The sequence below is a fragment of the sulfur-oxidizing endosymbiont of Gigantopelta aegis genome, from assembly GCF_016097415.1.
Taxonomy (GTDB): Bacteria; Pseudomonadota; Gammaproteobacteria; order GRL18; family GRL18; genus GRL18.
The window spans coordinates 3,523,842-3,580,356 of sequence record NZ_JAEHGE010000001.1; the positions used below are offsets into that span (position 1 = coordinate 3,523,842).

At 40.7% G+C, this 56,515-nt stretch carries 49 protein-coding genes and 6 pseudogenes (2 of these 55 only partly in view); 38 read left to right on the forward strand and 17 right to left on the reverse strand.

The features are described from left to right. Positions 1-66: the 5' portion of an SLC13 family permease gene (locus JEU79_RS18080; protein ID WP_198265231.1), read on the reverse strand. 1,752 nt of this gene lie to the left of the window's left edge; the window shows 66 of its 1,818 coding nt (coding positions 1-66); the start codon lies at positions 64-66; the stop codon falls past the left edge of the window. A 211-nt stretch (positions 67-277) separates the two neighbouring features. Between JEU79_RS18080 and gdhA the strand changes: the two genes are divergently transcribed. After that, complete coding sequence (gene gdhA / locus JEU79_RS18085) at positions 278-1,660, forward strand: NADP-specific glutamate dehydrogenase (protein ID WP_198265232.1); 1,383 nt, start codon at positions 278-280, stop codon at positions 1,658-1,660. Between the two features lie 114 nt (positions 1,661-1,774). Here the strand turns inward: gdhA and JEU79_RS18090 are convergent, their stop codons facing one another. Next, a complete protein-coding gene (locus JEU79_RS18090) occupies positions 1,775-2,131 on the reverse strand; it encodes a hypothetical protein (RefSeq protein ID WP_198265233.1) in 357 nt (118 codons plus the stop codon). A 265-nt stretch (positions 2,132-2,396) separates the two neighbouring features. On the opposite strand from JEU79_RS18090, the gene JEU79_RS18095 reads away from it, so the two are divergent. The 13 genes and pseudogenes from JEU79_RS18095 (at position 2,397) to JEU79_RS18155 (ending at position 13,538) form a co-directional block, all read left to right on the forward strand. After that, complete coding sequence (locus JEU79_RS18095) at positions 2,397-2,912, forward strand: Na+/H+ antiporter subunit E (protein WP_198265234.1); 516 nt, start codon at positions 2,397-2,399, stop codon at positions 2,910-2,912. A 91-nt stretch (positions 2,913-3,003) separates the two neighbouring features. Further along, positions 3,004-3,279: an MrpF/PhaF family protein gene (locus JEU79_RS18100; RefSeq protein ID WP_198265235.1), complete on the forward strand. Its 276-nt coding sequence runs from the start codon at positions 3,004-3,006 to the stop codon at positions 3,277-3,279. 84 nt (positions 3,280-3,363) lie between these two features. After that, positions 3,364-3,579 (forward strand): monovalent cation/H(+) antiporter subunit G, encoded by a 216-nt coding sequence (locus tag JEU79_RS18105; protein WP_343074986.1) that lies wholly within the window; start codon positions 3,364-3,366, stop codon positions 3,577-3,579. Further along, a complete protein-coding gene (locus JEU79_RS18110; protein WP_246540387.1) occupies positions 3,567-3,890 on the forward strand; it encodes a Na(+)/H(+) antiporter subunit B in 324 nt (107 codons plus the stop codon). Before JEU79_RS18105 ends, JEU79_RS18110 begins: the two co-directional genes overlap by 13 nt. Beyond that, positions 3,883-4,602, forward strand: a complete 720-nt coding sequence (mbhE, locus tag JEU79_RS18115) for a hydrogen gas-evolving membrane-bound hydrogenase subunit E (protein WP_198265236.1) — start codon at positions 3,883-3,885, stop codon at positions 4,600-4,602. Before JEU79_RS18110 ends, mbhE begins: the two co-directional genes overlap by 8 nt. After that, complete coding sequence (locus JEU79_RS18120; protein WP_198265237.1) at positions 4,599-4,934, forward strand: sodium:proton antiporter; 336 nt, start codon at positions 4,599-4,601, stop codon at positions 4,932-4,934. The genes mbhE and JEU79_RS18120 overlap by 4 nt, the downstream gene beginning before the upstream one ends. A gap of 58 nt (positions 4,935-4,992) precedes the next feature. Continuing rightward, positions 4,993-6,432 (forward strand): complex I subunit 5 family protein, encoded by a 1,440-nt coding sequence (locus JEU79_RS18125; protein ID WP_343074987.1) that lies wholly within the window; start codon positions 4,993-4,995, stop codon positions 6,430-6,432. Next, on the forward strand, positions 6,429-7,937 hold the full coding sequence (locus tag JEU79_RS18130; protein ID WP_198265239.1) for a complex I subunit 5 family protein: 1,509 nt from the start codon (positions 6,429-6,431) through the stop codon (positions 7,935-7,937). The genes JEU79_RS18125 and JEU79_RS18130 overlap by 4 nt, the downstream gene beginning before the upstream one ends. A gap of 20 nt (positions 7,938-7,957) precedes the next feature. Next, positions 7,958-9,703 (forward strand): complex I subunit 5 family protein, encoded by a 1,746-nt coding sequence (locus tag JEU79_RS18135; RefSeq protein WP_198265240.1) that lies wholly within the window; start codon positions 7,958-7,960, stop codon positions 9,701-9,703. Positions 9,704-9,970: 267 nt separating this feature from the next. Beyond that, positions 9,971-10,630, forward strand: coding sequence for a transporter substrate-binding domain-containing protein (locus tag JEU79_RS18140; protein ID WP_198265241.1), 660 nt, complete (start codon positions 9,971-9,973; stop codon positions 10,628-10,630). Between the two features lie 31 nt (positions 10,631-10,661). Next, positions 10,662-10,856: pseudogene (locus tag JEU79_RS18145) on the forward strand (transposase); the annotation flags it as partial. A 361-nt stretch (positions 10,857-11,217) separates the two neighbouring features. Next, positions 11,218-12,600, forward strand: a complete 1,383-nt coding sequence (gene dbpA / locus JEU79_RS18150; protein ID WP_198265243.1) for an ATP-dependent RNA helicase DbpA — start codon at positions 11,218-11,220, stop codon at positions 12,598-12,600. A gap of 68 nt (positions 12,601-12,668) precedes the next feature. Further along, positions 12,669-13,538 (forward strand): MYG1 family protein, encoded by an 870-nt coding sequence (locus JEU79_RS18155; RefSeq protein ID WP_198265244.1) that lies wholly within the window; start codon positions 12,669-12,671, stop codon positions 13,536-13,538. Between the two features lie 350 nt (positions 13,539-13,888). Here JEU79_RS18155 and JEU79_RS18160 read toward each other — a convergent pair whose 3' ends face one another. The 3 genes from JEU79_RS18160 to JEU79_RS18170 all read right to left on the reverse strand — a co-directional run bounded on the left by JEU79_RS18160 (position 13,889) and on the right by JEU79_RS18170 (position 17,346). Further along, positions 13,889-14,437, reverse strand: a complete 549-nt coding sequence (locus JEU79_RS18160; protein ID WP_198265245.1) for a carboxymuconolactone decarboxylase family protein — start codon at positions 14,435-14,437, stop codon at positions 13,889-13,891. Positions 14,438-14,561: 124 nt separating this feature from the next. After that, positions 14,562-15,167 carry a TetR/AcrR family transcriptional regulator gene (locus JEU79_RS18165; protein WP_198265246.1) on the reverse strand — a complete coding sequence of 202 codons (606 nt, stop codon included), beginning with the start codon at positions 15,165-15,167 and terminating at the stop codon, positions 14,562-14,564. Between the two features lie 151 nt (positions 15,168-15,318). Next, positions 15,319-17,346, reverse strand: a complete 2,028-nt coding sequence (locus tag JEU79_RS18170; RefSeq protein ID WP_198265247.1) for a HAMP domain-containing methyl-accepting chemotaxis protein — start codon at positions 17,344-17,346, stop codon at positions 15,319-15,321. A 505-nt stretch (positions 17,347-17,851) separates the two neighbouring features. On the opposite strand from JEU79_RS18170, the gene JEU79_RS18175 reads away from it, so the two are divergent. The 7 genes and pseudogenes from JEU79_RS18175 to JEU79_RS18205 all read left to right on the forward strand — a co-directional run bounded on the left by JEU79_RS18175 (position 17,852) and on the right by JEU79_RS18205 (position 24,497). After that, complete coding sequence (locus JEU79_RS18175) at positions 17,852-18,718, forward strand: TonB-dependent receptor (RefSeq protein WP_198265248.1); 867 nt, start codon at positions 17,852-17,854, stop codon at positions 18,716-18,718. A 42-nt stretch (positions 18,719-18,760) separates the two neighbouring features. Then, positions 18,761-19,707, forward strand: a pseudogene (locus JEU79_RS18180) (IS1595 family transposase). Beyond that, entirely contained in the window at positions 19,641-20,339 is a 699-nt protein-coding gene (locus tag JEU79_RS18185) for a TonB-dependent receptor domain-containing protein (RefSeq protein WP_198265249.1), read from the forward strand. Before JEU79_RS18180 ends, JEU79_RS18185 begins: the two are co-directional and overlap by 67 nt. A gap of 63 nt (positions 20,340-20,402) precedes the next feature. Further along, positions 20,403-21,563, forward strand: a pseudogene (locus tag JEU79_RS18190) (IS3 family transposase). 303 nt (positions 21,564-21,866) lie between these two features. Then, a pseudogene (locus JEU79_RS18195) lies at positions 21,867-22,565 on the forward strand (TonB-dependent receptor domain-containing protein); the annotation flags it as partial. A gap of 191 nt (positions 22,566-22,756) precedes the next feature. After that, a complete protein-coding gene (locus JEU79_RS18200; protein WP_214660624.1) occupies positions 22,757-23,968 on the forward strand; it encodes a sialidase family protein in 1,212 nt (403 codons plus the stop codon). Further along, the gene (locus JEU79_RS18205) at positions 23,958-24,497 is read left to right on the forward strand and encodes a TlpA family protein disulfide reductase (protein ID WP_198265251.1); all 540 of its coding nucleotides are present in this window, start codon (positions 23,958-23,960) and stop codon (positions 24,495-24,497) included. The genes JEU79_RS18200 and JEU79_RS18205 overlap by 11 nt, the downstream gene beginning before the upstream one ends. On the opposite strand, the gene JEU79_RS18210 is transcribed toward JEU79_RS18205, so the two are convergent. Then, positions 24,491-24,934: a hypothetical protein gene (locus tag JEU79_RS18210; RefSeq protein WP_198265252.1), complete on the reverse strand. Its 444-nt coding sequence runs from the start codon at positions 24,932-24,934 to the stop codon at positions 24,491-24,493. The two genes, JEU79_RS18205 and JEU79_RS18210, sit on opposite strands and share 7 nt — an antisense overlap. Before the next feature lie 99 nt (positions 24,935-25,033). Here JEU79_RS18210 and JEU79_RS18215 point away from each other — a divergent pair, with 99 nt between their 5' ends. The 4 genes from JEU79_RS18215 to JEU79_RS18225 are packed head-to-tail and all read left to right on the forward strand — an operon-like array spanning position 25,034 to position 30,767. Next, the gene (locus JEU79_RS18215) at positions 25,034-27,613 is read left to right on the forward strand and encodes an AsmA family protein (protein WP_198265253.1); all 2,580 of its coding nucleotides are present in this window, start codon (positions 25,034-25,036) and stop codon (positions 27,611-27,613) included. Between the two features lie 35 nt (positions 27,614-27,648). Beyond that, positions 27,649-29,706, forward strand: coding sequence for a cation:dicarboxylate symporter family transporter (locus JEU79_RS18220; protein WP_198265254.1), 2,058 nt, complete (start codon positions 27,649-27,651; stop codon positions 29,704-29,706). Positions 29,707-29,711: 5 nt separating this feature from the next. Then, complete coding sequence (locus JEU79_RS27655; RefSeq protein ID WP_281400959.1) at positions 29,712-29,843, forward strand: hypothetical protein; 132 nt, start codon at positions 29,712-29,714, stop codon at positions 29,841-29,843. A gap of 27 nt (positions 29,844-29,870) precedes the next feature. After that, positions 29,871-30,767 (forward strand): serine hydrolase, encoded by an 897-nt coding sequence (locus JEU79_RS18225; protein WP_198265255.1) that lies wholly within the window; start codon positions 29,871-29,873, stop codon positions 30,765-30,767. Between the two features lie 29 nt (positions 30,768-30,796). On the opposite strand, the gene JEU79_RS18230 is transcribed toward JEU79_RS18225, so the two are convergent. Beyond that, positions 30,797-32,008, reverse strand: coding sequence for a D-alanyl-D-alanine carboxypeptidase/D-alanyl-D-alanine-endopeptidase (locus tag JEU79_RS18230; RefSeq protein ID WP_198265256.1), 1,212 nt, complete (start codon positions 32,006-32,008; stop codon positions 30,797-30,799). Between the two features lie 205 nt (positions 32,009-32,213). On the opposite strand from JEU79_RS18230, the gene JEU79_RS18235 reads away from it, so the two are divergent. Beyond that, the gene (locus tag JEU79_RS18235) at positions 32,214-34,385 is read left to right on the forward strand and encodes a cation:dicarboxylate symporter family transporter (protein ID WP_198265257.1); all 2,172 of its coding nucleotides are present in this window, start codon (positions 32,214-32,216) and stop codon (positions 34,383-34,385) included. 30 nt (positions 34,386-34,415) lie between these two features. Here the strand turns inward: JEU79_RS18235 and JEU79_RS18240 are convergent, their stop codons facing one another. After that, positions 34,416-35,315: an N-formylglutamate amidohydrolase gene (locus JEU79_RS18240; RefSeq protein ID WP_198265258.1), complete on the reverse strand. Its 900-nt coding sequence runs from the start codon at positions 35,313-35,315 to the stop codon at positions 34,416-34,418. Positions 35,316-35,462: 147 nt separating this feature from the next. On the opposite strand from JEU79_RS18240, the pseudogene JEU79_RS28810 reads away from it, so the two are divergent. Beyond that, positions 35,463-36,466 (forward strand): annotated as a pseudogene (locus JEU79_RS28810) (IS3 family transposase); the annotation flags it as partial. 332 nt (positions 36,467-36,798) lie between these two features. Here JEU79_RS28810 and JEU79_RS18250 read toward each other — a convergent pair. Then, entirely contained in the window at positions 36,799-37,800 is a 1,002-nt protein-coding gene (locus JEU79_RS18250; protein WP_198265260.1) for a hypothetical protein, read from the reverse strand. Continuing rightward, positions 37,772-38,125 (reverse strand): transposase family protein, encoded by a 354-nt coding sequence (locus tag JEU79_RS18255; protein ID WP_198265261.1) that lies wholly within the window; start codon positions 38,123-38,125, stop codon positions 37,772-37,774. Before JEU79_RS18255 ends, JEU79_RS18250 begins: the two co-directional genes overlap by 29 nt. 218 nt (positions 38,126-38,343) lie before the next feature. Between JEU79_RS18255 and JEU79_RS18260 the strand changes: the two are divergent. The 5 genes and pseudogenes from JEU79_RS18260 to JEU79_RS18280 form a co-directional block, all read left to right on the forward strand. Beyond that, positions 38,344-38,579, forward strand: a pseudogene (locus tag JEU79_RS18260) (transposase); the annotation flags it as partial. Between the two features lie 261 nt (positions 38,580-38,840). After that, complete coding sequence (gene carA / locus JEU79_RS18265; RefSeq protein ID WP_198266069.1) at positions 38,841-39,986, forward strand: glutamine-hydrolyzing carbamoyl-phosphate synthase small subunit; 1,146 nt, start codon at positions 38,841-38,843, stop codon at positions 39,984-39,986. Positions 39,987-40,029: 43 nt separating this feature from the next. Continuing rightward, the gene (gene carB / locus JEU79_RS18270) at positions 40,030-43,263 is read left to right on the forward strand and encodes a carbamoyl-phosphate synthase large subunit (protein WP_198265262.1); all 3,234 of its coding nucleotides are present in this window, start codon (positions 40,030-40,032) and stop codon (positions 43,261-43,263) included. 74 nt (positions 43,264-43,337) lie between these two features. Then, a complete protein-coding gene (greA, locus tag JEU79_RS18275) occupies positions 43,338-43,817 on the forward strand; it encodes a transcription elongation factor GreA (RefSeq protein ID WP_198265263.1) in 480 nt (159 codons plus the stop codon). Positions 43,818-43,836: 19 nt separating this feature from the next. Then, complete coding sequence (locus JEU79_RS18280) at positions 43,837-44,301, forward strand: DUF4149 domain-containing protein (RefSeq protein WP_198265264.1); 465 nt, start codon at positions 43,837-43,839, stop codon at positions 44,299-44,301. 143 nt (positions 44,302-44,444) lie between these two features. On the opposite strand, the gene hemL is transcribed toward JEU79_RS18280, so the two are convergent. The 5 genes from hemL to JEU79_RS18305 are packed head-to-tail and all read right to left on the reverse strand — an operon-like array spanning position 44,445 to position 48,193. Further along, a complete protein-coding gene (hemL, locus tag JEU79_RS18285; protein WP_198265265.1) occupies positions 44,445-45,725 on the reverse strand; it encodes a glutamate-1-semialdehyde 2,1-aminomutase in 1,281 nt (426 codons plus the stop codon). A 13-nt stretch (positions 45,726-45,738) separates the two neighbouring features. Continuing rightward, entirely contained in the window at positions 45,739-46,392 is a 654-nt protein-coding gene (gene thiE / locus JEU79_RS18290; RefSeq protein ID WP_198265266.1) for a thiamine phosphate synthase, read from the reverse strand. Then, on the reverse strand, positions 46,385-47,200 hold the full coding sequence (gene thiD / locus JEU79_RS18295; protein ID WP_198265267.1) for a bifunctional hydroxymethylpyrimidine kinase/phosphomethylpyrimidine kinase: 816 nt from the start codon (positions 47,198-47,200) through the stop codon (positions 46,385-46,387). Before thiD ends, thiE begins: the two co-directional genes overlap by 8 nt. Positions 47,201-47,219: 19 nt before the next feature. Then, a complete protein-coding gene (gene hemJ, locus JEU79_RS18300) occupies positions 47,220-47,645 on the reverse strand; it encodes a protoporphyrinogen oxidase HemJ (RefSeq protein ID WP_198265268.1) in 426 nt (141 codons plus the stop codon). Between the two features lie 47 nt (positions 47,646-47,692). Further along, on the reverse strand, positions 47,693-48,193 hold the full coding sequence (locus JEU79_RS18305) for a TlpA disulfide reductase family protein (RefSeq protein WP_198265269.1): 501 nt from the start codon (positions 48,191-48,193) through the stop codon (positions 47,693-47,695). A gap of 126 nt (positions 48,194-48,319) precedes the next feature. On the opposite strand from JEU79_RS18305, the gene argC reads away from it, so the two are divergent. From argC to JEU79_RS18330, 5 genes are all read left to right on the forward strand, one after another. Continuing rightward, complete coding sequence (gene argC, locus JEU79_RS18310; RefSeq protein WP_198265270.1) at positions 48,320-49,378, forward strand: N-acetyl-gamma-glutamyl-phosphate reductase; 1,059 nt, start codon at positions 48,320-48,322, stop codon at positions 49,376-49,378. Positions 49,379-49,397: 19 nt separating this feature from the next. Next, complete coding sequence (locus JEU79_RS18315) at positions 49,398-50,180, forward strand: DUF6776 family protein (RefSeq protein ID WP_198265271.1); 783 nt, start codon at positions 49,398-49,400, stop codon at positions 50,178-50,180. Then, positions 50,167-50,613: a bactofilin family protein gene (locus JEU79_RS18320; RefSeq protein WP_198265272.1), complete on the forward strand. Its 447-nt coding sequence runs from the start codon at positions 50,167-50,169 to the stop codon at positions 50,611-50,613. The genes JEU79_RS18315 and JEU79_RS18320 overlap by 14 nt, the downstream gene beginning before the upstream one ends. A 123-nt stretch (positions 50,614-50,736) precedes the next feature. Then, positions 50,737-51,078 (forward strand): iron-sulfur cluster insertion protein ErpA, encoded by a 342-nt coding sequence (gene erpA, locus JEU79_RS18325; RefSeq protein ID WP_198265273.1) that lies wholly within the window; start codon positions 50,737-50,739, stop codon positions 51,076-51,078. Positions 51,079-51,281: 203 nt separating this feature from the next. Beyond that, positions 51,282-52,439: a citrate synthase gene (locus JEU79_RS18330; RefSeq protein ID WP_198265274.1), complete on the forward strand. Its 1,158-nt coding sequence runs from the start codon at positions 51,282-51,284 to the stop codon at positions 52,437-52,439. Positions 52,440-52,520: 81 nt separating this feature from the next. Here the strand turns inward: JEU79_RS18330 and JEU79_RS18335 are convergent, their stop codons facing one another. After that, the gene (locus JEU79_RS18335; RefSeq protein ID WP_198265275.1) at positions 52,521-53,663 is read right to left on the reverse strand and encodes an anhydro-N-acetylmuramic acid kinase; all 1,143 of its coding nucleotides are present in this window, start codon (positions 53,661-53,663) and stop codon (positions 52,521-52,523) included. A 19-nt stretch (positions 53,664-53,682) separates the two neighbouring features. Further along, positions 53,683-55,416: a peptidoglycan DD-metalloendopeptidase family protein gene (locus JEU79_RS18340; protein ID WP_198265276.1), complete on the reverse strand. Its 1,734-nt coding sequence runs from the start codon at positions 55,414-55,416 to the stop codon at positions 53,683-53,685. 215 nt (positions 55,417-55,631) lie between these two features. Here JEU79_RS18340 and tyrS point away from each other — a divergent pair, with 215 nt between their 5' ends. Then, positions 55,632-56,515, forward strand: the 5' portion of a protein-coding gene (tyrS, locus tag JEU79_RS18345) for a tyrosine--tRNA ligase (protein ID WP_198265277.1). The gene runs 316 nt beyond the window's last position; only the first 884 of its 1,200 coding nucleotides appear in the window; it begins with the start codon at positions 55,632-55,634; the stop codon falls past the right edge of the window.

Consider the following 56,515-nt stretch of genomic DNA (forward strand, 5'->3'; position numbering starts at 1 on the left):
GTCACTCACAAAAAGGATGATGATAATAAGCAGTAGTCCAAATACGAATATCATGTCACCACTCATGAATCACTCCTTTAGGTAAATAATAATTTTATATTCTAGCGCAATAATCAAAAAGATGGCAATCAGCACTTGAAAAATCTAAGACATAATATAAACTTGAGAGCATAAAAATAAACATGTTAGAATCATTTGAGTCATTTCTTTTTGTTGCTGTTCCAGTTTAAATAATGAAAAATCCATTAAGCTATAAACTTGCCCATAAGGGAATATTATGAGAAAAATAAATTCGATTGAAGAAGCAAAAGAAGAAATTAAAAAATTTAAAATTTCAGATTGTGCTGAGGATGATGTATTCTTTCAAGCATTAGAAGAAGTGTTGCTATCTATTTATCCACTCTTTAAATCCGGCGAACTTTATACGCTCAGTGCAAAAAATGCCATAGTCAAACGACTAGTTATGCCCGACCGGGTGATTAAGTTTAAAGTGGCCTGGCTGGATGATGATAATATTGTTCAGGTTAATACTGGATACAGAGTTCAGTTTAATAATGCTTTGGGTCCTTATAAAGGCGGCTTACGTTTTCATCCGAGTGTTAATGAGGGTATATTAAAATTCCTGGCCTTTGAACAAATTTTGAAAAACTCCCTGACAGGTCTACCTATTGGCGGTGCTAAAGGTGGTAGTGATTTTGATCCGAAAGGAAAAAGTGATTTTGAGGTAATGAAATTCTGTTCTGCTTTTATGACTGAATTACATAAATATATCGGACCCAGAGTGGATGTGCCCGCTGGTGATATTGGTGTTGGGGCGAGGGAAATAGGCTACCTATTTGGGGAATACAAGAAGATCACTTCATCCTACGATGGCGTTCTAACCGGTAAGCCCTTTTTCTTTGGAGGCTCTTTAATGCGACCTGAAGCAACAGGTTACGGCGTTATCTACTTTACTCGAAAAATGCTGGAACTCGAAGCAAAGGAGAGCCTTAAAGGTAAAATTTGTACCGTCAGCGGTGCTGGAAATGTGGCACTGCATGCCATTGAAAAACTGCTGCATCTAGGGGCTATTCCCGTTTCATGCACGGACTCTAAAGGAACACTTCATGACCCAAGAGGATTGGATCTTGAACTATTAAAGGATTTAAAACTTAAGCAACGTCAGTCTTTGCAGGAATATCTGAAAACACATCCTGATACTGAATACACCCCGATTTCAGATTATCCAAAAAATGCTCATGCTGTGTGGAATATACCCTGTTACGCTGCTTTTCCCTGTGCAACTCAAAATGAACTGACCGCAAATGATGCTAATAATCTAATTAAGAATGGCTGCATCAGTGTGTCAGAAGGTGCCAATATGCCATCAACGAAAGAAGCGGTCAGTATTATGTTAAACAAGGGAATACTACTCGCACCAGCAAAAGCAGCAAACGCTGGCGGGGTTGTAGTCAGTGGTTTTGAAATGAGCCAGAATGCTGCCATGCAAAAATGGACATTTGAAGAAGTAGATGAGAAATTAAAAGCAACCATGGAAAGCATTTGTGAAAAGGTCGCTGCAACCGCTGAAGAGTATCATGTTAAGGGAAACTATGTTGATGGTGCCAATATTGCAGGATTTAAGAGAGTGGCTGATGCCATGATTGCAGAAGGAATCTAGTGACTTTAAGCACTTATGCTATGTGGCTGTTGATACTTGAGAAGTGCCTTGCTGCATTTTCAAGTATCACGAGTATAAAAATGAGAGTAAATGAGTGCTAATGCACCTATTATTTCATTTTTTAGGTATTGCGGGAAGCGGTGCAAGTCTGAGCAAGCGAAATTTATATTCAGCGACAGTTGATTTGCTCCCCTTTAGTCTTGCTTTTCCTTCAATTTTATCCTCTTTGTATTTTGCAGTTAATTCAACTGAAAATGTTCTTCGTTTTTCTCCAAAGACAGTCTGCTTGTCATTATGTTGAGTAACATCTACATGAGCACTGAATTTTTTTCCCTTGACTGTATAAACGCCATGGCTAAACATAATAGCGCCACCACTTAAATAACGGCCTTTTTCTAAAAAGGTCGTGGATATGCGTTCCCAGCCATAAATACCTGCTATCTCAAAAATCCAAATTCCATTCACTGACATTTTATTATCTCCAAAATCATTAATGACTTGATACCAATATACTCATAAACTTGGGAGTAAGTACCTTTTGGACCTTTTCGGCACTTTTTTAAGGCTATGGGTATAAAACTGTTGATTATTATTTGCCGTAGCCTACAAATTGTAGCTGGATCCATTACAATATATAATAATTTAATTGTGTTTGTAGATCTTAGCAAGCTTTATTCTTATGATAGAGCTATGATGAGTATAGAATAAAAAACCATACTTTAGAAGGAATCGCACATTGTTAGAACCGGTATTGAAATCAGAACTTGAGGTAAAACTTACTTTGTTTGAATATTTAAAGCGTGGTTGGTTACGGGGAGTGTTTTTTTCTTTTTTATGGTTGATTTTGACGGAAGGTGTGATAAGTTCATTGCTAGTTGGCATTCCCGTTGTGTTGTTGGCCACTTGGTCGAGTGTTTTATTGCTACCTCCTATTACGCTGTCATTGCTTGGTATACTTAAATTTATTCCTTTTTTCCTTTGGCATTCTCTTCTTGGTGGGGTTGATACAGCGCGGAGAGTGTTGCGCTTTCGTATGCAGATCTCACCGGGAATGCATGACTACCCATGGTCATTACCACCGGGAATGCCTCGTGTTTTTATGGCTAATACCGTGAGTTTATTTCCGGGGACCATGAGTGCTGAGCTAACAGAAGACTATCTCAGAGTACACGTTTTGGATGACAGCAGTGATTTTATCTCTGAATTGCGAGCCGTTGAGCAATCAGTGGCGATTTTGTTTAAACTGAGTTAAATAGTTGCTAAATTTCCTGAGATTGACTTATGAAAAATTTTAAAAAAATATTTTTTTTAAATCTATTGGTTTTTATTCATAAGGTGTCTCTATGAGTATATTGTATATAGGCTTGAGCATTTTTCTTTTTATGACTCTGATTGCTGGTTTTTGGCGTGTATTGAAAGGTCCTGATGAAGTTGACCGCATGCTGGCAGGGCAGTTATTTGGCACCACTATTGTGGCCTGTTTACTGCTTCTAGCTCAGGCCTTTAAACGTCCTGATTTACAGGATGTCGCTCTGGTGTTGGCATTGATTTCAGCAATCACCATGATTGCTTTTGTCCGCCTTAGAAGTGCTTCTGATAATAAAACGGGAAGTGATTAGTATGTCGATCATTGATATCATAACGGCTATTTTTTTACTGGCAGGAGGTTTTTTTTTCTTGCAGGAACTATTGGCTTACTGCGCTTGCCTGATGTCTATACCCGCTTACATGCCCTAACAAAAGCCGATAATGTGGGTTTAGGATTGATTGTCATAGGTTTGTCCTTACAAGTTGAATCGCTGGCTATGGTCGGCAAGTTACTGCTGATTTGGTTGTTGGTTTTAATGACCAGTGCCAGTATTGCTTATTTAGTCATTAAATTGGCTCGGCACAAGGGGCTTAAATTATGGACTCGCTGAGTATTCTGCTCTCTGTTTTTGATTTCTTTCTTATTGTGGCTATTATTGGTTCTGCCTGGCAAGCATTGAAAGAAAATAGTGATTTATTTCGTGCTATAACATTGTTTATCACCTTTGGATTATTGATGGCCGTGGCATGGGCTCGCCTAGGGGCGGTTGATGTCGCATTGGCAGAAGCAGCGATTGGCTCTGGATTGACTGGCGCTTTATTGTTGTCGGCACTCTCTAAATTAAGGGAAGCTAAATTAAGGGAAGCTAAATTAACCGAGCCTGAACCCAAAAAGTTGCATAGCTCCCTTAACGATGAATAGCCCTGCCTCAAAAGCACTGCCCCTTACGTTGCAGCAACGTTTGTTTCGATGGTTGCTAATACTTATTTTGACTACGTTTATGATCACTTTGTCTTATGTTCTTTTGACCCAGCCTGAACCGGTATCGGAGTTGCCTCGCCAGATCGCTGATAACTTGGAAAATACCGGGGTTAAAAACCCAGTGACTGCGGTACTGCTTAACTATCGTGCTTATGATACTTTTTTAGAAATGGCCGTTTTACTACTGGCATTGATTGCGGTTAAGTCGCTAGCCGATCCACTTGCCAGAAAGGGCGCTGCGTTGTTTTCACCGCCGGGAGAAGTTCTTACTCTCTTATCTCAAGTTTTTACTCCGTTATTTATTCTAATTGCTGGTTATTTGCTATGGGCAGGTGCCGATAAACCAGGAGGTGCCTTTCAGGCGGGTTCTGTATTGGCGGTTGCCTGTGTTCTCCCTTTACTGACTAATTGGCGGGGGGATGAGTTTTTTGCTCGTCTGAGCACACGTCTGATTCAGATTGCGGGTCTTAGTTTATTCTTGCTGATTGGTTTATTCACGCTGTCGAGTGGGAATTACTTTCTTGAATTTTCACCTGCAATGGCAGGTGGACTTATTTTAATTATTGAAGTGGCGGCTACATTGTCTATTGCACTAAGCTTGGGGGCGCTTTTTTTTGCGTTCCAGTCTAGCGAAAAGGGGGCTAATAAATGACCTCGGCTTTGTTGTATGTTTTTACCGGTATCGCACTTTTTTGTATGGGTTTTTATGCCTTGATTCTTCATCCGCACTTGTTGCGAAAAATTCTCGCGATTAACGTCATGAGTAGTGGTGTTTTTATGTTGCTGGTGGCCTTGGCTGATCGTTCACAAGCCTTGCTCAATCAGAGTGCGCCTGATCCCGTGCCTCATGCGATGGTTATTACCGGTATTGTGGTGGCAGTTTCTGCGACGGCTTTGGCTTTGACACTGATGTTACGCGTCCAGTTTGCCAGTGGGCGACCTGAGCTTATTGATGATGATGTTTCTAATACCCATGATCATTGATATTCCCTGGGTAATTATTGTCATTCTCTTACCCTTAATCGGGGCGATGAGCTGTTTCGTGTGGCCTCAAAAGAGTATTTTACTTGGCATGGTAACGGCAGTATCTATTGTTCTGGGTACTGCCGGACTGCTTTGGCAACTGATAACACTTGGTGTGCAACGCTATACCCTAGGTGGTTGGGCTGCACCTCTGGGAATTGATCTCTATGTTGATGGCCTGAGTTTGTTGATGCTTATTATTACAGCCTTGGTTGGTCTGGGCATTAGTAGTTATTCAATCGATTATTTCTCACCTGTATCTGGGGCGCATAAAGCCTCGGATAAAAATAATACAGAAAATAATAAAGCACAGGCCTTTTGGCCACTCTGGTTGTTTTTATGGGCAGCACTAAATGCCTTATTTCTTTCGGCTGATATTTTTAATCTCTACGTCACTCTGGAGTTATTAGGCCTTTCTGCTGTTGCTCTAGTTGCACTTGCAGGCACTCGCGATGCACTCTCTGCGGCGATGCGCTATCTCTTGGTGAGTTTGTTGGGCTCGCTGTTTTTCTTGTTCGGCGTGGCCTTACTGTATCATAGCTATGGTAGTGTCGATATTGCCACTCTGGCACAACAAATAAAGCCCGGTCCCATTATGAGCATTATTATGGCGCTGATGATGTCGGGTTTATTATTAAAAACGGCATTGTTTCCAATGCATTTTTGGCTACCACCGGCACATGGTAGTGCCCCCGCACCGGTGAGTGCGTTATTGTCGGCACTGGTCGTTAAGGCCTCTTTTTATATTTTTCTACGCTTATGGTTAGAATTTTCTCCAGTGTTGGATGTCAGTCATATCGCTTCCTTTTTAGGCTTGCTGGGTGCAGTGGCGGTCGTATGGGGCGGGGTGCAGGCTTTGCGCCAAGTTCGGCTAAAAATGTTGATTGCCTATTCAACGGTTGCTCAATTAGGTTATTTGTTTCTGGCCTTTCCTTTGGCCAGTGTTTACGCTTGGCAAGGTGGATTGTATCTGTTGTTATCCCATGCCTTTGCTAAAGCGGCCATGTTTCTGGCAGCGGGTAATATTATGTATTTTTGCGGGCACGATCGGATCAGTGATTTGGACAGAGTGGCACAGCGTTTGCCTATTACCGTATCCGCTTTTGCTCTGGCTGGAATCAGTATCATGGGCTTGCCTCCTAGTGGTGGTTTTGTGGCAAAATGGCTAATGCTGAATGCTGCACTGGCTACACAACAATGGTGGTATGTGTTGGTGCTAGTGGTAGGCAGTTTATTAGCATCAGCGTATATTTTTAAAGTCATTGGCTATGCTTTTACACAAGCCGCTCAATCGGCTGAAGAAATAAAAACTAAACCTGTCCCTCTGACAATGGAGTGGGCAGCCCTGGCTCTGGCTTTTGTCGCTTTGTTATTGGGGTTGTTCTCAGGTTACCCTCTGGCTTTGATGGATATTGGCTCCCCTTTTTTGTCAGAAATCGCCTCTGGTGGTGTTAAATGAACTGGAATGCCTTATTACCCTTATTGGTGGTACTCAGTTCCTTCCTGGCTGGGCTAATCATTTTCTTTCTGCCTGAAACGCGTCATAAAACACGCATTACCCTGAATCTGCTGGCGGCTGTTTTTAAGTTGGTTTTAGTGGGCATCATGCTTTGGGGTGTTTTTCACGGTCATCAATATGAAACCCGACTGGCTTTTTTGCCGGGCTTAGAACTGGTTTTAAAAGCCGATGCTTTGGCGCTTTTGTTCGTGACCCTATCATCAGGTCTGTGGCTGCTAACGACTATTTATGCCATTGGTTATCTGGAAGGTTCACCACATCGTAGCCGCTTTTTTGGCTTTTTTAGTTTATGTGTCACCTCTGCCGTCGGTGTTGCTCTGGCAGGTAATCTGATCACATTTTTATTATTCTATGAAATGTTAACGCTGGCAACCTATCCATTGATTGTGCATCGCGGTAATGAAGTATCCCGTAAGGCTGGCAAGACCTATCTGATATATACCATGTCGGGTGGTGTGCTATTGTTGATTGGCACGGTATGGCTCTATAGCATCACGGGTACATTGGAATTTACCGCTAGGGGAGTGGTGGCATCATCACTGGATAGCTATGGTCAATCCCTGGTTATTATCTTTGTACTACTAATTTCAGGGCTTGGTGTTAAGGCAGCCTTAATCCCTTTTCATGGCTGGTTGCCTCAGGCAATGGTGGCTCCAGCACCGGTGAGTGCCTTGTTACATGCGGTGGCGGTGGTTAAATCCGGTGCTTTTGGTATTGTTCGGGTGGTTAATGACATCTACGGTGTAGAAGTCGCCAATAATCTAGGTGTCACTATGCCGCTTGCCATCGTTGCGGGAATAACGATTATTTATGGTTCCGTACGGGCTATCTTTCAGGATGATTTAAAGCGTAGACTGGCTTTTTCTACCGTGAGCCAGGTTTCCTATATTGTGTTGGGGATTGCCATTGTCGGGCCCATGGCCACCATTGGTGGCTTGATTCATTTAGTGCATCAGGGGGTGATGAAAATTACCTTGTTTTTCTGTGCAGGTAATCTGGCAGAAACACTGGGAATCCATAAAATCAGTGAAATGGATGGTGTTGGCAAACGCATGCCCTGGACCATGGCTGCTTTTACCATCGGTGCTTTTGGCATGATGGGGATTCCTCCGTTGGCAGGCTTTATTTCCAAATGGTATCTCGGCGTCGGTGCTGTGAATACGGGGCAATACTGGGTTTTATGGGTGCTTGTGGGGAGTAGTTTGCTGAATGCTATCTATTTTCTCCCCATTATCTATGCCGCTTGGTTTAAACCTATTAGCAGAGCCTGGCCGGATGAACGGGATTTTAAACAACTTAAATGGAAAGCAGAAACAGCCTGGGCTCTGTTATTGCCACCGGTGATTACAGCGCTACTCACTCTGCTAATTGGCTTGTTTGCCTCAGCACCTTTTAGCCCCTTAAAATGGGTGCAGTTTATTACGTTTCAGGAGTATCAGCCATGAGTGCGCTGCTGTCGTCGCCAATGCTTTTACTTGTTCTTCCCGGCTTGCCCTTATTGCTGGCCGGTGCTTTAATCATCGCTCGAAGCAGACATCTGGCATTGATATTGGCGCCTTGGATAGCTCTTCCGGCACTACTGATTGCTCTTTTTTCCAGCCCGGGGCTTACACTAGAATTACCCTGGCTATTGTTAGGGACTCATTTTAGCCTTGATGAAACCGGCCGTTTTTTTCTACTCTTCAGTGCCTTTATATGGCTGTGTGCAGGAGTCTATAGTTGTGCTTATTTTGCCGATCAGGCTGTGCGACGCCGCTTTTTAATCTGGTTCTTATTTGCCATGAGTGGCAATTTAGGACTCATTATTAGTCACGATTTAGTCTCTTATTATACCTTTTTTGCCTTAATGAGCTTTGCTTCCTACGGATTGGTGATATTTGAGCCTAATGCACAAACAATAAGAGCAGGGCGCATTTATCTGATCATGGTGATTGTGGGTGAATTGATGCTGTTTAGTGGCTTTGTTATGGCTGCGATGCTGACGGGTAGCCATGAATTTGCTGTACTCAGGCCTGCTCTAGCCAGCGTTGAATTACAACATTGGATTATTGGCTTGATTGTATTTGGCTTTGGGGTCAAATCTGCGCTATTGGGATTGCATATTTGGCTGCCTTTGGCTTATCCAGCTGCCCCATCACCGGCTAGCGCCGTGTTATCCGGTGCGATGATATCTGCCGGGTTTTTGGGCTGGTTACGTATCTTACCCTTGGGTGAAATTAGTCTGCCGGGCTGGGGAAGCTTGTTATTGTTAATGGGCTCAGTATCCGTTATTTATGCCTTGCTGGTAGGCTTATTACAGAATGATCCTAAAAAAGTATTAGCCTATTCCAGTGTTGGAAAAATGGGCTTATTGACTATTTTATTTGGCCTGGGCATGATTGCACCTCAGCACTGGCCACAAATTATGATCAGCATCCTATTTTTTTCCTTGTATCATGGCCTGGCAAAGGGGGCTTTATTTCTTGGTGAAGGTTTATACGCCAAGTTGTCAGCAGAACGAGTGCGACAACGTTATTGGGCTTTGTTAGGCTTATTATTGCCGGCACTATCACTGGCAGGTGCGCCTTTGACCAGTGGTATGATGGCAAAAAAGATGCTGAGTTTGCAAATTGCATCGGTTGATTCATTTTGGGATGAGGGCCTGTCTCTAGTGCTGATCCTAAGTTCATTATCAGCCAGCTTATTGATGCTACATTTTTTGTTTTTGCTCTGGTCTGAACGGTCTAAATCAAGAACTGACTCTCAATCGCCGACTCAATCGGCTTGTCAGTCGGATACTCTTTGGATGTGGCTAGCCTGGTTGCTACTTCTTGCGGCTGTGGCTTTGACTTCCAGATTCCCCCCGATTGAATTGAATGCCTCTTTAAGTAGCAGTGAAATTCCCGGGGCTCTCTGGCCTCCTCTTGTGGCATTCATCTTGATAGCCTTTTACCATTGGAGATTCCCGCAACTCTTCAGGCTTCAATTTGATGGTCTAATTCACATTGAAAAGCGTGTGTCACTTGTTTTAAGAGCTATCAGCTCATTTTCTATGACTATTTTACCTCAATGGAGTGCATTATCGGTTAGTGTATTTAATGGTATCTTAGTTAAAGAAAGATACTCACTTATTCTGAGTAAGATGGAACAACAATTAAGGCAATGGTCTATGGCTCTAAGTCTATTATTGCTGCTAGCCTTTGTTATGGCAGCTGCAATTTGTTCTTTTTGATGAATTCATCGCAATTTTTTGTTATGAAACCAAAAATTAAGCCAATAATATTGATTATATAGCACTTTTCTCCTAGTGTTTATAGAGTAGTATTCTAGCTTTCAACAAAAAAAGAGATGAGAAAAATTAAATGCGTCGTTCTGTATGGCAAATGTATTCATTGACTGTATTTATTCTTTTTAGCCTCTTCTTTAGTGCGTTATCCCATGCAAAAATCAATTTGACCGCTGAAGAAAAAAATTACCTGCAACAAAAAAACACATCAAAATGTGTATCGATCCGGATTGGATGCCACTGGAAAAAATTGACCAGGGCAAGCATATTGGTATGTCATCAGCATATATTGCTATCATGGAAAAAGAAATTGGTATTCCTATCGTATTGCTCCCCAGTAATTCATGGGCTGAGACTATTCAGTTTGCCAAAGAGCGTCGTTGCGATATTATTTCTATGGCTATGATCACAGAAGGCCGTAAAAAATATATGGATTTTACCCTTCCTTATTTATCTATTCCCGTTGTCGTTGCGAGTCGCACCGATCAATTTTTTATTGCCAATCTTGATGCGATTAAAGACAAAAAGCTTGGCGTTGTTAGAGCTTATGCTATTGGTGAAATATTGCGTCAGCAATATCCGCAAATGGAGATTGTCGAAGCAGATTCATTACATCAGGGATTAGAAATGGTTAATCAGGGAGAAATTTATGGCTTTGTTGATTCTCTGGTCTCTGTGGGCTATGAATTTCAGCGTAATTTTGTGGGCGAACTGAAAATTATTGGTAAGTTTGATCAAAAATGGGATTTAAGTGTAGCGACTCGCAATGATGAGCCCTTATTACTCAGTGTGTTTGATAAAGCGATTGCATCAATTTCAGAAAAACAAAAACAGACTATAATGTGGCTATACTTAACCGGACACACAACTTAAAACAACTAAAAGATAAAAAGTGTGACCTAAAATGAATGATCAAACAAAAAAACCGAATAAAAGCTATACATCAGAATTTAAAGAATCAGCTGTCAAATTAGCTAATGAGACGGATCAACCCGTTTCTCAGACTGCCAGGGAGCTAGGTGTTAATGTAAATACTCTACATACCTGGATCAGTAAATATTCCAAACCGGTGAAGACGGTAGCCAATAGAAGTGATGAATGATGTACATCACAATTCTTCGGCATTGTCCTCACAGAGCGTAAGCCGATAGGCGCGACGGTACAAGGGTCTTAGATGAGGGCGAATGTGCGCCTCAAATCGTTGTTTTTTGCTTTTTAGCAAGGAAGAAATATTCATATACAGTCTTTAACGATTAAATTGAGTAAAAGGTTCCACTTTATGGTGAAAATAATGATAATTATTATCTTTTGGTGGGATACATTGGTTGATATACACAGAGATTGTACAAATTATGAGCAGAACTATCTGTGAATTCAATCATAGAAAGACTGATTTTTTAATGTTCAAAAAATCAATTCGGTGTTATCCTTGCCCCGATATAAAATAATAGGATAAAGCCGTGAGCCAGACTGACTTTTCATCACTTAAATTACAGCCGGAATTGCTAAAAAACCTGAGTACTTTGGGCTATCAACAGATGACGCCAATACAGCAGCAGAGTCTGCCGCCTATTTTAAAAGGCCAGGATGTGATTGCTCAGGGGCAGACGGGATCAGGAAAAACAGCAGCCTTTGGTCTGGGTTTGCTGGAAAAGCTCAATGTGAAGCGTTTTCGTATCCAGTCTCTGGTACTTTGTCCTACTCGCGAGCTGGCGGATCAAGTGGCTAAGGAAATTCGTCGCTTAGGACGCGGTATTCATAATATTAAAGTCTTGACCTTATGCGGCGGTTCAGCCTTTGGTCCACAAGTGGGATCTTTGGAGCACGGTGCGCATATTATTGTCGGTACGCCTGGGCGTATTGAAGATCACCTCGGCAAAGGAAACCTAGACCTATCCAATGTTAACTTACTGGTATTGGATGAAGCCGATCGCATGCTGGAAATGGGCTTTCAAGCAGCGCTAGATAATATTATTGAAAGAATTAGCCCTGAGCGTCAAACCCTGATGTTCAGTGCCACCTTTGCCGAACAAATTAAATCGGTTGCCAAGCGCATTATGAAACAACCGGTTATGGTACAGGTTGAATCCAGCCATGACAATTCCACAATCCAACAGCATTTATTCAAAGCCAATGATAATGCTCATCGACTCACGGTACTGCGCTTGTTGTTACAGCAATATCAGCCTGAATCCGCAGTGGTATTTTGCAATACAAAAATTGAAACACAGGAAGTTGCCGATGAACTCAGTCGCTATGGTTTTAGCGTCATGGCCTTGCATGGTGATTTAGAACAGCGTGATCGTGACCAGACGCTAGTACGCTTTGTTAATAAAAGCATTTCAGTTTTGGTGGCAACGGATGTTGCGGCTAGGGGCCTGGATATTGAGTCATTGGATGCGGTGATTAATTACCAAATCGCACGCGATCTGGAAGTCCACGTACATCGTATTGGACGCACTGGACGGGCGGGCAATAAAGGGCTGGCTTTGACCATTATTACCGAAAAAGAAAGCTTTAAATTGGCTAAATTGGAAGATTTTCTGGAGCAACGCATTGATGCCGAAAAACTACCACCGATTAACCTATTGGATAAGCCGACATATCAGCCGCAAATGGCCACGCTACAAATTGATGGCGGCAAAAAGCAGAAGTTAAGACCCGGTGATATATTGGGTGCATTAACAGGACAGGATGGCATTACTGGTAAGCAAGTGGGTAAAATTCAGTTGTTTCCTAATAAAGCCTATGTCGCAGTCAATCGAGAAGTCGCTCAGTATGCATTGAGAAAAATAACGGAAGGTCAGTTAAAAGGACGTAATTTTCGCGCGAGAATTATCTGAGCCATATATATTTTCAAAACACTCATTAGCGACACCTTATTAGCCCTTTATAACATGACACAAAACAGATGAATGATAAAACGATAGTAACTCACAACGGTAATTTTCATGCCGATGATGTTTTCAGTATTGCTGCACTTAAGCGCATATTCCCTTCTTTTGAGCTTATTCGCACCCGTGACTTAGAACTTATTGCCAAGGCCGATATTGTGCTTGATGTTGGCGGTGAATATGACCCGGATGCAGACCGTTTTGATCATCATCAACGGGGTGGGGCAGGTGAGCGAGAAAATGGTATTCCTTATTCCTCGTTTGGTCTGATTTGGCAGAAATATGGCTTAGAAATATGCCAGGGAAAGCAAGACGTAGCCAATGCTGTGGATGCTGGTCTGGTATCCACAATTGATGCCATCGATTGCGGTCATGTTGAAGGGGTTGTTAAAGGTATTAGCCTTAGTCAAACCATTTCAATGTTTAACCCGACTTGGCAAGAAGATAGCCACTTTGATGAATGTTTTGATGAAGCGGTCGATTTTGCAGTGCGTGTTTTAAGCCGCTTCATTGCCTCGGCTAGCGGCGGTATTAGTGCAAAAGAAATTGTGGCTAAAGCGATTGATAATGCCGACGATCCAAGGGTGATCGTATTAGAAAAATATACCCCGTGGAAAAGAACGGTTCACGCTTTGTCTGAAGAGGCTTTATATATGATTTACCCATCTCAGACCGGCCAATGGAGAATTCAAACAGTACCGGTTGAACCTGGTTCATTCGAAGACCGAAAGTCGCTGCCTAAAGCATGGGCAGGCTTATCTGATAAAGACTTTAAAGAAGTGACTGGAATTGATGATGCTATGTTTTGTCATAATGGTTTATTTATTGCGGGTGCAGAATCTTTTGCAAGCACTATGAAAATGGCAGCGATCGCACTGAAAGAATAATCAATGCACTATCAAAAACAAAAATCTAATCGGCACAGATCAAACCTTGTTTACACCTCAGATGTAGGATGTGGTGAGGAACGAACCGCATCAATGGCTTTAAATTTACGTCTTTGATGCGCTTCGTTATACTCACCACATCCTACCAATGTAAAGATAAATTGGCTTATTTGATCTATCCCATCTAATCATTTAAATGAATAATCAATGCTGACGCCCATTATTTGAAATTCAATTCATGCATTGGTTCGCATAATCCTAGAAACCTCAGTGAACCTCCAGCACTTTGATCGCTCGCAGTAGATTCAACTGAGGTTTCTAGGATAATGGATGTCTGAGCTGTTACCCGTTTAGGCAAAAGCTCCCTGTTGCTCCACTTTAAAAGTACGCAACACATATGTAAATGCATTGTTGCTGGAAGCGATTGCCACCACATCAAAAATATCCCGCTCACTAAAGCCCTGATTTTTGGCTTGTTGAATATCATCGGCACTGATACCTTCAGGGCAGCTAATTGCTGATAAAGCCAGTTTTAATAGCACTTTTTCAGCATCATTAATGGGAGCATCATCTGTATTGGCTCTGGCACTTCTCAGTTGTTCCGATGTGATCCCTTGGTTCATCAAAATTGCCGCATTAAAATCAATGCAAAAATGACAATTTGCTTTGGATGACACCAGATAGCGGATCATGGCAAGTAAGGTTTGGCTAAGATGTTCATGAGCCATAAAATAACCAACATTGCCCATAAAGGCCTCTAATAATGGTGGACTGATACTATACAAACGTAGGCCATCAGGAATAAATCCCATATGCTCCTGTACACTATTAAATATTGCATCAACACGAGATTTATCTTCACTGGATACGGTTGGAGTAATTAAAACTGAGTGATTCATAATAATTTCCTTTTATAATATACAGACCGGTCAGTCTGTTGTTTGAGCTAAAAAAATAGCTTGTCTGAGTAAGCTATAGTTGTTTTCACCCGATAATTCAGACGGGTATTAACAAGTGCCAGGCCTAAGTGTGGCCTAGGTAGCGCTTGATAAAATGAATGCTTTTATCAAAATTGTCAGGCTGCTGGTTGGCCTTGTCAAGTAGAATTGCACCTTCTACTTGACCGAGAATAATATGGCTCAATTGCTCTGCATCTTCTTGTGGATCAATGTCACCTTCGTTTATAGCCTCTTGTATTATTGATTTAATTAGGCTGAGATACTGGTTAAAAATAAATTTGACCTTATCGCGGATACTCTGACTCATGGTGCTGAGTTCTAAAGTAAAGTTACCAAAATAACAACCACAAACAAAGCCTTCTGCAAATTGTTTCTTTTGGCGATTAGACATAAATTTAAGTAACTTAAATAATTTATCTATTGCCTTATTGCTATGCATTAGCACCTGTTCTTTAAATTCTTTGCTAACCAGCTCAAATTGCCAGTCCAAAGTGGCAACGGCTAATTCCTCTTTACTTTTAAAATGGTAATAAAAATTACCTTTAGTGATGCCGGCAGTTGTAATCACTTTATCAAGACCCGTAGCATTATAACCCTGAAGATAAAATAGCTCTGTGGCGGCGGTTAAAATGCGTTGCCGTGTGGCTAATGCTTTTTCAGATAACGCCATTTTATGTCCATTACAATTATATTTTCAGAAAATAAAACAGACCGGTCAGTCTGTATTTAGCTTTAGTATAGATAATTCTAAAGATTTGTCAAATTTTTTATGAGAAATTCTAAACAGCTTTTGTTCTTTCTGAAAGGTAATCGCCGCGCGACTAAATTTTGAATGCCCCTACCAGCGTATTCAATTTATCCGCAATCTCATTGAGACTCTTCAAGGCATTAGAAACATCCTGAGTACCTTTAGCGGTGTTTTCTGAAATATCTATGATGTTATCCATATTATCATTAATCTCACTACTGGTTTTACTTTGGTTCATTGAGGCATCGGCGATGTATAAATTCATTTCTTTAATGGTGACGACGGCATCAACAATAGAGCCTAAGGTGTCGTTGGCTTCTTTGGCATGACCAACGGTTTTAACGGCCTGTTGCTGACTGTCTTGCATGGCTTCAACCGCTAGAGTTGAGGCATTTTGCAATTTCTCAATTGTTGCTTGAATTTCCTGAGTTGATTCCTGTGTCTTACTTGCCAACATCCGCACTTCATCAGCAACGACGGCAAAGCCCCGGCCTTGCTCACCGGTTCTGGCGGCTTCAATTGCGGCATTCAGAGCCAATAAGTTCGTTTGTTCAGCAATGCTCTTAATCACTTCTGCGACCGAACTGATACTTTCAACATCCTGACCCAATTTATTGATCACGCCAGTTGCGCGTTCAACACCCTGAGCTAAATGTTCGATAGAATGAATGGTTTGACCAACAATTTCTTGTCCTTGTTTAGCAGAGGTGTCAGCTTGTTGCGCAGAATCAGAAGCCGATTGAGTTTTGCCTTCCATTTCTTTAGAAGTATTGAGCATCGCAGTCATTGCGTGGCCAACTTTGTCGGTCTCAATGCGTTGTTTTTCAACGCCCTTGCTATTGCTGTCCATGATATGAGCCATTTGTGAGGTTTCATTGACTAAACTGGTGACAGCTTCACTCACGTCAGTAATAGCGGAGTGAATTTTATGTACAAAGAGATTAAAGCTTTCGCTCATACAAGAAATTTCATCCTTGCCGGAAACAGCTAACTGCTGAGTGAGATCGCCTTCGCCTTCAGCAATATCTTTCAGTGCATCAGTGACATTACGTAGGGGTCTATTGATGGAAATTAAAATAAACACAGCGACCAGTGAAACAAAAACGACTCCAACTAGGGTAATAATCATGATAAAGGTATTAATTTCTGCTGCATTTTGCAGTAATTTGTCACCAGTGTCCGATGTTTTACGGTTGAGTTTTGTTTGCAGGTCACCCAATTGCTTGTCAATTTTTGCTACCAAAGGGGCAATCTCGGCACGAATTAAGTAACGATCCTGATAGGATTTTTCACTTTCATGAATAACATAGAGTTTTTCTAATTGGGTATGATAATTTTTGATTAAGGGGGTAAGTTCAACGATAGCCTCTTCCTGCTCAAAGGTTAAGACATCTTCAAGTCCATTTAATTTCTCTAAGCCTGAATCAATTTGTTTTAAATAAAGTCGTGAATTTTCTTTATTTGATGCGGCTTTGAAGGCTACAAAAGCACGTAAATCAGAAACCACTCGGATAAAGGAATAACGCATATCATACAAGGTTTTTTTCATATCCTTTCTATTGCCATACTCGTCTTCTTCTTCGTTTTCTGAGTCAATCATTTGCGCTAGGAGCTCTAAGACTTTGCGCGCCATAGGATTAACTGAATCATTGGCTAATTTTAATGCCGGGATATTTTTGTCTGGATTTTCCGTGATTGCAATAATTTCATCTTTATAGGCTTCGAATTTCTCCAGATTAATTTTGACCTCATCAACCGCTTTTTTGTATTCAGGCGTATTGCTTATCAAGTGTAAGTCATGTAAATGTTTAAATTCTTTATCAACTTGGTTAAGGTGTTTCTGGTAGGCTTCACCATGAATTTTTTCTTTACTGAGCAGATAAAAACCCATGCTTTGTGTCGCATTGTGAAGGCTGCTGTTTAAGGCTGTCGATGCAGCTACTGCAGGTTGAATGTCATTGACCATTACTGAAATTTTATCTTCAGTGCGGCTAAAAGCCAGTAAAGTAATAACGGAAACAATGACCAGCATCAGGATTGCGCCACCAAAACCGAACATTAGTTTGTATTTTATTGATAAATTAGAAAAAATTTTTAGCATAATATAACCATCTGTAATTATTTTTTTAATTAAAGCCTATTGAATATAACGGCAGGCTTGTTTTTTTCATTAATTATAGGTTATATTTTTTAAAAATCTGCAAAAGCCATGTTTATATAAGCTTTGATTGAAATTGAGTCGTTGAGTCATATCACACGATTTAGTCGTTAAATAACCCATTAAAATAAAATAAAAGGCTCTTCTCCGCTTTGATGAGTGAACAACTTATCCATTTCAGCCTATAGAGCTCATCTTTATTTGGCTGAGCAACATAAGCAAGGTTATGTGTATAGGTAAAACTATAAAAAGCCTTCTTGATAAGAAAAGTTTTTATGTATCAATGCTTAACAGGGTTTTGAATGTGAATTTACACTCATCAAAGCGGAGAAGAACCAAATAAAATAAAATAAATAGATAAAAAACAATAACATATTGTTTGGCATGGCATTTGCTTCATAGATCCCACAATAAATATAATTTGTATAACACTTTTTTGGGATTTGTAATGCTTACAACAAAACACACATCGATTTACTTTTTAGTTTTATGTGCTTGCAATAGCTTTTCATCAGCTTATGCGGATAAAAACATTGCGGACAATACGTTTTCTAAGAATAGCCTCACTGAAATTACGGTAACGGGTACACGTGAAGAAACTTTGCGCAGCGAAACGGCTGAAACCAGCAATGTGCTGGATGAACAGGAAATTGACGAAGTTAAACCGGCACATCCGTCAGAATTGCTTAATCGTATACCCGGTGTGCATGTGAATGTGACCGGTGGTGAAGGACACATGATGTCGATTCGCCAGCCTATTACGACCAAGGCGGTTTATCTCTATCTAGAAAATGGTATACCTACCCGTTCTACTGGATTTTTTAATCATAACGCACTCTATGAAACCAATATCCCTCAGGCTGAATCGGTTGAAGTGACCAAGGGACCAGGCACCGCATTGTATGGTAGTGATGCTATTGGTGCGGTGATTAATGTGAACACCCGCCGCGCGCCAATGGATCCAGAGGCCGAATTAGGACTAGAAGGGGGTGAGAATGGCTGGGGTCGAATCCTCTTAAGTGGTGGTAATACCTGGGGTGATGATGGCGTGCGGGGTGATTTGAATATCACGCATACCGATGGTTGGCGTGACAATACCGATTATGATCGGGTTGCCGGTACGGCACGCTGGGACACTATCCTGGATAATGGAGCGAGTCTGGAAACAGTGTTTAGTGGTTCGGATATTGATCAGCAAACGGCAGGTTCATCTCGTCTTTCAGAAGATGATTATAAGAGTGACCCGACAAAAAACTACTTGATTACCCACAAAGCTCCGCCATATTTCGATAATTATACTATAATTATACTATAATTATACTATAATTAAAGTATAGATTATGTGTGGAGTAGAATGATGTCAAAAAATAAAATTCAGTTTCAAGAAGGTTATAGTTTATTTGAGCTTTTTAATGATTATGGCACTGACAAACAGTGCCGACAAGCCTTATTTAAATGGAAATTTCCTGATGGATTTGTTTGCCCAGAGTGTGGCAATAAGACTTATTGCACTCTAGAACATCGCCATCTTTATCAGTGCCACCATTGTCATCATCAGACATCAGCAACCTGTGGGACAATATTTGATAGTACCAAACTGCCTTTATCTAAGTGGTTTTAGCGATTCATCTTATGACTCAATTGAAGACAGCGGTTTCAGCATTAGAATTAAAGAGACAGCTTAAGGTAAGCTACAATACAGCCTGGAGTATGAAACAAAAGATCATGCAGGTTATGAAAGAACGTGATGACAGTAAACCTTTATCAGGCATCATTCAAATTGATGATGCCTACTGGGGTGGTGAGCACAGAGGCGGCTCCAGAGGTCGTGGTTCAGAAAATAAAACACCGTTCGTTGCAGCCGTTTCTACTAATGAAGATGGACACCCGATTGCAATGAATTTAAATGTGCTTAAAGGGTTTAAATCCAGTGAAATAAAACGATGGGCACAAACTCATTTAACACCTGGAAGTACTGTTTACTCAGATGGGTTAAATTGTTTTCCTGCGGTTAAAGAAGCTGACTGTAAGCATGTTCCAATCGTCACGGGTGGTGGTGCGGCAAGTGTTGATAAAATTGAGTTTATCTGGGTTAACACTATGATAGGTAATATTAAAAACTCTATGAAGGGAAGCTATCATTCCATTAACTCAAAACATTTACCTCGGTATCTTGCTGAATTTTGTTATCGGTTTAATAGACGCTTTAACTTAAAAGACATGATGCCAAGGTTTTTATGCGTGGCGATGAAAACGCCACCTATGAATGGAAAGCTCCTAAAAATGGCGGAGCTTTATGGGTAATCAAGAAAAACTATTATGGTATTTCCTATCGTGAAGTGACTGCTTTACGCTTATCATCGGCCTATGAGCAGGAAATAGGCAATTCACTCCTATCCATCACACCGTATTTTCGTGACAATGAAATGGAATATATGCCTAACTGGTCTTTTACCTATGATCCCAGTATCAAGCAAACAGAAAATCAGTCCTTTGGTTTTTTATTAAAATATCGAGTGGATTTAGCACCTTATAATACCCGTTTTATTGTCGGTACGGATTATGATTATAGTCCGGGCAGTCGTAAAGAAAATTATATTGACTCAAAAAAGAATGCTGATGGCATCTATGACTCCTATACTGTGAGAGATAGAATTTATAATTATGATGTGACCTATACTGGCATAGCACCTTATATGCATGTAGAAACCTCACCCAGTGAAAAACTTAGGCTAACGGCTGGTTTACGATATGATTCGGTAGAATATGATTATGATAATAAAATGAGCAGTGGTCAGTTTAAGTACCGTCCTGCGAGCATGTTTCGTCCAATGACTATTAACCGCCCTGATGATGATAGGGTCAGCTTTTCACATTGGAGTCCTAAATTAGGTGCGACCTATCAATTCAGTGAGTTGCTCAATGGTTTTGTCTAATGTGGCTATACTTAACCGGACACACAACTTAAAATAACTAAAAGATAAAAAGTGTGACCTAAAATGAATGATCAAAAAAAAAAACCGAATAAAAGCTATACATCAGAATTTAAAGAATCAGCTGTCAAATTAGCTAATGAGACGGATCAACCCGTTTCTCAGACTGCCAGGGAGCTAGGTGTTAATGTAAATACTCTACATACCTGGATCAGTAAATATTCCAAACCGGTGAAGACGGTAGCCAATAGAAGTGATGAACACATTTATGATGAAGTAAAACGTCTGAAAAAAGAATTGGCAAAAGTGATTCAGGAGCGTGATTTATTAAAAAGGCCACAGCGTACTTTGCAAGGGAAACTTTGTGAAGTACGCATGGATAACTGATCAGGCTAAAGATTACCCGGTAACGATTCTGTGCCGTTTTATGGATGTTTCCCGTAGTTGCTATTATGATTGGGTTAGCTCTCCTAAAACGGATAGAGAGAAAGAAAATGAAGCGCTTACTGAGCAGCTAAAAAACTGTTTGAAGACAGTCGCAAGACTTATGGAACCCGTCGTCTTAAAAGAAAACTGGCTGAAAAAGGCGTTCATATAAGCCGCCGGAGAATTGGTCGATTAATGAAAAAAGCCGGTTTGTTTTGTAAAACGAAGAGACGCTTTAAAGCGACGACTAATTCCAAGCATAATAAGCGTATATCTCCAAATTTACTGGAAAGAGAGTTTACTGTCTCTCAACCTGATCGCTACTATGTGGGTGATATTACCTATATTGCCACCAAGGAAGGCTGGTTATATTTAGCGGTTGTCATTGACTTATTCTCTAGGCAAATTGTTGGCTGGTCGATGGATGAGCGAATGAAAGCCAAGCTAGTCAATGATGCTTTACTGATGGCCATATGGAAGCGTAAACCAATGGATGGATTGCTTTGGCATACTGACCGAGGTAGCCAATATGCCTCTGATAGTCATAGAAAAATATTGTCGGATCATAACATAATTCAGTCTATGAGCCGCAAAGGAAATTGCTGGGACAATGCTGTATCAGAGAGCTTCTTTCATAGTTTGAAAACTGAATTGACGCACCATTGTCGATTCAAAACCAGAGTAGAAGCAAAGCAGGCAATATTTGAATATATTGAGGTATTTTATAATCGGGAGCGACTTCATTCGGCTAATGATTATTTGTCACCAGTCGATTATGAAATACAGCAGGAAATAGCTTAAATCGATTGATTGAAGAGGGGTAAAAGGCGACATAAATGCCGCCCATTACCGTTGACGGCCATCGGCTCCTCAGCCTGTGCCGTGAAGATATTGTAACAGGATCATTACCGTTGTGAAAATACCTTGGGTGAATGGAACGGCTCTATCGTTCCAGAGGGCAAAGCCCTTTCTCTTCATCTGTTTAAAGTTAACATGAGAAACTAAAATGATAGGAAATACAAAATGACAAAAATCACTTGAAACAGCCAAAAAAATATTTAGAAAACTGTCCGGAAAAGTGTTGACACATCAGTCAGTTATCGCAATGCCTTCCGTGTACCGTCTGAAGGACAAATTTTTAGACCGGGTAGTAATACCGCATCTTTGGATCTCGACCCCGTTGAAGTGGATAGTTATGAAATTGGTTTTAGAGGTCGCTTAGGCAAGCAATTGACTTATGAAACGTCTATTTATTATATGGATAAAACCAATGACCTAGTCACTTATGAAGATCAAATTACCGGTGAACGCTATACAACGAATGCCGGTGAAACCTTGCATAAGGGCATTGAATTAGGTGGTGCTTATCAGTTTAACTCTGAATGGAATTTGGGCGTGAGTTATTCCTATAGTAAGCAAACTTATGAAAAATGGACCGAGAAGGGCACTGATTTTAGTGGTAATGAAATTAAATCAGCACCCAAAAATCTGGCTAATACCACGCTTAACTATCGTCCTTCTTTACTCAATGGTGGTCGTGTTGAGTTGGAGTGGAGCTATATGGGATCCTATTGGATGGATGATGCCAATACGCATAAATATGATGGTCATGATTTATTTAATTTACGAGTCAATCATTTTGTTAAAATGGATAACCACAAAAATCTTGAACTCTATGCACGTTTGATGAACGTCACTGATGAACGCTATGCCACAGCAGCAAGTTTTAATCGCTATCGTGGGTCAGAATTTGCACCGGGCATGGAGAGAACAGTGTATGCAGGCATGAATTATAAGTTTTAGATTTATTCGCACAATTTGTAGGGTGGGCACGGCTTTATCTGCCCACGCTGAATGTGTGAGTCTAAGGTCTAGAGTCAGCGTGGGCACAAAAAGCGTGTCCACCCTACAGTTTTGTATTCATAGATTAAAAAATGGTTTTAAAAATGAATAATAAAATATTAACTTATACATTAATAAACATGATTTTTTTCTTGGCTCTTGTTACTCAAGCAGAAGCCGCTCATTCGGATATGAAAAGTTCTGCCGGTGAAAAAACTATGTGTTCAGATCCACAAGAGCCTGCCAGTTTACGTTGCGCACCGGCACCGAGTTCACAATTTGATAGCAACGGTATTTTGTGGGTGGCCTGGTCCTATGGTGGTCATGTCTATGTCAGTACCTCAGATGATAAGGGGCAAACCTTTAAGCCAGCAATGCTGGTTAATCAAGTCCCTGAAAAAATATCAGCACGGGGTGAAAATCGCCCTAAAATTGTTGTAGATAAACAAGGCCACATTTATGTTTCCTGGACTACACCATTGAAAAAACGCTATACCGGCAATATTCGTTTCAGTGTGTCAAATGATCAGGGACAGAACTTTTCTAAACCCATTACCATTAATGACAATCTTGATATGACCGGGCATCGTTTTGAAGCATTGGCGGTCAACGATCAGGGGGTTATTTTTATGGCCTGGTTAGACAAGCGAGAACGTCTAAAAGCCAAGCAACAGGGAAAAAAATATAATGGTGCGGCACTTTACTATAGCTATTCAAAGGATGGTGGGAAAAGTTTTAGTAAGAATCAAAGCATCATGTCCCATTCTTGTGAGTGTTGTCGTGTCGTTATGGCGATAGATAAAGATCAACTGCCAGTCGTTATGTGGCGCAATATTTATGGTAAAAATACTCGTGACCATGCCTTGGTGAAATTCTTGAGCCAGGATAAAGCTGGTAAGGTAGTTCAAGTGAGTCATGATAATTGGCAGCTTGATGCCTGTCCACATCATGGCCCAGCAATTTCTATAGAGACGAATGGCATAGTATCAAATTATCATTTAGTTTGGTTCAATAATGCGCCACAGCGTCATGGGCTTTTTTATTCTCGTATGAGCGATCCCAATAAGACGGCTCAATCTTCACCTAAAGAGCCTATCAGTATCGGCAATTATGATAAGGGAGCGTCTCATCCTGATGTGCTAAGTATTGCTAATAAGGTTTGGCTGGTCTGGCGGGAGTATGATGGTGAAAATGAATCTATTTGGTTGCAAGTCTCAAATGATCAGGGCGATAGCTGGCAACAAAGCAAAATTATAGCTCAGACTCAATCCGGTTCAGACTATCCCTTTTTAATTCATGATCAAGGCACAGTTTATTTGCAGTGGCAGACTAAGGAACAGGGGTTTAAGCTCTATGCTTTATAAAAACATGCCTTATAAAAACATGCCTTATAAAAACATATATTATAAAAAGTTTTTGTTTTTCATGCTGGGTATTTTTATGATGAATGCATCATTCGCCATGGGGAATAGTTTAGTTAGCAGTGAATCACTACGGGAATTTACCAAAGACAGTTATCAAGAAATTCTTCAGACTAACAAAGGTCAGCCATTTTTAATGGTGCTATGGTCAATTGATTGCCCGCCTTGTCATGAGGAGCTAGCGCATATCAGTGCCTATAAAAAAAAGTATCCCAAGCATAAGATTATTTTGATTTCCACAGATTCTAACGCACAGGCGGTAAGACAGGTCTTGGAGGGCAATGACGTATTGCATTTGGAATCGTGGTTGTTTTCAAATGCGCTCGCGCATCAATTGCGCTATGCAATTGATCCACATTGGTATGGCGAGCTACCCAGAAGTTATTTCTTTTCTCAACAACATACACGTCAGGCTGTCAGTGGTACTTTAAGTCTGACTGCAATAAACGCGTTTTTTAGTCGCTCTTACTGATAATATTTCTTATTATCACATTCATTTTTTAGTTGTTCAGCATCCTTTTTGTATTGCTTTACCTGCTGATTGAAAGTCTGTGCTTTATTTTGATATTGCTGCTCAAATTCTTCAATATCACTATTGAGTTGATTGTAGTCATTGACTGATTGCTGAGAATGAAAATCAACTGGAATATCTTCCCGCTTAAGCTCCATCTGTTCAATTTTATCAACGAGTGCTTGCAGTTCGGTTGCCTGCTTTTTTAATTGCACAGAGCGCTGTGCTAACTCACTACTTCTTTGTAGACATTGAGCCAATTCATCCTGAGTTAATATGTTTGCGCTGTTCTGAGCTTTATCCTGAGTTTGGGCATGGCTTGAAGCAATGCTCAGGAAGAGGCTAATAGTGATCATCATTAAGCGGAATAAGTTTTTATTGTGTAAAAGGTTTTGCATAATAAATACCGTGTTAAAATTGAAGAATGGGTCTAATATAGTTCACTATACTCGAATCATTATAATTTTTCTATTGTCCAAAATCTATCTCAATAAATCATGACAACTATTTCTCTTGCACGTATTGGTCTTAATAAGGTATTTATGAAACGCACTCTCTTTTTTCTAGCTAAAAGTATTGCGGCTTTTTTTCTATTGCTGGTGTTATCAGCAACCCTGCTTATTGTATTGGAAATTAAAGTCAAATTGACTTATTTAAACAAACCCATAGAAATCGCCATCGAAAAACTACTGGATCGTGAATTTACTATGCAGGGCGATGTCTTTTTGAGTCCAACGTTATGGCCAACCCTGGAAATTCAAGAAGTTGTGATTGCTAATCCTGAGGAAGGCAATTGGCAATCAGGCAAAGAAATGTTACGTTTTGGGCGTTTACGTCTGCAATTAGGCTTACTGCCTTTATTGCGTAGAGAAATACACATTGCGGAAATCGTGGCAGAAAAAATCACCATGAATTTTGAAAGCACTGCTCAAGGTGTGCAAAACTGGGATTTTGAATCTTTAGCGAGTGCTGCTGAAAAAACAGAGATGTCAGAAGAGCAAAGCAAAGAGGATAAAAAACAGGGAGTTTTTCACCTTGAAGCCATAGAGAAAATCGTTTTTCAGGATATTAATGTCTACTTTATTGATCAGGCCTTAAATAAGCATATTCATTTTAATCTGGAACAACTTCATGGTGAGATTTTATCGTCACGGGATCTGAATATCAGTTTTAATGGCCGCTTAATTGATAAGCCTTTTTCAGTTAAATTAACCGGAGGCAGTCTAAATTTATTGCGTGATCGTAAACAGGAATGGCCTTTAAAGGTGCAAATGAATCTTGCTGGTACGGATATTCAACTATCCGGTGCTCTCATTGAGCGCCCAAATAAGGCGACTCATAGGGCTTTGCAAGCGTCACTTGAAATAGCTAAAACAGATTTAGGCGCCACCCTGAGCTGGCTTGGTATTATCGATGGTTTAGAAGCCGGTACTGAGCAATTAAGTATGCAGGTGCAATTGCAGGGAGATAATCTGACTGAGATCATTCAAGACGCGGATATTGCAATGCAATTAAAAAATGCTTGGTGGTATCTGGAGGATAAAAATACCGGCTCTAAACTGCCGATTAAAATTTCCCGTGGGACGGTATCGGCAAAAGGGGATCAAGCAGTACAGATCAATTTATCCAGTGTTATTGAAAAGTCGCCCAGGGAAATTAAAATGGCGATTAAAATTCAGGGAGCACCATTGATTAGTTTTTTCCGCAAAGACGCTAAATTACCTTTGACATTAAGCATCAACACCCTACAAACTGATTTAATGCTGACAACATATCTGACCCAGCCGGTAAATGTGAGCAATATGAATTTTACTATGCACTTCAGTGGTCAGCAATTGAGTGATTTAAACTCACTGATTAAAATGGACTTGCCGCCTATAGGCCCGTATCGTTTACAGGGGAATTTTGGCCGTAATCATGGTGGTTATTTTATAAAGAACCTACGTCTGAATATCAAAGAAAGTCAATTGCAAGGTGACATGCAATTTAATACCAGAGAGAAACCACCTTCATTAAGTGTTAATTTAACGAGTCCACAGATACAGATTAATGACTTTGATGTTGGAGAATGGACACCGACTAATAATAAAGTGTCGTCAACTAAAAAACAGTCGTCAACTAAAAAACAGTCGTCAACTAAAAAACAGTCGTCAACTAAAAAACAGCCATCAACTAAAAAAGATCCGGAACTCAACAAAGACCTACCCCGAAAACTATTGTCTTATGATAGCCTAAGTCGTTTTGATGCCCAAATTAACGTCGGTGTAGAGCAGGTATTATCAGGTGATGACACATTAGGCCGTGGCACAGCTTCATTGCAATTACAGCAAGCTCGATTGCATTTAAAACTAGCAGAGCTGATATTGCCCGGTGGTGATGTCAGCGCTGACTTTATTTTTCATCCCTCAGGGCAGGCAAGTGTTGATATTGCTTTGCAAGCCAGAATCAATGCCTTTGACTATGGTATCTTAGCTCGCCGCATTGATGCTCAAAGTGATGTGGCGGGCTTGATTGATCTTGATGTGGATTTATCGGCAAAGCAAGGCATAGATCTTGATTCCTTATTACAAAATAGCGAAGGGCATATCGATTTTGCCTGGCGGCCTCGTGCTTTAAATGCAGAGTTATTTGAGCTTTGGGCCATTAATGTTATCGCTTCGGTACTCAAGAAAACGGATAGTGATAATGCCTCCAAAGTAAATTGTGTTATCGGACGTTTTGTTTTGCATGAAGGTAAGATGAGAGAAAAAGTTATTTTTGCTGATACCAGTAAAATGAGAATGACTGGCACTGCCGAAGCAGATTTTAATGAGCGCAGTATTACTTTGAGAATTGTGCCGAATGCAAAGAAAGCTGAATTTTTTAGCCTGGCAACCCCTATTGGTTTAAAAGGCAGTTTTGATAAATTTGGGCTGTCCATTAATCCTTTGGGCTTGACAAAAACAGTGCTATCATTTGCCACCAGCCCTGTTCATGTTCCTGTACGGCGTCTGTTTTCTAAAGGTTTACCTGAAGATGGAATCAAAGCCTGTCAGCAGATGTGGAAAATTTCAGAAGAAGTGGAATTAAAACCATAGCATTAAGGTCGGAAATCCAATAAGTGGAAAAAAATTTGATTAATAGCATATTAAGCCTGAGCCTATCCAGTCGAATACTGATTAGTCTGTTCTTGGGTATTGTTTTAGGGCTATTTATTGGCGAACATGTGCTAGCCATTCAATGGGTTGGTGAAGTTTGGATTCGGCTCATGCAAATGACGGTATTGCCCTATGTTGTCGTCTCGTTAATCAGTGGCGTTGGTTCTCTGGATAGTCAATTGGCAAAGAATCTGGCCATTCGGGGTGGTTTATTGTTACTGCTTTTCTGGCTCATTGCCGCCATTGTTATTTTTGCCATGCCTTTGACTTTTCCAATGTGGGATGATGCCTCATTTTATAGCTCTAATGTGATACAAGATAGAATGCCGTTTAATCCTATTGAAATTTACATCCCCAAAAACCCCTTTAATGCCATGGCCAATAGCACTGTCCCCGCAGTGGTATTATTTTGTATTGCCGTAGGCGTGGCATTGATTGGTCATAAAGATAAAGCCCTATTAGTTGATAGTTTTAAAGTCTTCACCGATGTGTTGGCAAAAGTCATGAGCTTTATGGTACAGCTAACACCGATTGGGGTATTTGCGATTGTTGCCGTATCAGCAGGCACCATGACACTCGAGCAATTAACCCATCTTGAGGTGTATTTTGTTGTTTACATTGTGGCCTCTATGTTATTAACCTTTGTTATCCTGCCCTTATTAATCGCAACACTGACACCGTTTTCTTATAAGGATATTTTACGCCATTCACGCTCGGCATTATTGACGGGATTTATTGCCCAGAATGTGTTTATTATTTTACCCATGCTGATAGAAAACTCCAAAGCGATTTTTAAAAAATATCAATTGGATTCAGAAAAAAACGATCATGTTGTTGATGTGATCATTCCGGTTACATTTAATTTTCCCAATGCCGGACGCTTGCTGGCGCTGATTTTTGTGCCCTTTGCGGCATGGATGTCCGGTGCGCCATTAGAACTTTCTCAATACCCTGAATTCTTAAGCACAGGGATTTTTAGTCTCTTTGCCAAGGCACAAGTGGCCTTGCCCTTTTTATTGGATCTGTTTCATATTCCGCAAGATACCTTCAATTACTATATTCCCAGCTCCATTATTAATGGCAAATTTGACACCATGGTGAGTGTCATGAATTTGTTTGCCTTTAGTTTGATAGTGACTATTGGCCTAAGTGGTCAATTAATCTTTAGCCGAAAAAAAATAATCAAAAATTTATTTTTAACGACGCTTGCCTTATTGCTTTCGGTGCTATTAACCAAGGCTTTTTTAGAGCAAACAGTCGATTATAGCTATAATAAAGATCATTTGATTATGTCGATGAATCTTCCGGAAAAAATACCCTTAGTAGAGAATGTGGTTTATGATAAATCAAGAGCAATGATTGATAAGCCCTATGTGGCTGAAACTTTAGATAATCAATTATTGCAACGTATTAAACAACGGGGAGTATTAAGAGTTGGCTATCATCCCAAGCGTATACCTTTTTCATATCATAATAATACTCAACACTTAGTTGGAATGGATGTTGAATTATTTTATCATCTTGCCCAAGAGCTAGGGGTTAAATTAGCCTTTTACCCGGTGTCCTGGCAAAGCTATGTGGCACAATTGAATCAGGGTGAAGTGGATATTATTCCCGGTGTTTATTATGAAACGTTTAATTTAATGAATACGGAGCTCACTAATCCCTATATTGATGGTCAATTGGGTTTAGTTGTTAAAGATTACAAACGTCAGCGTTTGGGGGATAGACAAGTGCTCAGGAAAATGCCGTCACTTAAATTGGCCTTATTGGGTGAGCCGGTATTTATTCAACGTATGAGTCGTACCTTGCAGTCATTTATTCCGGATACACAATTGCATATTATTCCTATCAATAGCTATGATGATTTTTTTGCCATGACTGACGAGCAAGTGGATGGATTGGTAGAAACGGTAGAAATTGGTTCTGCGCTCACTTTGTTACACCCTGAATATACCATTATCATTCCCAAAAAATCAGTACTTAAATTTCCTATGAGTTTCGCCATTGCTAAAGGCGAAAAAGATTTTTGATTTTTATGACCCAATGGATTACAGCAAAAAAATATTCCGGTCTTATTCATGAAGTCAATCAGTATTGGGTAGAAGGTAAGGGCTCGGAGAAGAGTGCCGCGCGATGGTCTATTATGCATGATGTTTTAGGCTGGTGAGTTATTTTATTATTTCAGGAGTTAGCAATGCGTATGATTAGATTTGCCTGGCTTTTTTTACTATTGTTTTTTTTGCTTGTGTTTAGTTTGACTGCTTTTGCTACGGAAGATAAAATTTATCCGAGTCTATGGGATGCTAATGATGCGGTGTTGCAAAAAAATCTGGAAAATATCATTAAGCAGCAAGGTCTCTGGAAAGTTGTGCGTAATAAACATTTGGCCTTGGTACTGGTTGATATCAGTAATTTAAAGCAGCCAAAACTGGCAGAGCTCAATGGTAATCAAATGATTTATGCGGCCAGCTTACCCAAAGTGGCTATTTTGCTGGCTGCTTTTGTTGAAATTGAGCGAGGCAATTTAAAAGAATCTGCTGAGCTTTATGAACATCTAACGAAAATGATCCGCTATTCCAGCAATCAATCGGCTAGTTACATATTATCTCTAGTCGGAGGTGAGCGAGTCTTAGAAATCATTCAAGATCCTGAATTTGCTTTATACGATCGGCAGCATAATGGTGGGCTTTGGGTGGGTAAGGCTTATGCAAAAGGTACGGCCTTCCATCGTGATCCCATGTATAACTTGTCACATGGTGCAACGGCTATTCAGGTGGCACGATTTTATTATTTATTGGAAACACAGCAATTATTGAACAAAAAAAATAGTCTGAGAATGAAACAAATTTTGGGCAAGCCGGGGATAAATCATAAGTTTGTAAAAGGCTTACAAGCTATTCCGGGAGTAAAGATTTATCGAAAGTCAGGCTCTTGGAAAAATTTTCATGCTGACAGCGCTTTAGTTGAATATAAAAAATATCAATATATTTTGATTGGTCTCTCAGATTCATCAACCGGTGGTCATTGGCTGACGACGCTAGCCAAGCCTATCCATGAACTGATCACCGGTGATAGAATTATTGTTAAGTAATTTTCAAACAGTGTCATGGGTATAAAGACTTATTTGGCTTTAGTAGCGTAATACAATAATTTGGCCACTTTCTTTCGGTCGCTTCCCCAGCGGGCATTATTTAACATAATAACAAAGGGGTAATTGTCACCGCTAGGAGCAAGCATATAGCCTGCATAAGTGGAAATGCCTTTTAAAGTCCCTGTTTTGGCTTGAAAATGCTGTTGATCAATCCGAAGTAGCTGCTGGTGGGGTTGGAAGTGCTGTACTATTTTCAGCATTTGATGGGCGCTAAATTGATTTTTTCGAGATAAGCCTGAGCCTTCTTCTAAGGTAAAACCCTGTAGGCCAATGCTCTCATTAAGAAATTCACTAATGACCTGTGTTCCCTTGGCAAGATCAGCAGGAAGGCCTTTTTTGATTCCCCCTAAAATAATGACTAACTGATTGGCGATGAGATTATTGGAGTATTTTAGTAAATTCTGAAGGATGTCAGCCAGAGCTTGCGATCGGTGTTCATAGAGTTTGATGGCATCATCAGGCACCGACTTATGAATGATTTTCACAGGCATATCAATGCCTTCGCGTTGGAGAAAAATCTGCAATAATTCTGCAAAATAACGTAAGATTAGCGCATTATTGTTGCCAATATTAATGCGGTGTTTGCCGTTAGGAAGATGGCTTGCCAATTTAATGGCTGTTGCAGTGAGAGGCGTTTGTGCTTCGGCACTACGAATTTTTCCATGAGCCAACTTTTCAATGTAAATGGTATTGAAATTAGCTAATAAAGCGCTAACAGAGGAGTCGTATGGATTGCTTGATGCTGACTGTCCATGAACTTTTATCTGTGCTTTGAAAGCACCAGTATCCAACCAGAAGCCATTGAGTGCAGTGATATTTTTTTTGCTTAATTGCTGTTTTATCTGTTTGGCTATGGTGGCCATTGATTCTGATGTCAGTGTTGGGTCACCTGCACCTTTGATTGCTAAATAATTATCCGCAGTGAGATAAAAGGGAGTACGGATGCGATAGTCTTCCCCCAAATGGCTTAATAAGGCATCAGCCGTGGCAATTTTTAGCACCGAAGCGGGTACCATGGGCTGATCAGCATTATGGGAAAAAAGAATGTCGCCCGCTGGTGAACTTAAGACTGCTGAGCCACCTTTGAGTGCTTTAATGAGCGATGTTTGCCAGTCACTGCCCATTGCACTGATTGGTAAAATAAAGAATAAAAGCAATAGGAAAATATGTTTTTTGATCATGGTGTCGTTTGCTTGTTTTTACCGTTAGTAGCATCCCCGCTCTGAAACTATGTTGCATTTCCAAGTACCACGGGCATAGAGTGACTATTGTACGTCAACTCGTGGCGGAATATGGATGTTTTTTTTAAGTAGGATTTAAAGACTAATTAATATAAAATGATGGCCTCAAAATCAATTCTGCTCAGAGCAATCAAGGATATAATAAATGGTAATATTGAGTTTTTTTAGCAACCTAAGCCCATTTAAACGGGTGATTCTTGCATTAATCTTAGGTATTTCAGCGGGATTGATTTTTGGTGAGCCCATGGGCAACCTTGAAGTCATGGGTGTGGTATACATTCGTTTGTTGCAAATGACGGTACTGCCTTATATTTTGGTTTCTATTATCGGTGGCCTAGGGCGTTTAGACAGTCACATGGCGGGTCGAATTGGTATGAAAGCCATTCGGGTCATTCTTATTATCTGGTTGGCTGTTATGTTAACCTTGATATTGCTCCCTTTGGCCTATCCTAACTGGGAAACATCAGGATTTTTTAGTAGTAGTTTAGTAACTGAAGTGCCACCCTTTAATTTTGTGGATCTCTATATTCCCTCCAATATTTTTTCCTCTCTTTCAAATACGATTGTTCCTGCGGTGGTGTTGTTCTCCTTACTTATGGGGGTGTCACTGATTAATGTAAAAAATAAAGAACCCTTTATTACCCTGACGAATAGTGTTGCGGATACCCTGATGGGTGTGGCTTCATTTGTGGCAAAATTGGCGCCTTTTGGGATTTTTGCTATTTCATCTGCAGCAGCAGGTACATTAGATCCGGAAGAGTTGGGTCGTTTACAAGTCTTTTTGTGGGTTTATCTTATTGCCGCAGCTTTGTTAGGCCTCGTTTTATTACCTTTAATTTTGCATTGGGCTACGCCTTTTTCTTATCGTCGAATTTTATCTGTTTCGGGTGAAGCGGTGATTACGGCACTGGCAACAGGGACTGTATTGGTTGTATTACCGATGATCATCGAGCGTTGTAAAGCGATGTTGGAAGAGGAAGGCATGGCCTGTGAAGAAACCATGTCAACCGTCGATGTGCTGGTGCCAACAGCCTATAGTTTTCCCAGTACCGGTACTTTATTAGGCTTGGGATTTATCTTGTTTTCATCTTGGTATGTTGGCTCGCCGTTATCAATCGATCAGTATCCATCTTATATCACCATGGGCGCATTATCGGCCTTTGGTAGCATGGCTGTAGCAATTCCTTTCATGTTGGACTTTTTTGGTTTGCCTGCCGATCAGTTTCAACTCTATCTCTTAGGCAGTGTTGTGACAGCCCGTTTTGCTACCGGTTTGGCTGCTTTGCATGGTTTTGTGGTGACGCTTTTGGTGGCTTCAGCCGTTATGCGACGTTTAAAGTGGCATCGTCTATTTCAGGCCATCGGTTTACACCTTGGCGTGACAGCAGGGGTGATGATTTTGGCCGGCTTTGCCTTAACGAATCTTATTCCCTATGAATATTCAGGCAGTCGTGACTTTGAGTCAATGCGCTTAATTGGCACACAACAAGCGAAAATCAAGCAGGTGACTAAGCCAGAGCCTTTGAGTGCCGAGCAACAGACGCGTTCACGTTTGGATGTGATACTCGAACGTGGTTCGATTAGAGTGGGGTATTTCTCGAATTCTTTGCCTTACTCCTTTCGTAATAACAAGGCTGAACTAGTGGGTTATGACATGGAAATCATACATGAATTAGCCGGTGATCTGAATTTAAAGGTAGAGTATTCTCATATTAAAAAACGTGGTTTAGAGGCTAAGATGTTAGCAGATGGTCGTATTGATATCGCTATTGGCGGTACTGCGATTACCCCACTAACGGCATTGCAAGTGACTTATACCCAGCCTTATATGCACCATACGGCTGGTATGGTGGTGCGAGATAAATTACGTGATGATTTCTCGTCTATGGCAAATATTAATGCCATGGAAAATTTAACCATTGCGGTACCCAAGAGTTCTTATTATGCACGTCTGGTTAAGCACTATTTCCCTAATGCGGAGCAAGTTGAAGTGAGCAGTGCTCGAGAGTTTTTTAAAGGAAAGCATAAGGGCGTTGATGCCTTTATCTATTCAACTGAAGCGGGCTCAGCCTGGAGTTTATTGTATCCTGAATATACGGTAGTGGTGCCTAAGGGGCTGAAATTTAAAGTCCCAGCTGCTTTTGAATTACCTAAAGATCAACTGGCCTATGCCCGTTATATCAATACCTGGTTGACCTTGAAAAGTGAAAATGGTTTCCTTGAGAAAGCCTACCAATATTGGATCTTTGGTATCGATCCCAAGCCGAAAGCACCTCGCTGGTCAGTTGTGCGAAATGTTTTTGGTTGGAATATTTAAGCTTGAAATTATAAGCTGTGTCGCCAGCTTTTAGCTTCTCCCTTCTTTAGAAGGGGGATTGAGGGGGTTGGCTTTAGATTTAATGTAAGCGCTAATGTTTTCTCTAACGGCAGCATTATATTCTGTTTGCATGGATGGTAAGACAATCGGGTCGGCTTCACCTGTCAGCTCGTTCATAAAGACTTTTTTCACTTCAGTGGCTAATACCAGCACATTATCATACAAGCCATGGCAGTGAGCTGCCAGATAGCCCTTGCCAAAAAAAATGTCATTTTCAGCGGCAGTAATGTCAGCACCATCGACCTTGATGTTTTTCAATGCCGCCAGCCAGGCATCAATTACCGGACGCCAGCGGTCACTTTTTACTGAGCTTGTACCCAGATTAAATACCGGTAAGTCAGTGCGCTCATGGCGGCGATAATTATAAGAATGATTGTCATATACCAGACACTCGCCAAAATCTTCGGCTAAGGCCTCAACCACTGCTGAAACAATGCGATAGAATTGAGCATGTTTGGCTTTACTCGTCGCAATGGCTGTTGCGCTCAGCGGTGTTTTCCAAACCTCTTTGCCCCATGCAGTTTCATATACACATTCGTCAGTATTGCGGTTGAGATCATATTCATAGCGGGAATCATTGCCGGTCAGTGTAATGGCTTGTTGAGCAACAAAACTCGCGGTATAGGGGTCTTCTTCATAATAGCGTTCTGTTTGAGTTAATAAGCAATTGTCTGCTAACTCAGAGCGAAGATTGCCGCCATTGTGAATGGCTGCACACAGAGCGGGTTCATATTTATCTATTTTTAAAGTGAAACCACCGCCATCAATTGTGGCGGTAAAAAATTCTCGTTGTTTGATTTTGTTGATAATCGCTTCTTCAGAAAGCGTTTGCTCAGGGATAGAGGTTTTAGAAATAGAGAGTTCCGACATGTTATTTTGACATCCGTTTATTAGAGAGTATGACTGTCTCTAGAATAACAAATGTCGATGGATTGGTAAAATACTATGCTTAATAACTTGGAATGCTTGTGCTAAATAAGTTAGAATTTAATTTGAAATTATTATTACCTTAATGCTGTCAAATTAGCTAATGAGACGGATCAACCCCTAAAACGGATCAGTAAATATTCCAAACCGGTGAAGACGGTAGCCAATAGAAGTGATGAACACATTTATGATGAAGTAAAACGTCTGAAAAAAGAATTGGCAAAAGTGATTCAGGAAATGAAGCGCGCTTACGCTGACTGCAGCTAAAGATTACCCGGTAACGATTCTGTGCCGTTTTATGGATGTTTCCCGTAGTTGCTATTTGATTGGGTTAGCTCTCCTAAAACGGATAGAGAGAAAGAAAATGAAGCGCTTACTGAGCAGCTAAAAAACTGTTTGAAGACAGTCGCAAGACTTATGGAACCCGTCGTCTTAAAAAGAAAACTGGCTGAAAAAGGCGTTCATATAAGCCGCCGGAGAATTGGTCGATTAATGAAAAAGCCGGTTTGTTTTGTAAAACGAAGAGACGCTTTAAAGCGACGACTAATTCCAAGCATAATAAGCGTATATCTCCAAATTTACTGGAAAGAGAGTTTACTGTCTCTCAACCTGATCGCTACTATGTGGGTGATATTACCTATATTGCCACCAAGGAAGGCTGGTTATATTTAGCGGTTGTCATTGACTTATTCTCTAGGCAAATTGTTGGCTGGTCGATGGATGAGCGAATGAAAGCCAAGCTAGTCAATGATGCTTTACTGATGGCCATATGGAAGCGTAAACCAATGGATGGATTGCTTTGGCATACTGACCGAGGTAGCCAATATGCCTCTGATAGTCGAAAAATATTGTCGGATCATAACATAATTCAGTCTATGAGCCGCAAAGGAAATTGCTGGGACAATGCTGTATCAGAGAGCTTCTTTCATAGTTTGAAAACTGAATTGACGCACCATTGTCGATTCAAAACCAGAGTAGAAGCAAAGCAGGCAATATTTGAATATATTGAGGTATTTTATAATCGGGAGCGACTTCATTCGGCTAATGATTATTTGTCACCAGTCGATTATGAAATACAGCAGGAAATAGCTTAAATCGATTGATTGAAGAGGGGTAAAAGGCGACATAAATGCCGCCCATTACCGTTGACGGCCATCGGCTCCTCAGCCTGTGCCGTGAAGATATTGTAACAGGATCATTACCGTTGTGAAAATACCTTGGGTGAATGGAACGGCTCTATCGTTCCAGAGGGCAAAGCCCTTTCTCTTCATCTGTTTAAAGTTAACATGAGAAACTAAAATGATAGGAAATACAAAATGACAAAAATCACTTGAAACAGCCAAAAAAATATTTAGAAAACTGTCCGGAAAAGTGTTGACACATCAGAGATGCTGCGTTTAATCGACGCATTTTCCCTAAAATAGGTTTATTTTCTTATTTTTACAGGTCTCATCTCCTCATAATCGTCTCTGTACAATAAAAAATCCATTAAATGTTCCCAGGAGTCCATCACAAAAAAGGTAATAACCCCTCTGAACTTTTCCCACATTAATTTTTTAGAGCCAAACTTTTTACGACAAGCTTGATAAGCCCCATCGGTTAATTCAAAAATTTGATGGAAATAAAAAGCCAGCAAGGTTAACAGATACATATTAAAGCTCAGGTGCTTCTTCCCATGACCATAATTATGCTCAATGTGATAGCCTTGGTTCTTTAATGTGTTGAAACATTCGTTTTCTATTTTCCAACGACATCGACCCGCCTGGGTCATTGTTTGAATATTATGTTCACTGATCTTTATGTCGGTGACCCAGCTATTTCGGTAGATAATTTTCCCTGCGGTATTGGTGAGGGTATATTCAAAAAAGTTAACTTCAATGGCATTTTTTTCGCCATGTAAAGGGACATTATTTTTCCATCGATAATGATGTTGGTGCCCTTTTTCGTCAATCCAGTCCATTGATGGGAGTTCAGAAAATGCTTCAAGCCATTCAAATAAATATGTGTGATCACCAGGTTTGGCAACCAATAAATAATGCATCATTTCTTCAATTATATCTTCTATCATAGGTTGATGTGACATCAAACCATCACCACAAATCATAAATCCTTGTCTTGGATGTGCTTTTTTTAGATTGGCTATAAAACGTTTGGCTGCATTACTTTCACAATCCTGTTTTTTTGTACCATCCGTATTTTGTATTGCTTCAGGCATGACAGGGAGCACTTGCTTTTTATCGGGGTGCATAATGGCACCTTGTAAAACAGCATGACTGTAGGTTATTTCACCCGTTCTATGTTCTTTATGAAGACAACAGTCACAATGGACTTGCTTAGAGGAATAATATTGCGTGCCATCAATAACACAAAGCAATGTGTTGGGTAATACGGCATACTCTTCAAGATGCTTGTCGTCTGAGTCGTTCAAATAAATCTTTAAATGCAGGTGCAAATGTTTTAGAGGGTATGAGATCCAAAATGTCTCTTAGTTGACTATTTTTAGGAATTTTTTCAACATTAAAAAGAGTGCGTAAATTATTTTGATTCTGTTCCTCTTCCATCTGTTTCTGAAATTCACTTAAAGAGGGATCTTGAAAATACATGCAGGCAAAAGCACTCATAAGCACATCATGTTGACTGTAATCACACTTTCCTTGTACTCGGCTATCTTTGATTGCATGAAAGTGCAATGAGATGGCCTGTTTCAGGGCAGAAAAACTTAAATGTTTTTTTTGCTGACTTAAAGAGGCCAAAATTCACAGTACCAAGCATATAAAAGGGAAATATTTTTTAACATGAAGTCATTCAACCAATTGAAAAACAAGAGTTTGATCTCTTGTTTCTCAAAATGCAAGCTTTTTATTCGATTTTTTTAATTTTGCTAAAGTTACTGCGAAAAGTTTTTTTATTTCTGCTTGGTAAGCACCACTACAACTCAATTGTTCATCTCAGCGAGAATTGCTGACAAGAACTGGATATAAAACTCTATTATTTACCACCTTATAGCCCTAATTTAAACCCGATAGAACGATTATGGAAAGTCATGAATGAAAAAGTGAGAAATAATCATTGTTTTCACAGTGCCAAAGAATTTCGACAGAAAATTAATGATTTCTTTGACAATATTTTTTGCCCGAAATTGGAAAATCATTAGATGCTCGAATTAATGATAATTTTCAGACGTTCGATCCTGCATTTTCAAGTTGATTGGGTATAAAAAGTAAATCGAGGGATAATTACCTATAAATATCACGATAATAACTTATGTTTTTAAATTATATCGATCTATTTTCCCTAAAGATGCTTATTAAGATAGACAGAATTTGCTAATTTTTGTAAAATTCCACGGTTAAACTTAAAAACGGGGTGCGCAAGGCTTGTGCGTCCCGTTTGTGTATCTGGACTTTATGGGAGATTTCTTTGACTTACTCTGAAAAAGAGACCCGCTCTGACAATATTTTTGCCAATATGGCAACCGCACCGGCAATTTTGGCACTTGAAGATGGTACCGTTTTTTACGGTAAAGCCATTGGTGCTATTGGTGAAACCGTGGGCGAGGTGGTTTTCAACACCTCCATGACGGGCTATCAGGAAATTTTGACCGATCCTTCATACAAGGAACAAATTGTTACCCTGACCTATCCTCATATCGGCAATGTCGGTACGAACTCAGGTGATGAAGAATCGGATACGATTATGGCTCGTGGCCTGGTCATTCGTGATTTACCTTTACTCATGTCCAGTTGGCGTGGGGAAATGTCACTGTCTGACTATTTACGCAAGCATAATATTGTGGCAATTGCCGATATCGATACCCGTAAGTTGACCCGTATCCTGCGTAATAAAGGTGCTCAAAGCGGGGCAATTGTCGCTATTGAAGGAGATAAGTCGGCTTTAGACCAAGACGCTGCTATTGCGAAGGCTAAGGCATTTCCTGGAATTAAGGGCATGGACTTAGCTAAAGTCGTCACTACCGACACCTCTTATGAGTGGACTGAAGGTTCCTGGTCTTTGCAAACCAATGCCACTGAAAACATCAGCCAACTACCTTATCATGTGGTAGCCTACGATTATGGGGTGAAAAAGAATATTCTTCGGATGCTGGTTGATCGCGGCTGTAAAGTCACTGTTGTGCCTGCTCAAATGCCTGCCTGTGAAGTGCTGGCTATGAATCCGGATGGTATCTTCTTATCCAATGGGCCGGGCGATCCAGAGCCTTGTGATTATGCTATTGAAGCCATTGGCGATATTTTACAAAGTTCTACGCCATTGTTTGGTATTTGCCTAGGGCATCAATTACTGTCCCTAGCCAGTGGTGCAAAAACAGTGAAAATGAAATTTGGTCATCATGGTGGTAACCATCCGGTCAGTGATTTAGCCACCAAAACGGTGATGATCACCAGCCAGAACCATGGTTTTGCTGTTGATGAAGCCAGTTTGCCTGATAACCTCAAAGCAACCCATAAATCCTTATTTGATGGTTCCTTGCAAGGCGTGCATCGTACCGATGTACCGGCCTTTAGTTTTCAGGGACACCCTGAAGCCAGCCCAGGACCACATGATGTTGCCCCTTTATTCGATCATTTTATTGAATTGATTGAGCAACATAAATAATTAAAAGTTTTATTAAGATTAGACACCAAATTGTGAGTAAAGAATGCCAAAACGCGATGATATAAAAAGTATTCTGATTATTGGCGCCGGTCCAATTGTCATTGGTCAGGCCTGTGAATTTGACTATTCCGGAGCCCAGGCGTGTAAAGCGCTGAAAGATGAGGGTTATCGGGTGATTCTGGTGAATTCCAACCCTGCGACCATTATGACCGATCCTGAATTGGCTGATGCGACTTATATTGAACCCATCCATTGGAAAGTCGTTGCTAACATTATTAAAAAAGAACGTCCCGATGCCTTATTACCCACTATGGGTGGACAGACGGCACTGAATTGTGCGCTAGAACTGGATAAACGCGGTGTTTTGGCAGAATACAATGTAGAAATGATTGGTGCTGATAAAGACGCCATCAATAAAGCCGAAGATCGTGATTTATTCCGTAAGGCGATGATCAAAATTGGTCTGGATATGCCCAAGGCCTTTATTGCTCATAGCATGGAAGAAGCCGCCGGTGTACAAAAAAAATTGGGTGCTTTCCCCATTATTATTCGTCCCTCATTCACCATGGGTGGTAGTGGCGGTGGTATTGCCTATAACAAAGAAGAATTTGTCGAGATCTGTGAGCGTGGTCTAGATATGTCACCCACCAATGAATTATTGATTGAAGAATCTATTATTGGTTGGAAAGAATACGAAATGGAAGTGGTACGGGATAAGAATGATAATTGTATTATTATCTGCTCCATTGAAAACTTCGATGCCATGGGCGTGCATACCGGTGACTCAATTACCGTTGCACCGGCACAAACGCTGACCGACAAAGAATACCAAATCATGCGTAATGCTTCCTTGCAAGTGTTGCGTGAAATCGGTGTTGAAACCGGTGGTTCAAATGTGCAATTTGCGGTGAATCCAGAAAATGGTCGCTTGATCATTATCGAAATGAACCCGCGTGTGTCACGTTCTTCCGCTTTAGCTTCCAAGGCAACGGGTTTTCCGATAGCCAAAGTGGCAGCCAAGCTGGCAGTGGGTTATACCTTGGATGAGCTGGACAATGAAATCACTGGCGGCGCAACACCGGCTTCATTTGAGCCAACATTAGACTATGTGGTCACTAAAGTGCCCCGTTTTACTTTTGAAAAATTCCCTCAGGCGGATGATACCTTGACCACACAGATGAAGTCTGTGGGTGAAGCAATGGCGATTGGCCGGACTTTTCAGGAATCCTTACAAAAAGCCTTGCGCTCATTGGAAATCGATACTGATGGTTTCACTGAAATGTTCGATGAGTTGGAAGGTGATAATGATGACGAACAAATGGATTCTTTGCGTCATGCTTTACGTGTACCCGGTGCGCATAGAATCTGGTACGTTGGTGATGCCTTCCGTAAAGGCCTTTCCATGGAAGATATTCAGAAACTAACGGGTATTGACCCCTGGTTCTTAGTACAAATTGAAGAGTTGATACAAATAGAAGAAAGTATTCGTGACAAACATGTCATGGATCTCAATACGGATGATATGCTGGCACTGAAACGCAAAGGTTTCTCCGATTCTCGTCTATCCATTTTATTAAGTACAGACGAAGCGACGGTAAGAAAATACCGTCAGCAATTAAAGATTCGCCCTGTTTATAAACGAGTTGATTCTTGTGCGGCTGAATTTTCATCGGATACGGCCTATATGTATTCCACTTATGAAGAAGAGTGTGAATCTGCGCCATCGACTAAAGATAAAATCATGGTATTAGGTGGCGGTCCGAATCGTATTGGTCAGGGCATCGAATTTGATTATTGTTGCGTACATGCGGCTCATGCCTGTCGTGATGATGGTTTTGAAACCATTATGGTGAACTGTAATCCAGAAACTGTTTCTACTGATTATGACACTTCCGACCGACTCTACTTTGAACCGTTGACTCTGGAAGATGTGTTGGAGCTGATTGATTTGGAGCAGCCCAAGGGCGTGATCGTACAATATGGTGGTCAAACACCTCTGAAATTGGCGCGTGCTTTAGAAGCTGCGGGTGCGAATATTATCGGTACTTCACCGGATTCCATTGATTTAGCCGAAGATCGTGAACGTTTTCAAGCCATGATCGAAGAATTAGGCTTATTACAGCCACCTAACCGTACTGCCTCAGATGCCGAATCAGCGCCAGCCCTAGCTTCTGAAGTAGGCTATCCGCTTGTTGTCCGTCCCTCCTATGTATTAGGTGGGCGTGGCATGGAAATTGTCTATAACGAAGATGAACTGCGTAGCTATATGAGTAATGCGGTGAAAGTATCCAATGATGCGCCAGTATTGCTGGATCGTTTCCTTGATGATGCTGTTGAAGTGGATATTGATGCCATTTGTGATGGTGAAAACGTCCTCATTGGCGGCATTATGCAACATATTGAACAAGCAGGGGTTCACTCCGGTGATTCTGCTTGTTCTATACCACCATACAATCTTTCTGAAGAAATTCAGGATAGACTGCGTGATCAAGCCTCGCGCATGGCGATGAAATTAGGTGTTATTGGTTTGATGAATACACAATTTGCCATCAAGGGTGATGATATTTATGTCTTGGAAGTGAATCCACGCGCTTCACGTACCGTACCATTTGTATCCAAGGCAACGGGCATTTCGTTGGCAAAAATAGCCGCCTTGTGTATGACAGGTAAATCACTGAAAGAGCAAAATCAATTAGAAGAAGCTAAGCCGGACTTTTTCTTTGTTAAAGAGTCCGTTTTCCCGTTCATTAAATTCCCCGGTGTGGATCCCATTTTAGGTCCAGAAATGAAGTCAACAGGTGAAGCAATGGGCATGGGCAAGACCTTTGGTGAAGCCTTTGGTAAATCACAATTATCCGCTGGCGTTGAACTACCTAAGGGCGGTAATGCCTTTATCAGTGTGCGTGAAGCGGATAGGCCAAAACTGCTTGAATTGGCCATAAAGATCCAAAAATTAGGCTTTAATATGTTAGCGACTTCGGGCACTCATCGCTTACTTGCCGAGCAAGGCATTGCAACAACATTGGTCAATAAGGTAAAAGAGGGTCGTCCACATATTGTTGATATGATTAAAAATGACGAAATTAATCTGATTGTTAATACCACAGAAGGCAAAAAAGCCATTGCCGATTCTTCCATGATCCGTCGTCAGGCATTACAACACAAAGTCACTTATGCCACGACAATTGCAGCGGCTGATGCCCTGTGTGAAGCGCTCATGATTGATGGCATTCATGAAGGTGATGTGGAAGTTTATCGTTTACAGGATATTCACTAAGCTAAAACTCTTAAGGTCAATAGCAAAAATAACGTAAACACGAAAAGAGTTGAGCAGAAAAGGAAAAACAAGTAATGAACAATAAAGTACCTCTAACCAAGGCTGGTGCAGACAAGCTACATACTGAATTAAAAGAACTTAAATCAGTACGCCGCCCTAGAGTGATTCAGGCAATTGCAGAAGCACGTGAACATGGTGATTTAAAAGAAAATGCCGAATACCATGCCGCCCGTGAAGAACAGGGTTTCATTGAAGGTCGTGTAAAAGATATTGAAGGCAAATTATCCAATGCTCAAATCATCGATGTCACCACGATGAAAGATACTGGACGGGTGATTTTTGGCACCACCGTTGTGGTGTATGATGAAGACGCTGACAAGGAAATTACTTATCAAATTGTTGGTGAAGACGAAGCGGATATTAAAAAAGGTAAAATCTCTTATTCATCACCCGTTGCCATGGCACTAATCGGTAAAGAAGTCGATGATGTGGCTATCGTAAAAGCCCCCAATGGCGATAAAGAGCTGGAAATCATTGAAATCAAATACATCTAAAGCATAGAGTATTTAAAGAATGTCTCAGAAACCAGCCACTCTAAACAACTTTAGCAAACAATACCTGAACCAGACCAGCGGTGAAACAATTCTTCTGACGCTATGGATTGGCGGATTATGGATTGTTGGCTTTCTGGTTACACCTACTTTATTTGGTAATCTTGATGATCGGCAATTAGCTGGTATGCTGGCGGGAAAAATGTTCACCGTGATCAGCTATATTGGCTTGTTTTGTGGTTCAGTCTTATTGTTGACCGAATGGCGACGTGCAGAAGTCATTAAACGTAGCTTTAACTTTTGGTTGTTGGTCGCGATGTTATTTTTGGTGCTTGTGGGGGAATTTGTCATTCAGCCTCAAATGGCAGCGCTAAAATTGGCCGGTTTGGCAACGGGGGCTGAGTTTTCCCGTTTACATGGGATTGCATCAGCATTGTATATGTTGAACTGTCTATTAGGTTTAGTATTGATTTTAAGACAACGCTAAATACTATCGTAAGGTAGGTGGTTTGGGGCGGAGTCAAATGGCATGAAATACGGTATATAAATATTACATCTTACGTATTGCCATTTGACACCGACCACTTACTCTCGACCATTTACTCTATAGTTACCAGCATTAGTTAATAACTATAAATTCTTCAAAACCCGTCCCGCAGCTTCAATCGTCGCATCAATATCATCGTTGCTATGTGCAGCTGAGATAAAGCCTGTTTCAAATGCTGATGGTGCGAGATAAACACCTTCATCCAACATACCATGAAAGAACTTCTTAAAGCGTTCCTGATCACTTTTCATGACCTGTGCAAAACTGGTTACTTTTTCTTCATCACTGAAAAATAGACCAAACATACCACCGACTTGATTGGATGTCATCGGGATACCGGCTTCTTTTGCTTTGGCTACAATACCATTTACCAGTCGTTTTGCCTTAGCGTCTAGGTCTTCATGAATGCCATCCTGAGTTGCAAGACTCAGCGTTTTCATTCCCGCTGCCATTGAGAGTGGATTGCCGGAAAGCGTGCCAGCTTGATAGACAGGACCTAATGGTGATATTTCTTGCATAATTTTTTTCTTACCGCCAAAAGCACCTACGGGCAGACCGCCACCAATGATTTTACCTAGCGTGGTTAAGTCGGGGGTAATATTATAATGCGTTTGTGCGCCACCTTTTGATACTCGAAAGCCGGTCATGACTTCATCAAAGATGAGCACGCTACCCGATTGATCACAGACTTCACGTAGGGTTTCAAGAAAACCATCAACGGGAGGAATACAATTCATATTGCCCGCAACGGGTTCAACGATAATTGCGGCAATTTGCTCTCCAATGTCAGCAAATACTTTGCGCACTTCATCACTATCGTTATACGTTAGGGTGATGGTGTGTTCAGATAAAGATGCAGGGACACCCGGTGATGAAGGTACGCCAAAGGTCAATGCACCTGAACCCGCTTTGACTAATAGCGAATCAGAGTGGCCGTGATAACAGCCCTCAAATTTAACAATTTTGTCTCGTCCGGTATAACCACGTGCGAGGCGAATGGCACTCATTGTGGCTTCTGTGCCTGAACTCACCATACGGATCATTTCGATTGAAGGTACCAACTGGCAAACCAATTCTGCCATTTCTGTTTCAATTTGGGTGGGTGCGCCAAAACCAAGGCCATTAGCGGCGGCATCCTGTACTGCACTGACCACTTCAGGATGGGCATGTCCCATGATCATCGGTCCCCATGAGGCCACATAATCGATATAGTGATTGTTATCTTCATCATAAAGATAAGCACCGTCACCTTTTTTAAAATAAATGGGATCACCGCCAACGCTCTTAAAGGCTCTTACTGGTGAATTAACACCACCGGGAATGGTTTGTTGAGCTTGTTGAAATAAGTCATGTGAACGGGTCATAATAAGTGTCCTGTTAAAGTAAGTCGCTGCTAAAAAATTGCTGATATATTTTTGCCGTGGTGCAAATTTGTTGCTCATCATGAAATAAATCATTAATAACAGCAATGGCATTAGCACCACGATGAATTAATTGTTGTGCATTATCCTGTTTAATTCCGCCAATGGCAACAATGGGGATGCTGAGTTCTGCTGATGCCTGTTCCAATAAGCTTAATTCTGCTGGTAGGGCTTCGGGCTTTGTTTGTGAGGGAAAAAAGCGCCCAAAGGCAACGTAATCTGCACCCTGAGTGACAGCATTACGGGCATTTTCCAGTTTGTTGTAACAAGATACGCCGATAATCGCTTGCTCGCCTAGATATTGACGGGCATCTGCAATTTGTCCATCATTTTTACCGACATGTACGCCATCAGCTACAACCGCTTTTGCTAATTGTGGATCATCATTAATAATAAAGCAGACTGAATGTTTTTTGCAAAGTTGGCTGAGTTCCTTGGCTTCTTTATATTGCTGAGCTGGAGATGCTTGCTTGTTTCGGTATTGGATTATTTGCGCACCACCCATAATCGCTTGTTCAATGGAGTCGATAAGCTTGTCCGCTGATATTAAATCAGGGGCTGTGATGGCATAAAGTCCCTGAATTTTTGCTTGTTTTAAGACTTTATCCATTGGGTGTCTGGTTTTCTTTCCAGCTTTTTGTCCAAAAGAGGCGATCCGGATGATGCTGTCCCATACCAATTTGATAGCCAGAAGCAAGTGCCTGCCAGGCATATTGCTGGGCAATATTGACCGCATCTGGAATAGTTTCCCCATTGGCAATTAAAGCCGCAATAGCGGATGTGAGTGTACAACCAGAGCCATGATAGGTATTTTCCAGTCGTTCCCAGCAGGAGGCTGTAATTTTCTTATGCCGACCATATAACGTATTGATCACTTGCTCGGTGTTTTCATGGGTGCCGGTTAATAAGACATATTCACAGCCATCGTCCATTATTTCCTGGGCACAAGCATCCAGAGAATCGGCTTCAGGTGCTAATAATCGCACTTCCTGACTATTGGGTGTCACTAAGTTAGTGAGGGGAAAAAGCAAATCAGAATAGGCCAGCGCCATTTCCTCAGAGGCTAAAGGTAGACCGCCTCCAGCACTGATAATCGGGTCGATGATCACTGGAATTTCATGATAATCATGCAGTATGGTATGAATGGCATTAATATTTTCGATGCTGCCGAGCATGCCAATTTTAAAGGCCGCTATGGGCATGTCTTCTAAAATAACCCGTGCTTGCTCTGCGACCATTTTGGCATCGGTAGCAGAAAAATATTTGACGTTTTGTGTATCCTGCACGGTCAATGCTGTAATGACGGGAGCAACATGAGCACCCATGCTGGCACAGGCTTCAATATCTGCCTGTATGCCAGCACCGCCAGTGGGATCATTACCGGAAAAAGACATAACAATAGGGCGTGATTGATTCATGAGTATTTACTTTCAGTGCCTATAGCGGTTTGACGATAACCAGAATGATAATGCCCATGAGCATAAACACTGGAATTTCATTAAACCAACGATAATAGACATGACTATGTTGATTATTATCTTCTTTAAATGCTTTGACTAACTTCCAGCAATAATAATGATAGATAAATAACAATACCACAAGGCTGAGCTTGATATGTAGCCAGAGCATTGAAGAATAGGCCTGCCACGCATAATCCATGAGCATCCATAAGCCTAAGATTAATGTGACGATGGCTGAGGGCGTCATGATGCCATAAAATAATTTACGCTCCATGATTTTAAAGCGTTCATTACTGACTTCATCGCTACTACTGGCATGGTAAACAAACAATCTTGGTAAATAAAATAATGCGGCAAACCAGGCCACCATAAAAATAACATGAAAAGCTTTAACCCATAACATTTATTGTATCCTTTTTTTTAACAACACTCTTTATAAATAAAAAGCGTTTAAAGCAGCATGTTTTGCAGATTGCTTTCCATTTCTGCATGAGTCATTTCGCCTAATTTACGTGTCACAATCTGACCATTCTTATTAATAAAAAAAGTGGTCGGTGTTAACGAAACCTGATCAAATGCCTGAGCGAGTTCACCCTTGGTATCTAGAACGATAGTATAGAACATCTGCTTGCGACGTACCATTTCTCTCACCTGAGATTCAGGATCATAGTCCATAGCAACGCCAATAATAACCAGATTTTTTTCTGCGTGTTTCTTATACAACTCAATGAAAGCTGGAATTTCTTTCACACAGCCTGGGCAGGTAGTGGCCCAAAAATTAATAATAACCGGCTTGCCGCGCAAATCTTGCAGGGTAAATTGTTTGCCCTGCAAATCGGTAAAACTTGCCTGAGGTGCCATTGGGTGTCCAGCCGGGGCAAGCCATAAATAGGCTAATAATGCGCCTAATAAAACCACAAACCCGGTTACTGCAAAATCTTTTGTCTTCATCTGTTCAAACAGCCTAAAATTAATTACATACTCTAGCTTAGACTGTATTATAATGGTTAATTCAATGAAATTTCCAGAAATAAACGGATGCCTTAAATTGGCAACGCTAAAATAAGGGTAGCAGTAGTGGCAAAGATTAAAGTAGGAATTGTTGGTGGCACAGGTTATACCGGTGTTGAGTTATTAAGATTGCTCGCCAATCACCCCGATGTTTCATTAGCAGTCATTACCTCGCGTTCAGAAAGTGGCCTGCCCGTTAAAGATTTATTTCCTAATTTGCGTGATCATTTGGATATCGCCTTCTCTGAGCCGGATGCTGCTACTTTAAAGCAATGTGACTTAGTATTCTTTGCCACTCCTAATGGTATCGCCATGAAAATGGTACCTGAATTAATTGAAGCCGGTGTTAAAGTCATTGATTTAGCAGCTGATTTTAGAATTAAAGACATCAACGTTTGGCAACAATGGTACGGTATGGAACATGCCTGTCCGGATTACGTTGCGCAAGCGGTCTATGGTTTGCCCGAAGTGAATCGGGAAGCCATAAAAACGGCAAGCCTGATTGCTAATCCTGGTTGTTATCCAACTGCAGTTCAACTAGGCTTTTTACCCTTGTTGGAAAATGGCTTGCTCAAAACTGACTTTCTGGTCGCTGATTGTAAATCCGGTGTGAGTGGTGCTGGTCGGGGAGCTAATGTGGGGACACTATTATGCGAAACCAGTGAAAGCTTCAAAGCCTATGCAGTACCCGGCCATCGTCATTTACCAGAAATCAGTCAGGGCTTGGATATTTTTAATACCGGTGAAGATAAATCAGCTGTCGATCTGACTTTTGTGCCTCACTTGGTACCGATGATTCGGGGCATTCAAGCGACCTTATATGGAAAAATCAATTCAAGCGATATGAGTCTGGCTGATTTACAGCAATTATTTGAAACACGGTATGCCAACGAACCCTTTGTTGATGTTTTACCATCAGGCGCTCATCCGGAAACCAGAACCGTAAAAGGCTCTAATATGTGTCGTATTGCCATACATCAACCACAGGATAAAGATACTATCGTCATTTTGTCCGTGATTGATAATCTCGTCAAAGGCGCGGCAGGGCAAGCGGTACAAAATATGAACCTGGCTTTTGGACTGGATGAAAAAGCCGGACTTAATATCGTTCCGCTGATGCCTTAACGAAGAATAACTTAAATCTATGACCCATATCATTGTTCACCGTACCCATCCTTTGCATTACTATGGCATTCGTTTACTGCTTATAATATTAGCGATTGCGCTCCTATGGGGTGCTTTTGAGTTGGGCTACATGCAGTCAGAAGAAGATATTATTGAAGCTAAGGGCGGGCGTAAATCACTGCTAGTTCAACAGAGTGTGTTAAAAAAGAAAAACACTGAATTGAACAAGGAAATACTGCATCTGGAAAGAAAATACTTACTGGAGCAGGAATCTTGTCAACTGATTCAATTGGGGATGAGTAAAGACCAACAAAAAATAGCTGCTTTAGAAAAAAAGTTGGCCTTTTATAAATCCATTGTTTCACCGTCAAAAACACGTGAGTCTATTTATCTGCAAAGCCTTGAAATAGTGCCCTACACTATCGCTCTGAGTGATTCAGAAAAGAAACCGGGGCAGGCCTATCAATACCAGTTCACATTGGCGCAAAAAATTAAGAAAAGATCCTATACAAAGGGCTTTATTAACATCTATATTAAGGGTAAGCAAAATAATAAATCAGTTAAATATTCTTTGCTTTCATTGCGTGTGATTCCCAAACAAGAGAAAAAGGACGCAAATAAAAAAGGCTTAAAATACAGTTTTAAGTATTTTCAGGAATTTAGCGGTATAATATATCTGCCTGAAGGGATGATTCCTCAATCCGTTGAGATCATCATTGATTCGAAGAAGAAAAAATCAATCATTGAGTTAGGCGATCTGGAATGGTCTCAAACGAGAGGGATAAAATATGTGGGGCAGTAAAAAAAGCGCGAGCAGACGAATTGATTCATTAGTGGGTAATAGCACCAAAATAATGGGTGATTTGGATTTTACCGGTGGGCTTTTAGTCGACGGTAAAGTGATGGGCAATATTACTGCGACCGAAGATGATAATGCAACGATTACTATCAGTGAAAATGGCTACGTACAGGGTGAAATACAAATCCCCAATATCATTATCAACGGTACGGTAGAAGGTAATGTTTATGCCAGTAATCATGTGGAATTAGCCAAAAAAGCCAGAGTCTTTGGTAATGTTTATTACCATCTCTTTGAAATGGCGATGGGGGCAGAAGTTAATGGCAATCTGGTACACGTAGCAGAAGACCAGGTGATGCAGGAAAAATTGTCTGCTAGTATTGAGCAGCCTGAGCCAGCAAGGCTTGAAGAGCCAGAAGTAGTGATAAATAGCTAGCAAATAGTGACGAGCTAAATAAATATCACAGACAAAAAGAACCGAAAAGCCATTAAATCTTGACTGTTGCGCTAGGTTATTTGATAATGGTCTCAGAATTGAAATTAAGTAGTGAGTAAAAATATGAGTGAAGAAAATTTATTAGAGTTTACTGACGCTGCGGCTATGAAGGTAAAATCTTTAATCGTAGAAGAGCAGAATGATAACTTAAAATTGCGTGTTTTTGTAACCGGTGGTGGTTGTTCTGGTTTCCAGTATGGCTTTACTTTTGATGAAGCTGTGAATGATGGTGATACTGAAGTTGAAAATCAGGGTGTTAAGTTATTGATTGACCCAATGTCTTTTCAATATCTTGCAGGCGCTGAAATCGATTATTCTGAAGGTTTAGAAGGTGCTCAGTTTGTTATTCGTAACCCGAATGCAACAACAACCTGTGGTTGTGGCTCTTCATTCTCTACTGAATAATAGTAAGCCCAAGCTCAAATATCGATAGAAAAGCGCTGTTTTACAGCGCTTTTTTTATGCCAAAAAAAACATTAAATTCCCCTCAATTCCCTCCAATATAGTTATTTGCAGATACAACAAAGCGATTTTTTGCTAAACTTAGCTTATATATCAATTTATAATAACTATTCAGCGCTTATGGATTGCTGAATTAAGGATCGAATATGAATGAGTACCTTCCTGGTTTAGCCGGCGTACCTGCAACGAAATCAAATATCTCTGCCATTGATGGTGAAAAGGGTATCCTTTTCTATCGTGGTTATCCTATTGAAGAATTAGCAAAGCATAGTACCTTTGAAGAAACCATTCTCTTGCTAATGAATGGCAACCTGCCAAGCAAAGAAAAGCTGGAAGAATATAGTGCTGGTTTACGAACCAATCGCGCCCTAAAATATCATTTAGTTGACCTGATGAAAACCCTGCCAGCCAGTGCTGATCCCATGTTAATGTTGCAAACGGCTGTATCCAGCCTGGGTATGTTTTATCAGGGCAGTGAATGTCTGATCGATAGTGATGTGTGTACTGATTTGGACTATGTTAATTCAGCGACCATGAAAATTATTGCCCGAATGGGTACTTTGGTGACCACCTGGAAACATATTTCCAAGGGCTATGATCCAGCACCTACCCGTTTTGACCTGAATTATGCAGAAAGCTTTCTCTATATGTTGACAGGGCTAGAGCCTGATCCGCTCATGACACGTATTTTAGATGTCTGTTTAATTCTACATGCTGAACACACGATTAACGCCTCAACCTTTGCCGTTTTAGTGAACGGTTCAACACTGTCATCACCCTATAGTGTGGTCTCATCAGCAATTGGCTGTTTATCGGGGCCTTTACATGGCGGTGCTAATGCTAAGGTCTTAACGATGCTTGAAGAAGTAGGCAGACCAGAAAATGCACCTAAATATGTTGATGATATGTTACGTCGCCGTGGCAAAATTTGGGGCATGGGACACCGTGAATACAAAACCAAAGATCCCCGGGCAACAATCTTACAAGGCTTGATCAAAGATTTATTAGAAGCGCGTGGCGGTAATGTTAACCCCTTATTTGAAGTTGCAGAAGCATTAGAAAAAGCCTGTGAAGATCGTTTGGCTGAAAAGGGCGTCTATGCCAATGTTGATTTCTATTCAGGCCTACTTTATCGTGAAATGGGTATTCCGGATAATCAATTTACGGCAATTTTTGCCATTGCACGTAGCGCAGGCTGGATGGCACATTGGCGTGAGCAATTAAAAGATAATCGTATCTTTAGACCGACTCAAATCTATACGGGTGAACAGCAACGTTGCTATGTACCGATGGAAGATCGGTAGGACTCGCTAGAACAGGGTAATAGCCCTAAGCCTGGAAAAGCCCTAAGCCTGCCAAATAGCCTAAGCCTAGAAAAAATAGCTCTAAGCTTGCCAAATAGCGCCAAGAATGACTGACTTGCTAGCGCCTGTTACTGACGGTAGATTACCTGTAAGGCTATTCATAGTTTGATGCGCAAGCCAGGCAAAAGCACTGGCTTCAACCCAGTCAGGATGCAAGCCTAATTTTTCTGTAGACTCAACTGTCATATCGGGCAATAAGTCTTGTAGACGCTGCATGAGCAAGGTATTTCTCACCCCACCACCACAAACAAACACCTCATCAATGTCTGTTTTAATTTGCCCGTTAACTGGATTGGCTAATGCTAAAATTTCATTACAGATCGATTGGCAAGTGAGTTCCAATAAAGTGCTTAACACATCGATTGCAGAAACTTCATTGGTGTATGTTGCTAGTTGTTGTTCAAGCCATGCATAAGAAAAATATTCTCTACCCGTGCTTTTAGGACTTTTTTGAGAGAAAAAAGTATCTCCTAACATTAAATCCAGAAAATCCTTATCTACTTTTCCTTGAGCCGCTAACTTACCCGAAGCATCATAATCACAGTCAAAGTGTTTGCAACACCAATCATCCATTAAGCCATTGCCTGGACCCGTGTCATAACCCAAAACCGTGCCAGAGTCAGCAGGTAAAATAGTGATATTGGCTATACCACCAATGTTTAATACCACACGATTCATCTGCTTTTGTGGATCAGAAAAGAGTGCCTGATGAAAGGGAGGTACTAATGGTGCGCCTTGGCCTCCCGCAGCCATATCTCGACGACGAAAATCAGCAATCGTGGTGATGCTGGTTTCATGGGCAATAATATTGGCATCGCCGATCTGCAAGGTGGTTGGAAATTGGCTATCAGGAAAATGTCTTAAGGTTTGGCCATGACTACCAATGGCACTGATTTGCACGGGATTAAGCTGATTTTTTTGCAGAATTTGCACACAACAATCTGCGAATAAATGGCCCATTTGCACATCAAGTTCAGCATATAGTAGTAACTCATCAGCATGACTTTCCTGACTTAAAGTGAGTAAGGTTTGCTTGAGTGTTTCGGGAATGGGATAAGTGTGCGCATCGATGAGTGAAAATTCACAGGGAGAATCAATTGAACAAATTGCTGTATCAACGCCATCAAGACTAGTGCCTGACATGAGTCCAATAAAATAAGCCACAAATTATCCGTTTTGTTAATTATTGCTCTGTTAAGGCAATGGTTTCCTGCTTTCTTAATTTCAACTGAGAAACTAGGGTATCAGCCACATTTTTAAAATCGTTACGATATTTTTTTGCAATGGGTGATGCACTAGGCAGAGGTACCGTTAAAGGATTACGGTGTACGCCATTCATGCGAAACTCATAATGCAGGTGGGGGCCAGTCGCTAAGCCGGAACTGCCAACATAACCAATGATCTGCCCCTGCTGCACACGGCCACCACGTTTGACTTTACGATTATAAGAATTCATGTGAGCGTACAAAGTAGTGTATTTAGAGCCATGCTGTAAAATAATCACGCGACCATAGCCGCCTTTTTTTCCTTTATAAATCACCTTGCCATTACCCACAGCCTTAATAGGTGTGCCACGAGCAGCAGCATAATCAACGCCTTTATGGGCGCGAATACGGTTCAACACAGGGTGTTTACGACCACTGGAAAAACGGGAACTAATACGTGAAAATTCCACCGGAGTACGCAAAAATGCTTTACGCATACTCAGACCTTTTTCTGAATAATAATCAGTATATCCAGAAGCATCAGTATATCGAATAGCTCTAAAAGTCTTGCCTCGATTGGTAAATTCAGCAGATAAAATATTACCATTGCCTATTTTTTTACCATCAATATATTTTTCTTCAAATAACACCGCAAAAGAATCGCCCTTGCGTATGTCCAAAGCAAAATCAACATCCCAGCCAAATAGTTGCGCCAGTCTCATGATCATGGCACTGTTTAAACCAGCTTTATAACCGCTGGCAAATAGGGAGTTAGTAATGATACCTGAGGCAAACTGTTGTTGAACATCAATTTCTTTACTATCAATACGAGAAACATATTTATCATTCTTTTTACTGACAATGAGCGTATCAATGCGATCCAAATCATAGCTCAGTGACTGGAATTGATTGTCATTGTCCAAGGTAATGATCAGTTTTTGACCCGGTTTAATGTGGGTAAGCTTTTTAGCTTGTTTACTGGAATTAACAATGTGGTGCAAAGTTCTGGCACTCAGAGAGGCACGTTTAAAAATTGCAGAGAGAGTATCGCCGGATTTAACTATAATTGTTTTGGTTTGTGAATCAGTCGTACTCGTCTTTTGTGCAACCGTATTTGGCTTAAGGCTATTTGTAGGCTTAAGGCTATCCGATTCACCAGATACTTTTTTGAGTAAATTAGCTGTAACATCATTATTAATTTGTTGTTTGCTTATGCTCTGAGTTGATTTCTCAGCTACTACCTTTGTTGCTTTTACTTTCTCTACTTTCTCAGGTTCAATTGTATGAACAGTAATTTCAAGCACCGGTTTTAGTGGTATAGTTTTTGTTGTCTCAGATGTTTTTGCTTCAAGCGGTGTTGAAGGCACTCTTTCTGAAGATACAGTTTCTGAGGCTATAGTTTTCGAAGATATGGTTTCTGAATGGTAGACAATTTCAGGTAGTTGTAGAGGAATGCTTTTTACCTGAATTTCTTCTTTAGCGGCTGAAGGTTTAGCACTTGAAGGCAAAGTAAGCTTAGCTACATCGGTGTCTATTGCGGAATTTTCATCAAGAAACAAGAAGATAGAAGCAGTTAAAATTGCAACAGATGCAAGAGAGAAAAACAGTAATCCATGGCTGTTTTTATGATGACTATTATAGTTGCTTTCTAAGCGGTAGCGATTTTTATTCTTAAACTTGTTGTTTTTGTTTAGAAAGAACTTGTAATTCACGGAATTTCCTCATTTTTTTAGTCTAAAGATAGCTTCAAACCGGCCTCATTGCAATAGCTAAAGCAAAAATAAACCTCCCTTTTTTATCAATCCTAGCTGAAGCGGAGAATATTTATGGTAATCTTGTCGCAATTTTAGAAAACATTGGTTAAAAAGTAGTCAAATTGTAATGATTTGCTAACGAATTAACACAGAAACGGGAGTATATAGTCAAAATGGGTAAAATAGAAGACGCTCTGGAAATAATAAAAAGAGGCGCTGATGAGATCTTGCTAGAAGAAGGTCTGATAGAAAAACTAAAAAGCAATAAACCTCTTGTTATTAAAGCTGGATTTGATCCCACTGCGCCTGATTTACACCTTGGTCACACAGTACTTATCAATAAATTACGCCAGTTTCAAGATCTAGGTCATGATGTTCACTTCCTAATTGGAGATTTTACCGGCATGATTGGTGATCCTACGGGGAAAAACATTACCCGCAAGCCACTGACAAAAGAACAAGTTCTGGAAAATGCCAAAAGTTATAAAGAACAAGTCTTTAAAATCCTAGATGAAAAGAAAACCACTGTTGTCTTCAATTCTCAATGGATGGGTAAGATGGACGCGGCTGATCTAATCAAATTAGCCGCCAATCAAACCGTTGCCCGTATGCTGGAACGAGATGACTTCAGTAAGCGCTATGCTTCAGGTCAACCGATTGCTATTCATGAATTTCTATACCCTATGATTCAGGGCTATGACTCAGTCATGTTGAAAGCAGATGTTGAATTAGGCGGTACCGATCAAAAGTTCAACTTATTAATGGGTAGAGAACTACAAAAGAGCCATGGCCAAACCCCACAGGTGATTTTAATGATGCCGATTCTGGAAGGCTTGGACGGTGTGCAAAAAATGTCCAAATCTTTGAATAACTATATTGGTGTCTCAGATGCCCCCGATGATATGTTTGGCAAAATCATGTCAGTGTCAGATGAGCTGATGTGGCGTTACTTTGAATTGTTAAGTTTTAGACCCATGAGTGAAATCGAACAATTTAAAGCTGATATAGAGCAGGGGACTAATCCGAGAGATATTAAATTCCTTTTAGCCAAAGAAAT

Bases quoted from the DNA above. Each gene is read 5' to 3' on its own strand.
- gdhA (WP_198265232.1), top strand. From the start codon at position 278: ATGAGAAAAATAAATTCGATTGAAGAAGCAAAAGAAGAAATTAAAAAA.
- JEU79_RS18090 (WP_198265233.1), bottom strand. From the start codon at position 2,131: ATGTCAGTGAATGGAATTTGGATTTTTGAGATAGCAGGTATTTATGGC.
- JEU79_RS18100 (WP_198265235.1), top strand. From the start codon at position 3,004: ATGAGTATATTGTATATAGGCTTGAGCATTTTTCTTTTTATGACTCTG.
- JEU79_RS18110 (WP_246540387.1), top strand. From the start codon at position 3,567: ATGGACTCGCTGAGTATTCTGCTCTCTGTTTTTGATTTCTTTCTTATT.
- mbhE (WP_198265236.1), top strand. From the start codon at position 3,883: ATGAATAGCCCTGCCTCAAAAGCACTGCCCCTTACGTTGCAGCAACGT.
- JEU79_RS18120 (WP_198265237.1), top strand. From the start codon at position 4,599: ATGACCTCGGCTTTGTTGTATGTTTTTACCGGTATCGCACTTTTTTGT.
- JEU79_RS18130 (WP_198265239.1), top strand. From the start codon at position 6,429: ATGAACTGGAATGCCTTATTACCCTTATTGGTGGTACTCAGTTCCTTC.
- JEU79_RS18135 (WP_198265240.1), top strand. From the start codon at position 7,958: ATGCTTTTACTTGTTCTTCCCGGCTTGCCCTTATTGCTGGCCGGTGCT.
- JEU79_RS18140 (WP_198265241.1), top strand. From the start codon at position 9,971: ATGTGTATCGATCCGGATTGGATGCCACTGGAAAAAATTGACCAGGGC.
- JEU79_RS18155 (WP_198265244.1), top strand. From the start codon at position 12,669: ATGAATGATAAAACGATAGTAACTCACAACGGTAATTTTCATGCCGAT.
- JEU79_RS18160 (WP_198265245.1), bottom strand. From the start codon at position 14,437: ATGAATCACTCAGTTTTAATTACTCCAACCGTATCCAGTGAAGATAAA.
- JEU79_RS18165 (WP_198265246.1), bottom strand. From the start codon at position 15,167: ATGGCGTTATCTGAAAAAGCATTAGCCACACGGCAACGCATTTTAACC.
- JEU79_RS18170 (WP_198265247.1), bottom strand. From the start codon at position 17,346: ATGCTAAAAATTTTTTCTAATTTATCAATAAAATACAAACTAATGTTC.
- JEU79_RS18175 (WP_198265248.1), top strand. From the start codon at position 17,852: ATGCTTACAACAAAACACACATCGATTTACTTTTTAGTTTTATGTGCT.
- JEU79_RS18185 (WP_198265249.1), top strand. From the start codon at position 19,641: ATGCGTGGCGATGAAAACGCCACCTATGAATGGAAAGCTCCTAAAAAT.
- JEU79_RS18205 (WP_198265251.1), top strand. From the start codon at position 23,958: ATGCTTTATAAAAACATGCCTTATAAAAACATGCCTTATAAAAACATA.
- JEU79_RS18210 (WP_198265252.1), bottom strand. From the start codon at position 24,934: ATGCAAAACCTTTTACACAATAAAAACTTATTCCGCTTAATGATGATC.
- JEU79_RS18215 (WP_198265253.1), top strand. From the start codon at position 25,034: ATGACAACTATTTCTCTTGCACGTATTGGTCTTAATAAGGTATTTATG.
- JEU79_RS27655 (WP_281400959.1), top strand. From the start codon at position 29,712: ATGACCCAATGGATTACAGCAAAAAAATATTCCGGTCTTATTCATGAA.
- JEU79_RS18225 (WP_198265255.1), top strand. From the start codon at position 29,871: ATGCGTATGATTAGATTTGCCTGGCTTTTTTTACTATTGTTTTTTTTG.
- JEU79_RS18230 (WP_198265256.1), bottom strand. From the start codon at position 32,008: ATGATCAAAAAACATATTTTCCTATTGCTTTTATTCTTTATTTTACCA.
- JEU79_RS18235 (WP_198265257.1), top strand. From the start codon at position 32,214: ATGGTAATATTGAGTTTTTTTAGCAACCTAAGCCCATTTAAACGGGTG.
- JEU79_RS18240 (WP_198265258.1), bottom strand. From the start codon at position 35,315: ATGTCGGAACTCTCTATTTCTAAAACCTCTATCCCTGAGCAAACGCTT.
- carA (WP_198266069.1), top strand. From the start codon at position 38,841: ATGGCAACCGCACCGGCAATTTTGGCACTTGAAGATGGTACCGTTTTT.
- carB (WP_198265262.1), top strand. From the start codon at position 40,030: ATGCCAAAACGCGATGATATAAAAAGTATTCTGATTATTGGCGCCGGT.
- greA (WP_198265263.1), top strand. From the start codon at position 43,338: ATGAACAATAAAGTACCTCTAACCAAGGCTGGTGCAGACAAGCTACAT.
- JEU79_RS18280 (WP_198265264.1), top strand. From the start codon at position 43,837: ATGTCTCAGAAACCAGCCACTCTAAACAACTTTAGCAAACAATACCTG.
- hemL (WP_198265265.1), bottom strand. From the start codon at position 45,725: ATGACCCGTTCACATGACTTATTTCAACAAGCTCAACAAACCATTCCC.
- thiE (WP_198265266.1), bottom strand. From the start codon at position 46,392: ATGGATAAAGTCTTAAAACAAGCAAAAATTCAGGGACTTTATGCCATC.
- thiD (WP_198265267.1), bottom strand. From the start codon at position 47,200: ATGAATCAATCACGCCCTATTGTTATGTCTTTTTCCGGTAATGATCCC.
- hemJ (WP_198265268.1), bottom strand. From the start codon at position 47,645: ATGTTATGGGTTAAAGCTTTTCATGTTATTTTTATGGTGGCCTGGTTT.
- JEU79_RS18305 (WP_198265269.1), bottom strand. From the start codon at position 48,193: ATGAAGACAAAAGATTTTGCAGTAACCGGGTTTGTGGTTTTATTAGGC.
- JEU79_RS18315 (WP_198265271.1), top strand. From the start codon at position 49,398: ATGACCCATATCATTGTTCACCGTACCCATCCTTTGCATTACTATGGC.
- JEU79_RS18320 (WP_198265272.1), top strand. From the start codon at position 50,167: ATGTGGGGCAGTAAAAAAAGCGCGAGCAGACGAATTGATTCATTAGTG.
- erpA (WP_198265273.1), top strand. From the start codon at position 50,737: ATGAGTGAAGAAAATTTATTAGAGTTTACTGACGCTGCGGCTATGAAG.
- JEU79_RS18330 (WP_198265274.1), top strand. From the start codon at position 51,282: ATGAATGAGTACCTTCCTGGTTTAGCCGGCGTACCTGCAACGAAATCA.